We start from the raw sequence: 57,671 nt of genomic DNA, 5'->3' as shown, positions 1-57,671 counted from the left end.
AGCGTCGTTTTTATACCATGAGCGAGTCGCTTCTTCGGTGATTTTGCTCTCATCTACTTCAAATACCTTAGATATATCACCATTTAAGATATAACCACCATCAAATAGATACTCATTAGCACCAATTTGGAAATCTTGATATGTTAATAAATTTGGAGTTCCTACATCATTTACCACACTTGGTTCATTAGCATAAGCCTTAGCCGCCATCACCAAATCCGGCCAATAGGCACGATTAATAAAATCAGCCATCTCTTGGAATTTCACCATATATTCACCTAGTCTTGCTGGGTCTTGTAGATCCATTATACAAGTTACGCCACCGACAGTTAGGCTTTGAGGGTGGGGCTGCTTAGCACCAAATACCGCCATAGCTTGAGCTATTGTTCTTTGAAGTCTTAAACACTCTAAATAGTGGCTAAGGGCTATTAGATTTTGCTCTGGGCTAAATTTATAAGTAGAGTGACCCCAATAAGCATTAGCAAATGGCCCAAGGTTGCCTTTTTCTACGAATTTTTTTACTTTATCTTGAACTAATTTTAACTGATCTGCACCACAAGCATATGGAGTATCACAGTATTTAAATGCCTCTTCGCTAGCCTTTTTTGGATCAGCACTCAAAGCACTCACCACATCTACAAAATCAAGCGCATGAAGTTGATAGAAATGCACCGGATGATCATGTAAAAACAGAGCCGCATTCATAAGTGTTCTAGTGAGTTTGGCATTAAGTGGTGGGACGATACCAAGAGCATTTTCTACAGCTTCAATTCCTGCTCTATAGTGCGAAAATGTACATACACCACAAATTCTTTGTGTCATAAATCCAGCATCTCTAGGATCTCTACCTTTTACAATTACCTCAATACCACGCCAAAGAGTTGAGCCGCTATAAGCCTCTTTAACTACATTATTTTCATCTACGATTACTTCTACACGAAGATGGCCTTCAATTCTTGTAATAGGATCTACTACTATTCTTTGTTCGCTCATATTTTACTCCTTCTCTTTTGTTGCAGTAGCGATAAGTGCGTGAGCTGCGACAGCTACACCTGTGATTGCTAATACACCTATACCGATTTTATCGCTTATAGCATCCGCCCCAAGCCCATCAAATACAGTATGATATAATCTATCGCCTAGTGGCACCTCAAATGGCCCCATCTGATCCCAAAAATCAGGCTCAGAGCAACCGATACAGCCATGGCCTGCTTGGATAGGCCAACTAGTGTGTTGATTAAATCTCTCTCTAGAGCAGTTATTAAAGGTATATGGCCCTTTACAGCCGACTTTGTATAAGCAATAGCCATTTTTAGCACCTTCATCGCCAAATTCTTGGACAAACTCACCCGCATCAAAATGCCCTCTTCTCTCGCAAAGATCGTGAATTCTAAGCCCATAAGCCCATTTTGGTCTATTATAGACATCAAGCGCTGGAAGTGTGCCAAATAGTAAGAAATTTAAGACATTACCGACTATATTTTTCTCACTCGGCGGACAGCCTGGGACATTGATTACTGGTTTATTGGTGATTTTGTGAAGTGGTTTTGCGTTTGTAGGGTTTGGGGCTGCAGCTTGAATACCACCAAAGCTAGAGCAAGTCCCGATAGCAAAAATAGCAAGAGCATTATCACTAGCGTGGATAGCATGTTCTCTACCTGTTGTGCCTTTTGGGCCTACCGTTAGATAAAAAGCGCTATCACCATCTGGAATTCCACCCTCTACCATTAAGACATATTTGCCTTTATACTTTTGTATAGCTTGTTCTAAATTCTCTTCAGCTTGCCAACCAGAAGCCGCCATAACTGTTTCATGATACTCTAAACTGATATAATCAAATATTAAGCTATCAATTGTAGGTGCATCACTTCTTAAAAGACTCTCGCTACAGCCGGTACATTCAGCCATATGGAGCCAAATCACAGGCAATCTATCGCTAAGCTCAGCTGCTTGAGCTACCATAGGTGCAAAACTAGCCGGCAAGGCCATAAGAGCAGTCATCGCTCCAGCCCATTTCATAAAATCTCTACGAGTAAAGCCGTGTTCGTTTAAAACATCCATAATAGAGCTATTTGCTTTCATTTTTGGAAGTTTGGCTAACTCTGATAGCCTATTTTGTATGGTGGTTATATTATGATTATCTACCATAAATTTCCCCTTTAATTGAGATTAAATTTATCTTAAAATAAATTCTTTACCTGTTATTTTACTATCATTTAACTTAATAAATTTGATAAATCAAAATTAAATTTTAATTTTAAAGTTAAATTAATACAAATGGGCTAAAATCGGCTATTTTGCTACAAATTTAGAGCCAAATAGGCAGTTTTTATTGCAAATTTAAAAAACAAAAAGTTAATAATACAAACTTTATCCCAGTTAAATTGAAGTCTTAAATTCACTATTTAAATTTTATATATTAATAAAATTAACAATACATATGCATAAGATCATTAGCACTGTTATAATTATTAGGCTATTTTTCATCACATTTGTAAGACTGCATAAAACAAAAAACAAATCACTGTAAATATCTAAAGCCAAATATTATTAATTTCATACTTACTAAACATAGGTCATCAAAATTATTATTATAATTAGCACACATAAATCTAAAAAATAATATAAAAGAAAGTTATTTAAAAATTAAAGAGAGCATAACCCTCTTTAATTTGGATAAATTCAAGCATAAATATCTAGCTTGCCAAGCTTTAAAGCCTCATTTTGAATAAATTGTGTAGGATTAGTTATTCTTGTAGGTGCTTCTATGTTTGGAGTTTGCATATTGATATCTGCTGTTTGACCAAACAGTTTTGCCATCATATTTTGTTCGACATCGATTGACTTTTTTAGCACCATTGTGCTAGCTACTAAACTAGCCTCTGCACTTCCACTCATACCTGCTAACATTTTTAACTCCTTAAAATTTAGTCATAAGTATAATCGACTAAAATATAAATTTTATTATTTTTTGGTGATTTTATATAAAAAATTTCCGCTACTTTGGATTATTTGAACCATTACTATCAAGATAATTACCGTATATGCCATAATATCTGGGCGAAATCTTTGAAATCCATATCTCATAGCTACATCGCCAAGGCCACCACCGCCAACGGCGCCCGCCATAGCGGTAAATCCGATCACAACTATAAGCGTAAGTGTGATAGCATTTATAATGCTTGGCAACGCTTCTATAAATATAACCTTAAATATTATCTGCGTTTTGGTGGCTCCATAGCTTAATGCTGCTTCTATAATGCTACTATCTACTTCATTCATCGCATTTTCGATTAATCTAGCGATAAATGGCGCTGAGCCGATAGTGAGCGGGACTATGGCTGCTGTCGTGCCAATACTGGTACCAACTATAAATTTAGTTAATGGAAACAAGACAATTATAAGAATAATAAATGGAAAACTTCTAAGCGTATTTACTATAATATCCAATGCATTGTATATTGCTTTATTTGGTTTTAGGCCATTTTTATTAGTTATAACCAAAATAATAGCTAATCCAAGTCCAATTATAAAGGCTAAAAATGTAGATACAAATGTCATATATAAAGTATCAAGTGTTGCTTCAAGTAGTAATTTTGCTATCATTTTATCTCCTTTATAATCTCATATAGTGCGCCTTTGTTTTTGATAAATTCCTCTACTTTTAGCTCATCTTTTGGCTCTACATTGATAACTAAACTACCTAAAACCTTATCTCCAAGCTTTTCAAGCTTGCCCCAAACTATGTTAAAATCAATATTTAACTCTCTTGCCATATGTGTTATTATACTATGCATAGCTACATCAGGTGGAAAAAATATCTTAATATTTACTCCATCATTAGGCAAAATTTCCTCTTCACCAAGGAATTTTTTCATATTTTCATTTGGATTTAAAAATAGCTCAACAATACTTCCAGAGTTGGTTATAACTCCACCTTCAAGCAAGATAGCTCTATTTGCTATGCTTTTTACCACATCCATCTCGTGAGTAACAATAACTATAGTAATACCTAAAGTTTGATTGATTTTAGCAAGCAAAGATAGAATTTGCTTTGTAGTATTTGGGTCTAGTGCGCTAGTAGCCTCATCGCTTAGTAGGATTTTTGGTTTTAGTGCTAAGGCTCTGGCTATGGCTACTCTTTGTTTTTGACCACCACTTAACTGGCTTGGATAGCTATTTGCTTTTGATTCTAGGCCGACTAGTTTTAGCAACTCCTCAACCCTATCTTTAATATCATTTTTATTCCACTTCCACATAACTAATGGCATAGCAACATTTTCAAATACGGTCTTTCTGCTCATTAAGGCAAAGTGTTGAAAGATCATACCTATATCTTTTCTTAACTCTCTTAGACCTTGCTCATTTAGTTGCGAAATTTCTTTATCAAATACTTTTAGACTGCCATCTTGATAATCTTCCAGCCCATTAATGCAGCGTAAAAGCGTGCTTTTTCCGGCTCCGCTGTGACCAACAATAGCAAAAATTTCACCAGGCTTTATCTCGCAACTAACATCATTTATAGTAAGATGTTTATCATAATATTTTTTTAGGTTTTTTATGCGTATCAACTCTTATCCTTTTGGCCTACATTTTTGAAATTTATATCATCATACTTTATAGATTTTGCCAAATTTTATTTATGTTAAATTGCCTAATTCGTTTGTTACTTTTGCTAATTTAGCTTTTGCTGTGGCTAGGCCCTCTTGATTGGTTTTAAGCACACTTTCAGGGGCGTTGGCTACGAATTTTTCATTATTTAGCATATTTTCAAGCTTAGCTATCTCTTTTTCAAGCTTTGATTTTTGTGAGTTTAGTCGTGCTATAATAGCCGTTGTATCCACGCCAGCAAGCGGTATAAAGCTCTCTAAATTCTCGCTCACATCTCTAGCAGAATTAGGGATAATATCTTTTGTTATCTCTACATTTTCACATTTAGCAAGTAGTTTGATAAAGTTTAGGTAGCTAGCGATATCAAGATTGCTATTTAACTTTATAAAGGCTTTTGAGATTTTGGCGTTGCCTTGGTCTATCGTCGATTTAGCACGGCGAATGCTTATTATGGCTTCGATTATTAGCTCAAATTTGGATATGATAGCTTCATCTATTTTGCTAGCTTTTGGGTATTTAGAAATCATTATGGAGGTAGAATTTTCTAAATTTGTGCCACTTAATTCGTGATATAGATACTCGCTGATAAAAGGCATAAATGGGCTTAGTAATTTCATACTCTCTTTGAAAATAGAGCCAAGCTCGCTAATTGCGCTTTTATCGGCTTTTGATAGCTCAATCCCCCAATCACAAAACTCATCCCATAGGAATTTATACACCCTATCTGCTGCGTCATTGAATCTATAGCTATCAAGTGCTTTTCTTGTTTCGTTTATAGCGATTTTAAAGCGATTTAGTATATATTTGCCAAGTTCTGTATGCACGGTATTTTCATCAAGATCGCTGAATTTATCTACATTCATACGCAAGAATTTAGTAGCGTTATATAATTTATTGGTGAAATTTCGGCTTAAAACCATCTGCTCATCGCTCATTCTGACATCACGACCTTGAGCGCATAAGATAGTTAGCGTAAAGCGAAGTATATCGGCTGAATACTCATCGATCATATCTAGCGGGTCTATTATATTTCCACTTGACTTGCTCATTTTTTTACCATCTTTGTCTTTGACAAGAGCGTGTAGATATATATCTTTAAAAGGTAGCTCTCCTAAGGCATTGTTGCTTTGAAACATCATTCTAGCTACCCAAAAAAATAGTATATCAAATCCAGTAATTAGCATGGAATTTGGATAAAATTCGCTTAAATCACTCTCAAGCCACTTCTCATTTTTAAGCGCATTACCATTTCCCCAGCCAAGCGTGCTAAAAGGCCAAAGCCCACTAGAAAACCAAGTATCAAGCACATCGGGGTCTTGGGTGAATTTATCTCCACCACATTTTGGGCATTTGAGTGGTTTTTCATCTTCATCAGCCCACTCATGTCCGCATTCGCAGTAAAATACCGGAATTCGATGCCCCCACCATAATTGACGGCTTATACACCAATCTTTTAATTCTCTCATCCAAGCATTAAAGCTATTTATCCAATGTGATGGGTAGAATTTTGCTCCGCCTTCATTTACGCTTTTGATAGCTTCATCGGCGATAGCAGATTTTACAAACCATTGTTTAGAGATATATGGCTCAACTACATTTTTACAGCGATAGCAATACCCAACTTGATTTTCATAGTCTTCGATTTTTTCTACAAAGCCCTTGCTTTCTAGCTCGGCTACTACCATATCTCTAGCTTCAAGTCTTTCTAAGCCTTTGAATTTAGCACAATAATCATTTAAAATTCCCTTTTCATCAAAAATTGTTATAAACTCCAAATTATGCCTTTTGCCTACTTCATAGTCGTTTGTATCGTGCGCCGGAGTTACTTTGACTACGCCAGTACCAAAGCTCATATCTACATGATTATCGGCTATAATTTTGATTTTACGCTCAATTAGTGGTAAAATCAGCTCTTTGCCTATTAAATTTCTATATCTTTCATCATTTGGATTTACCATTACAGCAGTATCACCAAAGTATGTCTCAGGTCTAGTAGTAGCCACCACTATAAATTTAGATGGATCATCAGCTAAGAAATATTTAAGATAGTATAATTTGCCTTTATTTGCTTTATGCTCGACCTCTACATCGCTTAAAGCCCCATCGTGCGTACACCAATTTACCATATAATTTCCACGGATTATAAGCCCTTTATTATACAAGCTTACAAAGGCTTTTCTCACAGCATTTTTAAGCCCTTCATCCATAGTAAATCTCTCTCTACTCCAAGCAGGCGTTATCCCAAGGCGACGCATTTGATAGACGATTTGACCGCCGCTTTTTTCTTTCCATTCCCAGGTTTTTTTAAGGAATTCTTCTCTACCGATTTGCTCTTTTGTAATCCCACTAGCTAGAAGTTGCTTTTCAACTACATTTTGAGTAGCTATCCCGGCGTGGTCAAGTCCTGGCTGCCAAAGGGTTTTATAACCATCCATCCTTTTATATCTTGTAATTATATCTTGTAAAGTAAAGGTAAGCGCATGCCCTATATGTAAGACTCCTGTGACATTTGGCGGTGGCATCATGATACAAAAAGTTTTATTATCTTCTTGAATATTTTTATTCCCATCAATCTCGAAATATCCACGCTCTTCGCAGATTTTATAAAATTTCTCTTCTATTGTTTTTGGATCATAAAATTCAGCCATTTTTTGCCTTTAGTGAAAGATAAAAATGTGCGATTTTAGCTAAATTTATATAAATAAATAATAAAATTTATGAAGCTATAAGCCATTTTAATGGATAATAGCAACTTTAAAATTTTAAATTATGAAAGGATTAAGATGGATTTTCGCATTGAAAAAGACACAATGGGTGAGATCAAGGTGCCTAATGACAAGTATTGGGGAGCTCAAACTGAGAGAAGTTTAGAAAATTTCAAAATCGGCAAAGGCACAATGCCAAGTGAAGTTATAGAGGGTTTTGCCTATCTTAAAAAGGCTTGCGCTATCGTAAATAACAAACTTGGTCGCTTAGATGATGCTAAAACAAAGGCTATTTCTCAAGCTTGCGATGAGGTATTAGCCGGTAAATTAGATGGCAATTTCCCGCTTGTAGTATGGCAAACAGGTAGCGGAACTCAATCAAATATGAATTTAAACGAAGTTATCGCTAACCGCTCTACTGAGATTTTGGGTGAGGATTTTAGAAGTAAAAAACTAATTCATCCAAATGATGATGTAAATAAAGGTCAAAGCTCAAATGATACTTATCCGACAGCTATGAGAATTGCTTTTGTTTTAGAACTTCAAAAACAGCTTTTCCCAGCTATTGATAAGCTTTTGGCTACACTTGAAGCAAAGAGCAAAGAGTTTGCTAATATCGTTAAAATCGGTAGAACTCACCTACAAGATGCTACGCCTTTAACCTTAGGTCAAGAGTTTAGTGGATATGCTCACATGTTAAAAGCTAGTAAAGATCAAATTCTAGCTACTATGCCATTTTTAGAAGAGCTTGCTATTGGTGGAACAGCCGTAGGAACAGGGCTAAATAGCCATCCAGATTTCAGTCCTATGGTGAGTGAAGTTTTAAATGAGATAACTAAAACTGAGTTTAAATTTAAATCTCATCCAAATAAATTTCACGGCCTTACAAGCCACGATGCTGAAGTATTTTTAAGTGGTGCTTTAAATGGTCTTGGGGCAAATTTAATGAAAATCGCAAATGATATAAGATGGTTAGCAAGTGGCCCAAGATGCGGTATTGGCGAGATAAATATCCCTGAAAACGAGCCAGGAAGCTCTATTATGCCAGGTAAAGTCAATCCTACTCAATGTGAGGCCGTGACCATGGTAGCAGTTCAAGTAGCAGGCAATCATGTAAGCGTAGCAATGGGCGCATCTCAAGGTAATTTTGAGTTAAATGTATTTAAACCTGTAATTGCTCACAATATTTTAGAGAGCATTAGATTGTTAAGCGATTCTATGGTTAGCTTTAATGACCATTGCGCTATTGGAATCACCGCAAATGAAGCTAAAATCGATAAACTTCTTCACGAAAGCCTTATGCTTGTAACTGCGCTAAATCCACATATTGGATATGAAAATGCTGCTAAAATAGCTAAAACAGCTCACAAAAATGGCACAACCTTAAAAGAAGAAGCTATAAATTTAGGTCTTTTGACAGCTGCTCAGTTTGATGAGTGGGTAAAACCTGAAGATATGACCGCTCCTAAGAAATAGAGGTGGATTTAATTTTGCAATGACATAAAATTAGTTATGAATTTACTACCCTATATGTCATTGCAAGGAAGTTGCTTGCAACTTCCAAACAGATCTTTTAAATTTATTTTAATTCATAAAGCAGCAATCAATACAAAGTAATCCTAAGTAAAAATACCATCTATTAAAATTAACTCTAAAAGATTTAAAGAAGATATAAAATCTATATTTAAATTTACTACAAGCTCCAACAATGATTAATTGGCCCATTTCCATGACCAATAACCAGACCGCTTTTGAGTGCGTTTGTTACATACTCTTTAGCATTTTTTACTGATTGATTAATACTTAACCCACTAGCGATATTACACGCAATAGCTGAAGATAGAGTGCAACCTGTACCATGAGTATTATTAGTATCTACTTTAGGAACACAAAATTGGCTAAATTCGCCATTTTCATAGAGCAAATCAACTGCAGCATCTTCTCTTAAATGACCACCCTTTATTAATACACTTTTGCAGCCATAATTACTAATTTTAATAGCTGCAGCTTTCATATCATCCATATTGTTTATCTCCATACAGCTTAATGCACTTGCTTCAGGTAAATTTGGCGTTACTACACTTGCAAGATTAAAAAGCTCTTTAGTATAAACTTCTAGAGCACTCTCATCCATTAATCTTCCTCCAGTTGTTGCCACCATCACAGGGTCTAAAATTATATTTGTACAGTTATATTTTTTAAGCATTTTAGCAACTGAACGCATAATATCTGCATTTGAGAGCATTCCTAATTTTATTGCATCTGGAGTTATATCACTTAAAACTGAATCTATTTGTGCCTCTACAAACTCAGGCGAACAGTTTAAAACTCCACTAACTGCTGTAGTATTTTGTGCAGTTAGCGAGACTATTACTGCCATTGCGTAGTGCTTATGAGCTGTAATTGTTTTTATATCAGCTTGAATCCCTGCCCCGCCTGATGGATCTGAACCTGCTATAGATAGTACTTTTTTCATATTTTTCCTTTATATTAACTGAAATTTATAATCAGTTTTGTATAATAGCAAGTCAAATTTAACATTTAAGGATAAAACAATGAAAAAACTACTAGCTTTAAGCCTTGTTGCTGCAAGCCTTGTAAGCTCTGCACTTGCTACAACTCTAAAAGTTGGCGCCACTCCGGTTCCTCATGCTGAAATACTTGAATTTATAGCTCCAGAGTTAAAAAAATCAGGTATAAATTTGGAGATAAAAGTATTTAACGACTATGTAATCCCAAATATTGCAGTTGAAGATGGTGATTTAGATGCTAATTTTTTCCAGCATATACCATATTTAGACGAATTTAATAAAAATAAAGGCACTCACCTAGTAAAAACTATAGGCGTTCATTTAGAACCAATGGGTGTTTATAGCAAAAAGATAAAATCTCTAAACGAGCTAAAAAATGGCGCTATTGTAAGCATTCCAAATGACCCTACAAACGAAAGCCGTGCGCTTGATGTACTAGTATCTGCTAAATTAATAGAAGTTGATACAAATGTAAAGCTACGCACTCCTTTAGATATTACTAAAAACCCTAAAAATCTCAAATTTAAAGAGATAGAAGCAGCTACTTTGCCACGCACTTTAGATGATGTAGATATTGCAGTTATTAACACAAATTTTGCAATGAATGCAAACTTAAACCCTACAAAAGATGCTCTAGTAATCGAATCTAAAGATAGTCCATATGTAAATATTGTAGTTGTAAAAGATGGAAATCAAAATAAAGATGGTATAAAAGCTCTTAATAAAGCATTGCAAACTCAAGCTATTAAGGATTTCATAACTGAAAAATATAAAGGCTCTATAGTTCCAGCTTTCTAATTTAAATTCATTTTTAAGCTAATTTTGGGGTTATTTTAGATATAATTAACCCCAAATTTTTATAAATTAAGGATATAAAATGTCAAAAAGATGTGCAATTACAGGCAAAGGCCCTATGGTTGGAAACAATGTAAGCCACGCTAACAACAGAACAAAAAGAAGATTTATGCCAAACCTTCGCACAGTGCGTGTAACATTAGAAGATGGAACAACTAGAAAAATCAGAGTTGCAGCTTCTACATTAAGAACAATGAAAAAACAATCAAAATAACCATTTAAAAAGAGGAATTTATGTCTTTGATTAAAAAGATTAAAAAGTTCCTCCACTGGACCGATGAGTCCAAACCCGAATATGATCTAAATACTGAACTTTATCAACAGTTAAAAGCCTTCCGACTTCCATTAATATTTGTCGTACTAATGATGTTATTTGGTACATTAGGATATATGATTACTAGCGGTTTTACACTAATAGATGCGATATATCAAGCCGGAATGACATTTACAACTGTTGGATTTACCGAAGTCTCACAAATCACTACCACTGGACGTCTTTTTACCATCGTTTTTATACTTATAGGATTTTGTTTATTTACATTTTCTATGGGTCTTGTTATCGAGATTATTAAAAAAGGTGTCTTAACTAGGATTTTAAAGGAAAGAAGCATGATATATAAGATCGCAAGACTTAAAAATCACTTCGTAATCTGCTATCATAATCTCTATACTATCGAGCTTTCAAGGCAATTTAGAGAAAACCACATTCCATTTGTAGTTATTGATAGCAGAGAAGATTTAGCTCAAATAGCTGAAACATATAAATATCCATACTATATAATAGATGAACCTCATACCCAATCAGCTATCTTAAAATCACACCTCTCTAGCGCTAAAGGCCTAATCACTCTAAGCCCGCACATAGCCGATAATATCGCCCTTATTGCTACAGTTAGATTATACGAAAAAGAGCTTGGTAGGATTAAACCATATTTTATTATGACTAACTCAGATAATGATAATGACACCCAAAAGCTAATAAAACTAGGCGCAGACTCAGTAGTAAGCCCATCAAAGCTAGTCGCTCAAAGAATCTCAGCTATGAGCGTACGCCCTGATATGGAAAACATCCTAGAGCAATTTTTATACAAAAAAGATTCTCCTATAGATATGGAGGAGATTAGAGTCCCAGAGGCTTCATGGATGAGATTTAAAAGAATAAAAGAGACTCATTTAAGAAAACTTACAAATGCTGATATCGTCGGTATCACAGACCAAAATGGTAAGTTCAATCCAATGCCAAATGGCGATACTTTAATTGGCACTAGCTCAAAGCTATTAGTAATTGGAACTGCTGAGAGCATCAGAGCAACAAAACGGCTAATTTTTAGCAAATATAAACCAGAGGAGCTAAAATATGTTTAACCTAATCAGTCTTAAAAACGGCCTTGAAAATGTAGATGGATTTTTCTTTGGTGGCGTTAGCACTGGGCTTAAACCAAATGGTGATAACGACCTTGGATTTATCAGAGCCGATGAGCCATTTATGATTTCAGCTAAATTTACATCAAATAAATTTCAAGCTGCACCTATTGTCCATTTTAAACGTTATGAAAAAGGATTTAAATCAAATTTCTTACTACTAAATTCAAAAAATGCCAATGCAATGACAGGGCAAAGTGGCGTAGATGATATTGATGAACTTTTTAAGATTTTAAATCAAAAAACCCCACTAATAAATCCAATTATGAGCTCTACTGGAGTGATTGGATATAGATTAAATCAAGAAAAAATCAGATCTGGATTTTATAAATTTGATCTTAATCAAAAAAGCAGTGACTCTGTAGCAAGGGCAATTATGACTACTGATAGCTTTAAAAAAGAGATAGCTTTTAGAGTTGAGCTTGAAAATGGCAAAAGCTTTAATATTGCAGCCATTTGCAAAGGTGCAGGTATGATAAATCCAGCATTTGCCACTATGCTTTGCTTTATTCTTACTGATGCAGCTATACCGCAAAGCGATATGGATGAACTACTAAAAGAGACGACAAAATATAGCTTTGATGCTGTAAGCGTAGATGGAGATACTAGTACTAATGATACACTAATGCTACTTAGTTCAGGCAAAAGTGGCGTATATGATAAAGAAGCTTTTAAATTTGCCTTAGATAAAATCACATTAGAAATGGCTCTAAATTTAGTCAAAGATGGTGAAGGAAGCACCAAAGTTGTCGCCTTTGAAGTAAAAGGTGCTGCTAGCGATGATGAAGCTAGCAAAGCAGCTAAGGCACTCTCAAATTCGCTTTTAGTCAAAACAGCTATTTTTGGAGAGGATCCAAACTGGGGTAGGATAGCCTCCACAATCGGCGCTAGCGGCATAGAATGCGATAGCACTAAATTAGCTATATACTATGATGATGTACTAGTATATGATAAAGATCACCCTGAGCTAGATGAAGCAAGAGAGCAAAAAGCGCACACAGTAATGAAAAAGGATAGTTATCGTATCATTTGTGATTTAGGTATTGCAAATGGTAAATTTACTGCATATGGATGCGATCTAGGGCATACTTATGTTAAAATCAATGCCGATTATAGATCATAATTGGCTTGGTTTAAGTATCTTTTTTGTATAATGTCGAGATTTTAAATTTAAAAGGAGTATAAATGCTACACGAATATAGAGATTTAATTACAGAATTAAAAGGTAAAAATGCACATTTTGATGCTGTATTTAACAAACACAATGAACTAGACCAAAGAATTCTAGATGCAGAAGAAGGTCGTGAACATATGGATCAATTTGAGTTAGAAACTCTTAAAAAAGAGAAATTAAGACTAAAAGATGAAGCTTACCATATCTTAATGGAATATAAAAAATCTAAAGCAAATAGCTAAGTAAATTTGGGCTTTTTGCCCAAATTTACCTCGATTGACAATCATTAATAAAAAATATACTTTATCAGTTTATTATAATAATAATTCTTTTTTATATTTTATCGAAATTTAAATATTTTTATTATACAATATACCATAGTTCTAATAGCTCTATAATTAAATAGCTTATGGCTTTAACAAGTTTAAAGAGTTAAAAAATTAAAAGGAAAAATATGTTTGGTTCAAAAAAAATCGCTCAATATGAAGAACAAATCGTCGCTCTAAAAAAAGAGCTAGAAGCAAGAAATGCTGAAAATAGCAAGCTTCGAGCTGAGTTACAAGGGCTTATGGCTTCTCAAACCAATCTAAAACAGTGCGAAATAATAACCGAAATAGCTCAAAATATGATTGAAGGCGTAAAAGCAAATTCAAGAAATATCCAATCAGGTATAGAGAAAAATCTGGAGCTATCTCGTGCATCTATAGATAAAATTGATTTCAATCTAAATAACATTGCCGAATTAAGCCATTCTAGCAACAAATTGATAGATTCTCTAAATGAGATCACAAGCTCAAGCAACAAAACTCGCACAGCAGCTGAAAACCTACACAAAAGTGTTGATGAGATTACTAATGTAATAAATCTAATCAAAGATATCTCAGATCAAACAAACCTTCTAGCGCTTAATGCTGCTATTGAGGCGGCTCGTGCTGGTGAGCATGGTAGAGGATTTGCCGTTGTTGCTGATGAGGTTAGGAAACTAGCTGAAAGAACTCAAAAAGCAACTGCAGAAGTAGAGATGAATATCAATCTATTAAAACAAAATGCTAGCGATATGTTTGCTCAAAGTGAAGAAGTTGAGACTATCTCAATTGAATCAAATAAACATATTGAAGGCTTTATCGCTAAATTTGATCTATTAGTAAACAATACTAAAGATATAGAACATAACGCAAAACTTATCTCTTATGATATCTTTACAAGCCTTGTTAAGATCGATCATATGCTATTTAAAACAAATGGCTATAATCAAATTTACACTAAAAACTTCGAACAGATGCCAGACCATACAATGTGCCGTCTTGGTAAATGGTGTGAAGATAGTGGTAAAGCTATATTTGGTGATACTGCTGAGTTTAATCAAATTCTTGAACCGCATAGTATGGTGCATAAATATGTCAATTCTGCAATCGACCTTGCAAGTAAAGATTTCTTAAACAACTCTCCAGTAATCATTAAAGAATTTAAAACTTCTGAAGAATATTCTATTAGATTGTTTGAAATATTTGATTCGATGGTGCTTGCTAAAGCAAAATCGATGCAATAAACCTGAGAGCTTTGGCTCTCACTCTACTCTTTTAATCAAAATCAAATTTAAAACTTGGTAAAATTACAAAAATTAAGGATCAAATTTGAGGCTAATTATTTTAGTTTCTTTGCTTTGCTTGATGCTAAATGGTTTTGAGGCTGCACAGAAGAATACTCCAGTCAATCTAGCATCAAAGTTATCAAAAGGCTCATTTGATATTCAAACTTGTAAGCTACTAACATCACATTATAAAGAGCTTCATGGTAATACCCAGATTTTAAATAGTATTGATTTAATCAATATAGAAGCGATTAAATTTGACCACTGGACAACTAGGGATTTTAGTATAAATATATTTCAAGCTGTAAATACTCATACAAAAAATTATAACTTTTATGGTATTTATACTGCATCACATGATTTAAATTTAGATATTTTTAAACTAACAAACTCCCTAAATACCACCTATGATGACTCGCTTGATATTCCAACAGCCTATATGCACTCTACAAACCTTAGTGCTAAGCTGCTTAAAAACACAAAAATCGGAGCTATGCTTTATCAAGATGAGACCAAGCAATATAATACAAATTACTATATAAATACTAAAATTTATAAGAATTTATATCTAGATTTGTCATTTTATAATACTCAAAGTACAAATAGTTTTTATACTAAATTTACACTTAATTACTAAAGGCTTAAATATGAAAAATTTAATCATAATCCTGGGCGAGGATTTGCAGATAAATCGCCCATTTTTAGACTATTTTTTTACATCTTATAAAGAAAAATTTGGTACTCTTGCTTCAGTTTATTACATTCAAAACAATGATAAGGAACTACCATTTTATATAGAAAATTTTACCAAAGAGTATGATAATATTACTATTTGTGCTAATGAAAATGGATTTAATACGCTTAGTAAGATTTTAGCTACACTTACAACTGATACGATTGAGCTTAAATTTGAAACACTTATGCCGTCTCAAGTGATTAAATTTAGTAAAAATAGTTTTTTAATATCCCTAAATAACTCTCAAATAAATTTAATCAAAGCCGAACCAATCAAAGAGCTACCTGAGATTTTAACTCAAGATGATCAACAATCTAAAATCTTTCATATTATCGATATTGACAAAGAGAGCGCACAAATTTTACTTGAGCCACTCACTGCTAGCTATAATGTAAATATTACTCTAACTACAATAATTGATGGCCTAACCAAAGTCAAAGTTAGCACTAGTAGATATGGACATATCGATAGCTTCATTGATAGCGTTGCTAATTTATTTATTGGTAAAATAATTCCAGCTGATGATATTATCGAATTTACAGCTAAAAAGCTCATTCAAAATGATAAAAAGATAACCTTTGCAGAATCTTGTACCGCAGGAATGTGTGCTGCAGCACTTGGCAATATACCAGGCGTGAGCGTAGCCTTTAGTGGTTCGCTAGTAACATACTCTAATGAGATTAAAAATAGCTGGATAGGTGTTGATAAAGATATTTTAGATAATTTTGGTGCTGTTAGCGCACAGTGTGCTGAGGCTATGGCTAGCGGAGCGCTAGGATTAGGAGTGGCTGATTATGCTATAGCTATTAGCGGAATAGCTGGCCCAGATGGCGGAAGCACGCAAAAGCCAGTAGGTACAGTATTTATAGCAGTTGCATCTGCAAATAATGTAGCCTCACTAAGACTGCTTTTAAGTGGCGATCGCAACTATATAAGAACACAAAGTGTTCTACATGCTTTTACTTTACTACTTCGCCAATATCCTGAACTTTGTAAATAGAGCTAAATGACGCTTTTAGCGATGAATTGAGCAAATTCATCGCTATCATTTGGAGCCTTTACAACCTTATAAAACTCAAATTTACTCTCATCAGCAATATGCTTATATTCTACTACTAATTCAAAATCTGTCTCGGAATTATCAATACAAAAGCTAATTGGATATATTAATGCTTTTTTACTTGGTAAATTTGGAAGTACTTCGCTTAAATTTGGTCCTAGCCACTTTACTGGGCCAAGACGAGATTGATAGGCTAAACTTATGCTATTAAACTCTAATTTAGCAATATTTAATTTGGATTTTAAAATCTCTAAATGATCTTTTAGATGACGCTCATATAAATCGCCTTTATCAATTACTTTTTGCGGAAGAGAGTGAGCTGAAAATATCAAATCAATCTGCCTAGCATTAGTATCTCCAAGGCTTTTAATAATATCAGCAATAATAATATCATTAAATTTATCATTATTATAAAAATAATCTATAATACTTATTTTAGCGCCAATTTCGAGCTCATCTATAGCCTTTTTAGCAGAATCTAAGCTTGATGTAATTGTAGTAACTGAATGATGAGGATATAGTGGAAAAAGTATTATTTCATCAGCGTCTTTATATTTTGCAAGAGTATCAGACGCAAATGGCGGTGTATAGTTCATAGCATAATCAAAGATTAGATTATCAAAGCCAAATTTGGTATTTAGTTTAGCTACCAAAGAGCGTGTTATATCGCCTAAAGCGGACTTGCCTCCTAGTTGAATATAGTTTTGAGTGGCTGGCTTTAATCTCATCATTGTTATAATCCACGCTACAAAAGCTCTTAAATATCTATTTTTAATTCCTAAAATATATGGATCATTAAACATATTAGTTAAAAATACCCTAACTTGACTTAGATTATCTACTCCGCCCATATTTAGCAGTATAACTACTCTTTTCATTTTTTACCTTTTGGCTAAATTTGACTAATTGTATTTAAAAAAACTTAATATTTTCTACCACTCAATAGTATGATTATAGCGGATATTATGACCATTTTGTATCCCCATCACCTCGCCAAAATCCCCCACGCCTACCCAAGAGCTATCCTTAAACAACCTCACCCAAACAAAATCACTCCCATAAAAATGAGTATTTTTAATCTCAAATTCGCTCTTTTGCTCGCTATTAATCTCAATTTCCATCACGCCATCAATCACATCGCTAGAATTTAGAGTAGAATTAAATTTCACAATATCTTTTGAAGCATTAAAATTTTTAAAGACAAAATAATCCCTTAACTCAGATACCCCACTCATATTTTCATCCAAAACCGGACTATACTCACTACTATTTTTAGCTATATTTTGACACTCATTATCACAAAAAATAGCGAAATATATCTTAGCAATATATGGATAATTCACCGCTTGACTAAGCTTATCCCCATAAGCCTTAGCATAGTATAAATAGCTATAATCTTGCGATGAATTTAGCTTTTGAGTTAAATTCAAATCAATATCGCTTGATAGAATTTTATATGGATTTTGCGGTTTTTCTCGTGGCAAAGATACCTTCAACCAAGCTTTAGCAATACCATTTTTGAAGCTATTTTTGCTAACTGTATAGCTATTTTCACTACTTTTATATATATGCTCATCATTTGGCTCACTTAAAGCGTGTAAAGATAGCCTACTAGAATTACCAAAACTCACATCATCGCCATAACATCCGGCGCTAAAAAGCTTAGCTACGCTATTATCGCTTAGGCGAACCTGAAATTCCAAATTCGCACTAACACCCATAAAATCCTTATATTGACTAAGGCTTAAATTCTCATCCATAACCCCAAATAATCCAAATTTGGAGCCAAAAATAGTATTTGTATGAACGATTTTATCATAGTCAAAATATGCGATATCCTTAGAAATTCCAGCATCGCAACCTATCAAACCAAGCTCATTTGGATCATTTGTAAAGCTATTTATCAAGCAACCTTGATGAATTTTATCGCTATTTTGCCTATCTATAAACTCAATCCTAGCCACACCAATATCAGGATAAATAAATCCATCTTTATCTGTGCTAATCACCCCTACTCCATCTTTAAACTCGATAGTCTCAGATGAGAGATTTGCCACGCAATTTTCCAAGGTATGGCCTATAAAATCACCGCTAAAATGGCCATTATATCCAGTTACTACATTACCATTATAGTCCAAGGCTATAAGCTTAAAATCTCTATATTTCACTCCACCTTTTGGATTTTGTGGGGTATTTTCTAGCTTAAATTTAGCCACTCGGGCATTAAATTTAGATGATTGAATCTGCTTTGAGTTGGCTTTTTGGTCTTTGTATTTGGCTATGAGATATAAATTTTTATAATCTATCGTTGGTAAATTTGGAATCATAAGTGGGATTTTACCACCGCTAAAAGTGTTAGATTGATAAATTTTATATCTGTTATTAAGCCAAATTTCAAAATCACTCACAACGCTAGTAGTCTGAAATTCCACTTCAAACTCTCGCCCTATAATCTGTGTATAAATTTCACCGAAACTCTCATAACTATTTGAGTTTTGACTTGGGCTTAGCATATTTAGTGCTATTTCAGACTCAAACTCATAATCGCTTAGCCCTATATCAGCCACACCAAAGGTTATTAAGAGATTTTCTCCACTTTTTAATATAATATCTTGAGATTTATAGCCATCATTTTGATAAGTATTATTACAAATAAGATGGCTATTTTGGATGGAATTTGAGATTTTATAATCAAATTTCGCCATTGTAGCACTAGTGAAACTCACGCTAACTAAGGTATCAAATTGCGCCGTTATCGATATTACAACTTGCTTATTTGTTTCGATTTTGCTAGTTTTGATTTTATAGTGCTCTTGTATATTTTGATTTACAATGCTCTTATCTCTAAGGCTTATCCCATCACGCTCTAAACTCACAACACTAGATATATCGCAATCTGCCACCAAAGAAACTACCAAAAATATAAGTAAAAATAGAGCTCTCATAACCATCCTAATATCTAAAACTATATCCATAAAATACTAAATTTAGCTTATAATAATTAATTTTTAAGCTTTTCAATAATTATGAGAATTTAAGTAGCGTTATTTATAAATAATTTAAAAATTTTTAAGATTTATTTAAACTCAATAAAAATGGTGCGATCAGCGAGACTTGAACTCGCACACCGTAGCGGCACTACCCCCTCAAGATAGCGTGTCTACCATTCCACCATGATCGCAAAAGTGAATTCAAAAAGCCCCAAAACGGGGCTAAAGATTAACCTAAAAATGGGTTAGCATAAAGTGCGATAAGAGCGATAACAAGTGCGTAAATAACTTGTGCTTCGATCATCGCAAGAGCGATAAACATTGTAGTAAGTAGTTTGCCGCCAAGACCTGGGTTTCTAGCTGTACCTAAGATAGTAGCAGCAGCAGTATGACCCATACCGATAGCACCACCAAGAGCAGCCACACCAAGACCGATACCAGCGGCTACAACTGAAAATGCTTTGATCTGTTCGCCATCAGCACCAAATGCTAAGCCTGTTAAAGCTACAAGAAGAAAAAGAATCTTTTTCATAATAGTTCCTTAAAAAAATATTGTTTGAATTAGTTCGGATAAATTCCCTACTTAGAATTCAAAACGCAAAATTATACATAATTTTCTTTTAATTTTTCATTAATTTTGCCACTTTTGCCACTCACCACTCTCGTCAATTTCATTGCCGATCATCTCATATCTATTATAATAATATTTCACAAAATTAGCAACTTCAGCATCATTTGGCAAGTAAATTTCTCCATCAAAATATGCAAATTTAGCCAAAAATTCACTAGCATTTATCTTTTTGGTATAGTAACTCGCTAAATCGATATAATTTTCCAAAGTTAAGCTTTTAAATTTCTCATAACTTTGCTGATTAAAGCTTAATCTTAATCTCTCTCCATCAAACCCAAGCACCCTAGCCCTAAATAGCAGCGTCAAATGTATCAGACCCTCACAATAATATGCCCTAGTCTCAACTATCTTTTGCCACGCTATCAACCCTACACTTCGCTTAATAAGCTCAGCAAAAACAGGCAAAATTAGCTCATTTTTTTCATGTAAAAAGAAATTAACTAGCCCACCCGTTGTGGCCTTATACTCTTCTATAAATTTAAATTCCCCGCCAATATTCATCAAATTTTCGCTATCACTATCCATAAATAATATATGCCCAAACTCATGCCCGATTGTGGAAATTTCATAAACTTGCTTCCAAATTTTCTCATTATTAAACAAAATTTCACGACCATAATCTAAAAATTCTTTATCAAAAATCTCACTTGCTAATTTCATAAAAGGCTTAGCCTTAGAGCTTTGATAGACAAAATCCACAAAAGCAAAAATCTTCTTACCACACTCGCCACTTACTATCTCATCATTTGGAACCACTTGAGCCGAAAAAAGCCCATTAAATTCCGCTCCATAATAGAGCATAGGAGCGCATATATAAAGCTGAGTTTTATCGATATTAGAATGGACTAAACTAGCCATATTTGAGTTTTTAGGCTCTATTTGAGAGTAAATTTGATCAAAGCTATCCTTTATCTGATTTTTCAATTCACCCTCATCAATCCCGCTTTGATCGCTCAATCTCACATCCCACTCTAAGGCCACAGCATGAGTATAAGCATCTTCATAATACTCCAAAGGATGGCCGATCTGTATAGCCGAGCGGGTTTGCATCCAGGCTCTCTCAGCATCTTGCCATTTTGATATTACTCTATCATTTTCACACTCACTAAAAGCAAGTTTCAAAGCCTCAAAATACTCTATATATGCCATATCTTGATCGCTTTTGGCTAGAGATTTTAGCGAATTTATAGAGTTTTGCAATTCGCTCACCACCGCCCCACACTCACTAGGAAATGCTAGGATATAAGGGGTCATTTTGTATCCATCTATATCTTTTATTACAGCGCCATAAACTCTATCGCATTTTAGACCATCACTAAGCTGATACAATCCATTATCATTGATAAATTTCATAGCTTGAGAGATATTATCAAATTTAGTTTCAAACTCATCATTTATCCCTTCTATTATATGGCTTTGCCAGACTTTATGCATATTTGTAATCACAATCCCGACTCTATGCACACTCCATAAAAGCTCCATTTCAAATTCGCTCAAAAGCCCTTCTTGGCTCACAAGATTAAGCATTTTAGAAAATCTATCTATATAAAATTTGCTTACAAAATCATATAAATTCGCATTAACTTCTCTAATTTGGTCTTTATCTAAGCCCAATCTCTTTAACTCATTTTCTACACTTGTGGTTCTAAGCGAGACTATTCTATCTGTTATAGCTATTTTAGTTTGGCTATTATTTGGTAAATTTGCTATCTTTAATCCTTGTAAAATTATAGGATTATCCATATCTTTATACAGCTGATTTAACTCATTTTTAAAGGATTTTGATATCTCATTTAATCTTTTGTAGCTCATATTTAACCTTGTGTTGTATTTAAAAAGCAAATTATATCTATTTTAAAAAAACAAAATATCTACAAAGTAAAAATCCGCTAATAGTATATATCGCACCAGCTAGACATTGAGCCAGATAGACATCTATATCATATGCCCTATAACTTATAGTCAAAAATCCCAAATTTAAACAATAAGCAATCCCCATAGAAATGAGAAATTTCAATGCTTTTGTAGCTGTTATTTTGGATTTAAATGTAAATTTGCTATTTAAAAAATATGATAAACAAATCCCAATCACATAACCTAAAAAATTTGCTATCTCAGCAATAAGGCCAAAATATGTCAAAGCAAGCACACTTCCAAGCCCAACAAAAGTATTTGCTATACCAACTAAACCATAGATGATAATCTCTCTCATTTTATATAAATACTCTGTATATTATAATGTTTCGCTACTACTTGATTTATCCAGTGTTTTGGATCCTCTTGTAAATTCTCAAAATCTATAAATTTTTTTGAGTGATAAATCAAATTTTTTGGTATTACTATATCGCTTTTACCGGTTGCTTTTTGAGTTATAATCTCTTTAATAATCGCTTTTTGGCTTAAATTTGTCTTATAAGTATGATAGCTAAGCAATGCTACACTACAAATAAACAAAGGAAAACTTATAATAATAATTTTTTTACTATAAGTGTTGTATAGCTCTTTAACTATTAAAATGATAATAGCCATCAAAACTATATCTCTTGCTACGCTAGTCCGTTTAGGCACACCATCTATTAGCCCAAAAAGCACAAATCCCATAAAAATCCAAAGCGAAAATAGAGCGATATAAACATAATAAAATTTATCTTTGATAGCTAAATTTCTCATCATCCATAGCAATAAAGCAAAAACCAAAGCAGCGCAAATATGCTTTGTAAAAACAGTAGCAATACCAATAGATAAAATAGCTATAATCCAATGATAATATTTAAATTTACCATTTTTTAACACATAAAATATAGAAAAAAGTATAAGAAAAATAAGAAATATATCTGAATAATTATGATTTAAAGCTTGATTTAGCGTGAGGATTTTATCTAAAAATGATAAATCAAAAAACTCACCCAAACTCATAAAATTAGTAATTTCTACCCGTTTATTACTTCCAGGTGATAAATATAGCGTTACCCAGCCAGCCGCAAAACCAAAAAATCCCCAAATTTGCCAAAGAGGTAATGATATTTTACGATATATCGCATAAATAAAGCTAATTATAATAACAAAAATAATCATAACTCCTATAAATTCACTCGCCATACCAGCCAAAAATGCTAAAAATCCAAAACCAAAATAGGCTAAATTTACCCATAAATTATGGCTACTTTTTTGAGTGTGATTATAAATTTGACCCCAAAACAATCTATAAGGAATACAAAATATAAAAATCAAAGTAACTCCCCATAGATAATTAGCACTTCCAGCAGCCCATAAAAATATCGAACCAAAATATCCAAAAAATCCCAAAATAGCAAACCAAAAAGCAAGCAAAGCTACATCGATTTTATCCTTTATAACCCTTCCAAATAAAAGCACAAATCCAAAAAAGAAAAAAGCCACACCTATAAATGCGTTAATAATATCAAAAATAGGACTAAAGACGAATTTAGCCAAATATCCAGAAAACAAAATTTCACCAATTCTAGCGTTCCAATTAAAATAAGTTAATAAAAAATTGCCATTTAAAGCACTTTGATACAAAGCATAATCATCTGCTTGAGCCGGATAGAGTAAATTTAAAAATAGCAAAATGATAAATAAACCACCAAAAATAGATAAATTTAAATATTTAATGTTGCTTATCATTCATATCCTTTAAAATATAATTTGGGCGATTTTTTACCTGTTCATAAATCCTAGCTATATACTCTCCAATAATTCCTAAAACAATCAAAATAATACCGCTAAAAAATATAATCACACACATCAAAGATGGATATCCTCTAACATCATTACCATATATTAATGTATCAAAAATCAAGATAATCATATAGACAAAAGCGCCAAAACTAGCACCAAAACCTAAAATAAAAGCCAACCTAAGCGGCATTGTAGAAAAGCTAATTAACCCTTCAATTCCATATTTAAAAAGCTTCCAAAAACTCCATCCGCTACTTCCAGCATTTCTAGGAATATAGTTATACTCTAAATAAATTTTAGAAAATCCAACCCACTCAAAAATTGCCTTAGAAAATCTATGATATTCGCCAAGGCTCAAAATCGCTTCAACCGCCTCTTTACTCATCAAGCGAAAATCCCTAACACCACTTTGGATAGAAATTTCACTCATTAAACGGCTTGTTTTATAAAACATATCGCTAAAAAAGGCTCTAATCTTGCTCTCGCCTTTTCTATCTATCCGCCTAACGCATACCATATCTATATTTTGCGTTATATATTTTTGATACATTATAGGGATTAATTCTACTGGGTCTTGTAAATCAGCATCGATTAATATAGTAGCCTTAGCATTGCTATGCTGAAGTCCAGCTAAAATCGCAGCCTCTTTACCAAAATTTCTTGAAAAATTTAAAATTTTAACCCTATTATCTTTTAATGCTAATTTTTTTAAAATCTCTAAAGTATTATCCGTGCTACCATCATTTATAAATATAAATTCGCAATTAATTTGCTTAGAATTTTGTTCATTTATAATATTAATTTGATTTAAAATTTCTAAGTAAAAATTATCTAAATTTAAACTCTCATTGTAGCAAGGCACTACAAAAGATAGATCTACCCCCCCCCATTTTTCTTAATAATATTTTCCACAATTTTCTCCTAAATTTTAGATTTTATGCTTAATACAAACTCTAAAAATCAAAAAGTTCAGATAAAAAGCTCTCTCTTTTCTTTTTGCGATATCCATTGTGATAGCCATCATCATAATATCTCTTATCATCATATCTTCTATCATCTTTGCGTGGTTCATACTCTCTTTTGCTACCAAAATACTCATTTTGTCTTGAATTTGATGCCGATCTTTCTATAATCTTATCTAACTCTCCACGATCTAGCCAAACACCACGACAACTAGGACAGTAATCTATCTCAACTCCGCTTCTTTCACTCATCACCAAATCTACATCTTTACACACTGGACATCTCATATTTCACCTCTTTTTAATTAAATTTGACAAAATTCTAACCAAAAAAAATTAATACTAAATTTCAAAAAGTTACACAAACTAAAAAAAATCTAAGTTATTAAAAAAAATTATAAAATAAAAGTATAGAAAAAGAAAAAATTTGATAAACTTAGCGTATTTTGTATTTAGGTGGAATATGGTAGAAAAATTTTCAAAAATTGGATTTATTCTAGCAATGGCTGGATGTGCTGTAGGTCTAGGCAATGCATGGAAATTTCCTACAATGGTCGGCAATAACGGCGGTTCAGCCTTTATCTTATTATATATTATACTTACTCTTGGAGTAGCTGTAGTGGTCTTTTTAGCAGAGCTTGCAATTGGTAGGCTTGGCGGAACTGACATTGTAAATTCACTCAAAAATCTAGCACCAAAAAATAAACGCGCTTGGGGATTTGCTGGATTTTTTATGCTTACAGCAATTTTAATAGCCTCATTTTATATGATTGTTATTGGTTGGATTTTAAAATATATATTCCTATCATTTGGCACCCTGCCAAGCACGGCACAAGAAGCTGGAGCTATGTTTGGCGGTCTTGTTGAAGGGGATTTTTCAAGTGTATTTATCTGTTTTAGTATAGTCTTTTTAACTGTGTTTTATGTAGTTTCTAAAGGAATTAAAAGTGGAATTGAAAGACTAAATATATGGATGATGCCATCACTATTTATTCTTCTTATAGGGCTTTTATTATATGCAATATTTGCTAGTGGTAACTTTACTCAAGCTTTAAGCTTTATATTTATCCCTGATTTTAGCAAACTTTTAAATGCTGAGCTAATATTACAAGCCCTAGGCTTGGCATTTTTCTCTATGTCAATGGGTGTTGGGAATGTAGCTACTTATGCTGCTAGTTTATCAGATGATACAAATTTGGTTAAATCTACACTATCAATTGTCTTTATCAATGTATTAATAGGCATTATGATGGGGCTTGTAGTATTTTCATTTATACCAATTATAGATGGGCAGCCTGCTAGTGACGGGCCTGGGCTTATATTTGTATCGCTTACATCTTTATTTGCTCAAATGGGAATTATAGGAAATATCCTTGCAATTGCATTTTTTACTTCACTGCTTTTTGCGGGGATTACCTCAGCTGTTTCAATGATAGAACCTTTTACTTTATATTTGATAAATAAATTTAAATTAAGTAGAAATAAAGCTATATTTATAATTGGAATATTTGTATATATTTTAGGTATATTTTGTATTTTATCACACTATGAGGTTACAAGTAGCTATTTTAGCATTCCAGCATTAGCTATAAGCAATGAAAAGCCAATAGCGTTTTTTGATATATTAGACTTGCTAACTTCAAATATCTTAATGCCACTTGGTGCTTTGACATTTAGCATTTTTGCTGGATATATTATTAAAAAGGAAGGATTATTCACTATATTTTCAAGTTTTATGTCTAGGAGATGGTTTGAAATTTGGTATTTTACACTCCGTTATGTTGCCCCGCTCGCAATTTTGTCTACTGGGGCTTATAAAATTATAAGTAAAATTTAATAAAAGGAAAAATATGGCAAAAAAATTTATCGATGTGATGGATACCACTTTTAGAGATGGTTTCCAGTCTGTATTTGGTGCAAGAGTATTAATGAATGATTTTTTACCTGCTGTAAGTGCAGCTAAAGAAGCTGGAATTAATCACTTTGAATTTGGCGGTGGTGCTAGATTTCAAAGCCTATACTTCTACTTAAACGAAGATGCATTTACAATGATGGATAAATTCAGAGAAGCTGCTGGTAAAGATGCAAACTTACAAACTCTATCTCGTGGCGTAAATACTGTAACTTTAGATACTGGTAGTAGAGAATTAATAGATATGCACGCAAAGTTATTTGCAAAACATGGAACTACAACAATTCGCAACTTTGATGCTTTAAATGATGTTAAAAATTTAGAATATAGCGCCCAAAGAATCAAACATCACGGATTAAAACATGAAGTAGTAGTAACTATGATGGATTTACCGCCAAACTGCGTTGGCGCTCACGATGCTGAATTTTATGAAAAATGTTTAAGAGAAATTCTAGATAGTGGAATTGAATTTGATAGCGTTTGTTTTAAAGATGCAAGCGGTACAAGTAGCCCAGAAAAAGTCTATCAAACAATCAAAATGGCAAGACGCTTACTAGGTGATAATGTGCATCTAAGACTACATACTCACGAAACAGCTGGTGTTAGCATAGCTTGTTATTTAGCGGCTCTTGAGGCTGGTGCAGATGGTATAGATCTAGCTGCTAGTCCAGTAAGTGGTGGAACTAGTCAGCCAGATATTCTTACAATGCTTCACGCTGTAAAAGGTAAAGATTATGATCTAGGTGGATTAGAAGTTGATAAAATTTTAAAATATGAAGATGTATTGCACGATTGCTTAAAAGACTATTTTATGCCACCTGAAGCTACTCAAGTAAGCCCATTAATTCCATTTTCACCAATGCCAGGTGGTGCATTAACAGCTAATACACAAATGATGAGAGATAATAATATCTTAGATAAATTCCCAGCCGTTATCAAAGCTATGAGAGAGGTAGTAGAAAAAGGTGGATATGGAACAAGTGTAACTCCAGTTAGTCAATTCTACTTCCAACAAGCATTTAATAATGTAATGTTTGGACCATGGAAAAAGATAGCTGAAGGCTATGGTAAAATGGTTTTAGGCTACTTTGGCAAAACTCCTGTAACTCCAAGTGCTGATATTGTAGAACTTGCTGCTAAACAGCTAAATTTAGAGCCTACTACTGCACCAGCTATAGATATTGCGGACCAAGATGAGACAAAATCAATCGCCTATACTAAAGCTATATTAGAAAAAGAAGGTATTGAAGCAACAGAAGAAAATATCTTTATTGCAGCAGCTTGTAAAGAAAAAGGTATCGCATACCTAAAAGGCGAAGGCAAAGTAATGGTACGCAAAAATAGCGATATTATAAAACCAACTACAAAATCTGGTTCAAATCAATTTAGTGTTACAGTAAATGGTCATAATTATAATGTTGAAGTTGCAGATGGATTTGATAATTTTACTTTAAAATCTATTACTCCTGCTAAAGAATCTAGTCAACCAAAAGATGAGCCAAAAGCAGTAAGCTCTACTGGAGCATCAAATGAAATTACAGCTACAATGTCAGCTGGAGTATTTAAAATCCTAGTAAATATTGGCGATAGCGTAAAAGCAGGTCAAACAGTTGTAATTTTAGAAGCAATGAAAATGGAAATTCCAATTGAGGCTGGATGCGATGGAGAGGTTGAGGAAATTCTAATTTCACAAGGCCAAACAGTAGAAGATGGCCAGCTATTAGTCAAGCTAAAATAATCCAAAAGTCGCCAAATTTTGGCGACTTTTACTAAATTATAAAATTTATTATTAAAATTTACAAATCTTTTACAAAATCAAACCAAAGATTAAGCTAAAAAATACTAAAATTGAACATCAAATTTAATTCTATAAAAAGGTAAAAATATGATAAAGGATTTAGATAAGCTAGGCTTAAGTGATATCAAAGAGATTTATCATAATCTAAGCTATGATGAGCTTTTTGCTCATGAGAAAGCAAACAATGAAGGTTATGTCACAGATAATGGAACCTTTAGTGTGGATACTGGAATTTTCACAGGTCGCAGTCCTAAAGATAAATATTTTGTAAATCAAGATCCAAGTAATAAATATCTAGCATGGGGTAAAGTTAATCAACCTATGACAAAAGAGACATTTGATAAACTCCTTGCTAAAGCAAAATCCCAACTAAGTGGTAAAAATATCTATATCCAAGATGCATATTGTGGCTCTAGCCTAGCAAGTCGCAAAAGCGTAAGATTTGTAACTGAAGTAGCATGGCAGGCGCACTTTGTCAAAAATATGTTTATCCGCCCAAGCGAGTCTGAACTTGCTGATTTCACTCCTGATTTTGTGGTATATAACGCTTGCAAATGCGTAAATGATGAGTATAAAAAAGATGGATTAAACTCAGAAGTTTTCGTAATCTTTAATATAGAAGATAATATCGCAGTAATAGGTGGCACATGGTATGGTGGCGAGATGAAAAAAGGAATATTTTCTATGATGAACTACTGGCTACCACTAGAAAATAAACTATCTATGCACTGTAGTGCAAATGTAGGCAAAGATGGTGATACTGCTCTATTTTTTGGATTAAGCGGAACAGGTAAAACAACTCTATCAACTGACCCAAATAGAGCCTTAATAGGCGATGATGAGCATGGCTGGGATGATGAAGGGGTATTTAACTTTGAAGGTGGTTGCTACGCTAAATGTATCAACCTAGATCCTAAAAGCGAACCTGAAATTTATGCTGCTATCAAACGCAATGCACTATTAGAAAATGTCTGTATAGATGAAAATGGCATAGTAGATTATAGTGATGACTCAAAAACAGAAAATACTCGTGTAAGCTATCCAATAGAACACATTCCAAATCATGAACCAAGCCTAAAAGCTGGACACCCAAGAAATATTATATTCCTTACAGCTGATGCATTTGGCATACTTCCTCCAGTATCAAAACTTACAAAAGAACAAGCAATGTATTATTTCTTAAGTGGTTACACAGCAAAAGTTGCTGGCACCGAGCGTGGAATTACTGAACCTCAAGCAACATTTTCAGCATGCTTTGGAGAACCATTTATGCCGCTTCATCCAACCGTATATGCAAGACTATTGGGCGAAAAAATTGACAAACACGAAGTAAATGTATATCTAGTAAATACTGGCTGGAGTGGCGGTGCTTACGGTATTGGCAAAAGAATGAGTATAAAAGCCACTAGGGCTTGTATAAACGCTATTTTAGATGGTAGTATTCAAAAATGCGAATTTGAAAACTTTGAAAAATTTAATCTAGCTATACCAAAATCACTTGATGGTGTTGAAACTAATCTGCTAAATCCTATCAACACATGGGCTGATAAAAATGAATATATCGCTGCAAGGGATAATCTAGCTAATATGTTTATTAGTAACTTTAAACGTTATGAGGATGTAGCTGAAGGCGTACAATTTGCTAAGGCTGGCCCTATAAACTAACCTACTCCGCCCTATTTTGGGCGGATTCTTCTACTATTTTTATTATTTTATTAAGGATTCTTTTCATGCAAAAAATGTGGCAAGGTAGATTTAGCGAGGCTAGTAGTGAGCTATTAGAAGCTTTTAACGCATCGATTGAATTTGATAAAGAGCTGTATGCTCAAGATATTGCTGGTTCAAAAGCTCACGCAAAGATGCTAGGTAAATGCAAAATCATTGAAGATGAGGCTGTAAATAAAATCTTAGAAGGATTAGATCAAGTAAAATCTGAGATAGAAAACGGAGAATTTAAATTCAACATAGCTGATGAAGATATACATATGGCAGTTGAAAAAAGACTTAGCCAAATTATTGGAGCTGAATTTGGCGGTAAATTACATACTGCAAGAAGTAGAAACGATCAAGTAGCTCTTGATTTTAGACTCTTTGTTTTAGAAGCAAATTTAGATCTAGCTAAACTACTTTTAAATCTTATTAAAACTATAAATAGTATCGCTAAAGAACACAAATCTACCCTAATGCCGGGCTTTACACATCTCCAACACGCTCAACCCGTTAGTCTAGCATATCATTTACTAGCCTATGCATTTATGTTTAGTAGGGATTATGATAGGCTTATTAGTAGCCACAAACGCAACAATCTAAGCCCACTTGGATCATGTGCAATGGCTGGAACACCACACCCAATTGACCGTGAGATGGTTGCTGATGAATTAGGCTTTAATGGTATTACGCCAAATGCGATGGATAGTGTAAGTGATAGAGATTTTGCATTAGAGTTATTATTTAATCTTAGCGTAGTATTTACTCACACCTCTAGATTGTGCGAAGAATTAATCTTATGGAGTAGCAGTGAGTTTGGATATATTACAATTAGCGATAAATTTAGCACTGGATCAAGCATAATGCCACAGAAAAAAAACCCAGATGTGGCTGAGTTAATTAGAGGTAAGACTGGTAGAATTTATGGTAATTTAATATCTTTACTAACTACTATGAAATCTCTACCATTAGCTTATAATAAAGATATGCAAGAGGATAAAGAGTGTGTATTTGATAGCGTAAAAAATGCCAAGAACTCACTAATTATACTAAATGCGATGATAGAAGAAATTAAATTTAATAAAGAAAATATGTTAAAAGCAACTAAAATTGGACACCTAAGCGCTACTGATTTAGCTGATTATTTGGTCAAGGAAAAGTTTATTCCATTCCGTCAAGCACACTTTATAACTGGTAAATGTGTTGCCCTAGCTGAAAGTCTTGGCAAAGATTTAAGTGAGTTAAGTCTAAATGAGTTACAAAGTATAGAGCCTAATATTAGTACCGATGTTTTAGAACTTTTAACGCTAGAAAGTTCTAAAGAGGCTAGAAAAAGCCTTGGGGGAACAAGTGATTATAGTGTAGATATCCAGCTTGAGCTAATTGATAAATTTATAAAATCACAAGAAATATAACAACTTTGCTACGCCATATTTTGCTACAAAATATCTTTTTATCAAATTTTATTATCATGGGCGTAGCATAATAATCTTTTAATTTGCAATATTATGACGTTAAATTATAATTTCAACTGAAGCTTTTTATTAAAAAATTTAATAATTTAAAATATAAACTTAAACCAAAAAAATAAATATGGTAAAAAAATTAGTTAAATTTTATCTAATTTTAATTAATTTTTTCACAAAAATACTAAAAATTTGATATAATAAAGTTATTTTACTTTAAGGAGAGTTAATGAAAGCGTTAGCTATAGTTGCAATTAGTGCAAGTATGATGTGGGCAGCCATAAATATTAATACAGCTAGTAAAAATGAGCTAATGGAGCTTCCAGGTATTGGCGAAAGCAAGGCCGAAGCGATTATATCATACAGACAAAAAAGCAAATTTAATAGTATTGATGAGATTAAAAATGTCTCTGGAATAGGTGATAAAATTTACGAAAATATCAAAATAGATCTAATTACAAGTGGTGCAACTGATACAACAAATCTAAAAAGTCTAAACAAAGAAAATAAAAAACCAACTAAAAAAGACAACAACAAAGTCAACAAAGATAATAATTTAACAAAAAAATAGTTAAATTTGGCATAGTTGTAGTGATTTTGACTACTTTTGTATCCAAATTTTAGCTAAAATAAAAAAATTAACAAATTTTAGCTAAAATTTGCTTTTATGCCTTGACAAATAGAAATATTTTTTGTATAATTCAACTTCATTTTTTAAGTGTCTTGTTAGCTCAGCCGGTAGAGCATCTCCCTTTTAAGGAGGTGGCCGTTGGTTCGAATCCAACACAGGACACCACTTTGGTCGCTTAGCTCAGTTGGTAGAGCGCCACCCTTACAAGGTGGATGTCATAAGTTCGAGTCTTATAGCGACCACCATTTATTCTTAAATTTAGGTGCGGCGGTAGTTCAGCTGGTTAGAATATCGGCCTGTCACGCCGGAGGTCGCGGGTTCGAGCCCCGTCCGCCGCGCCATTCGTGTCTTGTTAGCTCAGCCGGTAGAGCATCTCCCTTTTAAGGAGGTGGCCGTTGGTTCGAATCCAACACAGGACACCACTTTTTATTAGACCCTTTCGTCTAGTCGGCCCAGGACATTGCATTCTCTGTGCAAAAACGCCAGTTCAAATCTTGCAAGGGTCGCCATTGCAAGGTCGCTTAGCTCAGTTGGTAGAGCGCCACCCTTACAAGGTGGATGTCATAAGTTCGAGTCTTATAGCGACCACCATTTATTCTTAAATTTAGGTGCGGCGGTAGTTCAGCTGGTTAGAATATCGGCCTGTCACGCCGGAGGTCGCGGGTTCGAGCCCCGTCCGCCGCGCCATCTTTTTCATTCAAAATTTAAAATGTCTTGGTTGTTTTAGTAAGTTATTTGTTATATAAATTTTAAATGATAATCTTTTTTACTCTAATCTATCAAATTAATCATTACTACAAAAATATTATTGATTTAACAATTATAGTGATCTTTAATAAATATTAATTTACAAAATTTAAGCTCTATTCATTTAATCAGTATTTTAGTATTAAATTTGCAATTACTGTTAATTTAAAAAGTAAATTAATATAAATTGCCATACTTATTACAGTTACTAATAATACTTATATAAAGCCTATTTTATAACAACTAAATTTGTTATAATATGCAATATTTTAAAATCTATTATATGAAATTTATAAAAAATCATTTTGATTTTCTGCATAAATGTCTAAAAATTGCATTCTCAAATTCCAATTTTATAAATGCTTAATACGCTTTTAGATATAATCTATCCCAATAATTTTCAAGGAAACTTATGAAGGAAGTGATACTAGTAGGCCGTCCAAATGTCGGCAAAAGCTCGCTTTTTAATCGTCTAGCAAAGCAAAGAATTGCCATAACTAGCGATGTTAGCGGCACTACCAGAGATACAAATAAAACTCAAATTCAAATCGATGATAAAAGCTGTATACTCATAGATAGCGGTGGAATAGATGATAGTAATGAGCTTTTTATCAATGTCAAAAACAATACTCTAAATGCTGCAAAATGTGCTGATATAATAATATTTATGGTAGATGGAAAGATGCTACCAGATGATGCAGATAAAAAATTATTTTATAGTTTATTAAAGCTAAATAAGCCAATAGCGCTAGTAATAAATAAAGTAGATAGCAAAAAAGATGAAGAGCGTAGTTGGGAATTTAATGAATTTGGTGCTAGCGTAGTCTTTAATCTCTCTGTAAGCCACGCTAGTGGAGTTGATGAGCTGTGCGAGTGGATTTACAAGCAGCTACCACAAGCAAATTTAAAATCCGATACTGATGATTTTGATGAGTTTTTAGAAGATTTTAATGAACAAGGTGAACTAGACCTTGATAATAAAGCCATAGATTATGAAAATAAAAACATCAAAGTCGGTATCGTAGGTCGTGTAAATGTAGGCAAATCAAGCCTATTAAACGCACTTGTCAAAGATGATCGCTCAGTAGTTAGTAGTATTGCTGGCACAACAATTGATCCAGTAAATGAGAGCTTTGTGTATAATGATAGAGTTTTTGAGTTTGTCGATACTGCTGGCATTAGAAAGCGCGGAAAAATAGAAGGTATAGAAAAATACGCTCTAAATCGCACTCAAAAGATTTTAGAAGTAGCAGATATAGCGCTATTAGTTTTAGATGCTAGTGAGCCATTTACTGAGCTTGATGAGAGAATAGCTGGATTAGTTGGCAAATTTGAGCTTGGCGTAATCATTGTACTAAATAAATGGGATAAGGATCATGATGAGTTTGATAAGGTAGCCTTTGAGATTAGAGATAGATTTAAATTCCTAGCTTACGCTCCAATTATAAGCGTTTCAGCCCTTGGTGGCAAAAGAATCCACAAGCTCTACCCTTTAATCCAAGAGATATATCAAAACTACACACAAAGGATTAAAACCTCTGAACTAAACGCATTAATAGAAGAGGCTGTGCGAACTCACCCAATTCCTAGAGATCATGGTAAGATTGTCAAGATTTTTTACGCGGCTCAATTTGGGTTTGCGCCTCCTAAAATTGCATTGGTAATGAATAAACCAAGATCTTTACACTTTAGTTATAAGCGATACTTATTAAATAAGCTTAGAGAGAGATTTAATCTAAATGGGACTCCAGTAGTTCTAATACCAAAAAACAAGGGTAAAAGTGAGACAGACATATAAAAATATAATCTTAATAGGATTTATGGGTGTTGGCAAAGGTAGCGTAGCTAGAGTTTTAGCACGCAAAATGGGAGTTTTTGCTATTGATGGAGATGATTTAATAGAGAGCTTTGCTAATAAAAAAATTAAAAAAATTTTTGAAGAAGATGGTGAGGCTGAGTTTAGAAAGATAGAGAAAAATTTAGCTAAATTTCTAGAAAAATCGGTAAATGGAGTAGTAATTTCTACTGGTGGTGGATTTTATAAGGTTAAAAATTTAAATAAAATAGGCACGGTAATCTACCTAAAATCAAGTTTTGATAAGATAATGGAGCGTATTTTAAATGCTCCAAATGCAGATAAAAAACTAGCCAAAAGACCACTTCTAAGCGACTTAAATAGAGCCAAAGCCTTGCATAAAGAGCGAGATGAAGCATATGCTAAAAAAGCTGATCTTATCATAAATGTAGAGGATAAAACTCCACAGCAAGTAGCTGCTAAAATCGTTAAACTACTAAATCGCAAACATCTAAAAGGATAAAATTTGAGAATTCTAACAGGACTTCAGCCCTCTGGCAAACTTCATCTAGGCAACTACTTTGCTAGCATTAAACCTATGATTGAAAAACAAAATAATAGCGATGATGAGATGTTTATATTTGTAGCTAATTACCACGCAATGACATCTCTAAGCGATGCAAAAAGCCTAAAAGCCAATACATTAGAAGCTGCAGCTGCCTTTTTATCTTTAGGGATAGATCCGCAGCGTTCTACATTTTGGGTGCAAAGTGATATCAAAGATGTATTAGAGCTTTACTGGATACTATCTCAGCTTACTCCAATGGGATTATTAGAGAGAGCACACGCATATAAAGATAAGGTTGCCAAAGGATTAGAGGCTCATCACGGGCTATTTAGTTATCCAGTGTTAATGGCTGCTGATATATTATTATTTAATGCTCAAAAAGTTCCAGTAGGCAAAGATCAAATTCAGCATGTAGAGATAGCTAGAGATTTAGCACTTAAATTCAATAACGCTTATGGGGAAATTTTTACTCTACCTGAAGCGCAAGTTGCTCAAAATGTAGCTACCGTACCAGGCACAGATGGAGCTAAAATGAGTAAAAGCTATAAAAATACAATTGATATATTTAGCGATGCTAAAACACTAAAAAAACAGTGTAGCTCAATTGTAACTGATAGTACTCCTTTAGAAGAACCAAAAGATTGGAAAAACTGCAATATTTACGCAATTGCCAAACTATTTTTAAATGAACAAGAACAAGCAAATTTACAAGATAGATATAGTAAAGGCGGCGAAGGTTATGGCCATTTTAAAATGTATTTAAATGAGCTTACATGGAACTATTTTGCCCCTGCTAGAGAGAAATTTCAATACTATATGAATAATCAAAATGAGATTATAGATATACTACATCACGGTGCTAAAAAGGCCAAAAAAACCTCTGATGAGATTATGGCAAAAGTAAGAGATGCTGTGGGAATTTACTAAGGAAAAAATATGATAAATTTAAGATTAATCGAGACAAATTATGATGAATTAAATGCTAAATTAAAAGCCAAAAAAGTAGATGATGGGGTGCTAGCTAAACTTTTAGAAGCTTACAATAACCTTAAATCCAAAAGGCTTGAGCTAGAAAATATCCAAGCCATACAAAATGCAAAAAGCAAGGAATTAGGCATAAAAGCTAAAAATAAAGAGGATATAAGCGAGTTAAAATCAGAGCTAGATGCTAATAAAAAAGAGCTTCAATCACTCTTAGGCATAGTAAGTGAGCTAGAATTAAATTTAGAAAAAATAGCCAAAAGTGTGCCAAATATCATCGATGATGATGTCCCATTAGGCAAGGATGAAGATGATAATGTCTGTATATTGAGCGTTTTGAGTCCTAGAGAATTTGACTTTAAGCCAAAAGAGCATCATGAATTGGGCGAAGCGCTTGGTTGGCTAGATTTTGCTACTGGGGCTAAGATATCAGGGAGTAGATTTACAATTCTTAGGGGAGATGGGGCTAGGCTATCAAGGGCTCTTGTGAATTTCATGATTGATTTTAATATGAGCCGTGGATTTGAGCTTGTTAATGTGCCGTTTTTGGTTAATTCTAACACACTATATGGTACTGGACAGTTACCTAAATTTGCTGATGATTTATATAAAGTAGATGGTGAAGATCTCTACTTAATCCCTACTAGTGAGGTACCAGTAACTAATATCTATAATGATGAGATTATCCCTGCTGAAAAACTGCCTATTAAGATGACTTGCTACTCATCTTGCTTTAGGCAAGAGGCCGGAAGTGCAGGTCGTGATACTAGGGGGATGATAAGACAGCATCAATTTGAAAAAGTAGAGCTAGTAGCAATCACCAAAGCTGATCAAAGCGAAGCTATGCTAGATGAGATGGTAAGTTGTGCTAGCGATATGCTAAGCGCTCTTGGTTTGCCACACCGCCATATGATGTTGTGTAGTGGGGATTTAGGATTTAGTGCGGCTAAGACAATTGATTTAGAGGTTTGGCTACCAGGTCAGGGCAAATATAGAGAGATTAGCTCTATATCAAATACTCGTGATTTTCAAGCTAGACGAGCCAAAATCAGATATAAAGATGATAAGAAAAATATCTTAGCACATACGCTAAATGGCTCTAGCTTAGCAGTTGGTAGGACGCTAATTGCTATAATGGAGAATTATCAAAATAGCGATGGTAGCATAACAATTCCAGAAGTGCTCAAAAAATATTTCTAATAGGAATTTAAATGGCAGATGAGTTAAAAGAACAACAAGAAGTAGTAATCCAAGAAAAAGACCCAAATGAAGATATAATTCCAATAGAGTCTTCTGATGAAAGAGCCAAGGAGCAAAAGCAAGAGACAAAGGAGGAGACACCTCAAGAGTCTAAGGGGGCTAAATCTAAATTTAAACTAACCAAAAAGCTTTTAATGCTAATTGGCGCTAGCATTTTAATTTTTATTCTACTCATTACTGCTTTAATTGCGGCATTTTCTGGCTCAGATGAACCAGAATCACAAGTTATAAAGTTAGAAGAGCCAAAACTTATCACACCGCCAACCATAACTCAAAAATTCCAAAGCTCAAAAATAGATAGTATGTTAATTAAAGCTAACAAACTCTACGAGAGCGGGAACAAAGCCGAAGCTCTAAAAATATATGAAAATATTGCTGTTTATAACGAATCTCTATCAAACTACAACTTAGGCGTATCAAAGATGAATCAAGGGCTATTTAAAGATGCGATTAATTCATTTAAAGATGCTATTGCTAATAATGAAAATATAGCCGTAAGTGCTATAAATTTAGCCGTTTGCGCACTAGAAATTAATGATGAAAGGCTTTTTGAATACTATATTGATTTAGCTAATGCCTTTATAAATAGAGATAGTGATGTCAATTTATATGAGTTTTATAATGCCCTTGTAAACTACTATAGAGGCTACTATATAGAAGCTTTACATGCTTTAGATTTATCAAATTCAAAATACTATACCAGTCAAAAAGAGTATCTTAGATCAAAAATCCTAAGCTACCTTCACGAAGATCAAGAGGCTATTCAAGCTATTAAAGCAGTTGAAGATTATGATATTAGCCTGCCTCTTGGACTTCTTCATGCACGACTTGGAGAGTATAAAGAGGCTAAAAAGTATCTAAATAAAGCGCTAGTTGATGAAAAAAATGCTCCATCAACATATCTAGCTATATCGCTAATTGATTTAAAAACAGGAGAATTTGGCTCAGCAGCTAAAACTTTAAAAATGTTAAATGATTTTAACTCCACTTTTGTACGTGATACATATCCTATTAAGACAGTTTTAAATCCAGAGCTTTTTGATATAAATTTAGCCCAAAATAACTATGATTTAACTAAATTTTTTGACCAAAATAGCCTTTATCAAATTCTATTTTATTTCACTCCATACAAGGCCTTTAATCCTAAGCAAACAATCGAATATATAAGAAAAGGTGGCTTGAGCCTATTTGTTGATGAAAGTAGTATAGCTGATGAGTATCTGGAAACTAGTGGTATAGTATCTAAAGCTAATGTAATGCTATCTCAAGCAATTTTTAAAGCGCTAAATAATAAACTAAGAGAAGCTAATAGCGACTTTTTAGAGATTACAAAACTATATCCAAATCACTCAATTGTTCAGTTTAATCTAGCTCTTACATTTGCTCAGTTAGGTGATTTTGCCCAAGCATATAAGCACTTTGTAACTAGCTATCACCTAGACCCATCTAACTACATAGCTGGCGCATACGCTATAATGGCTGCTAAAATGATAGGCAGAGATGCTAAGCGCCTTACAAAAGAAGTAATGGATACAATGGATACAGATACAAATCTAGACCAAGATAATATCTATAAAGCAATGATTCAGCTAACCCAAGGAAATCAAGGCGCACTAAATGATTGGCTAGATAAAAACTATAATGAAAGCGTGTTAAATATCGTATTTAACATTATATGTGCTTATATTACAGATAGAAATGATATCGTAATCTTAGCTACTGATAAGCTAAACCAAAAGCTACCAAACGATGTACTAACTAACATAATCTACTCAGTTACTCGTTTTGATGTAAAAAATATCAAAAACTACGCTAAAGATATCCAAGTTAAATTCCTAACAACCAAACTAGATAAAGGTACTCTCTATGGCGGTGCAACCATTATCAAAACTGAATATATTAAACTTTTACAAATCGCAGGATTGCTAAATATAGAGCGTGAAAGTATTATTAAAGACTTAAAAATCTCATCTGATAATACTAAGGATATTTTACACACATTAGCATATTTAAGCCTATTTACAGGACACTATGAAGAGGCCTATACTATCTATAATGAGCTAGTAAATACTGAAAAAGAAGAGGATGCAAACACGCTATTTTTAGCTAGTGTTGCAAGTATTGGGGCAAATCATCCTGATAGTGCCATAGCTTATCTTGAACTTGCTAAACTTACTAACCCAACCTATAGCGAGGCTAGGCTAGCACTTGGATTTTTATATCAAGAAGTTGGAAATATTGATGCAGCCATCACACAGTATAGTGGATTGGGTGATAGCAAATATCACAGCCAATTTTTCACCTTTAGGCTAGAGTAGTTATCTAATCTGGCCTTGACCTCTAATAATATATTTGTAAGTCGTTAGTTCATCTACGCCTACAGGACCACGAGCATGCATTTTGCAAGTGCTAATACCAACCTCTGCGCCAAAGCCAAACTCTCCCCCATCGCTAAATCTAGTTGAAGCATTTGCATAAACGCACGCACTATCAACACGACTTAAAAATTCCTCACAAGCAGCATAATCATCGCTTATAATCGCTTCACTATGCCCACTACTATATTCATCAATATGATCTAGCGCCTCATACAAACTACCTACAATTTTTAAATTCAGCTCAAAATCTAAATACTCATTATAATAGCTCTTGTCTGTAGCTTCAAAGCAATTTATTATATTAACACTCTTTTGACAGCCATGAATTTTTACACTAAATTTATCAAGTCTAGCTTTTAATAGTGGCAAGAAATCAGCAGCAATACTCTCATCAACTAGCACACACTCAGCAGCATTGCAAACACCTGGACGAGAGCATTTGGCATTTACGCAGATATCTAATGCTTTTTGAATATTTGCAGCCTTATGAACATAGATATGACAGACTCCCTTATCATGCTTTAATACAGGTATAGAGGAGTTAGCACTTACAAATTTTACCAGCCCCTCCCCTCCTCTAGGAACTACTAAATCTATATATCTATCCATTCTAATAAACTCTAGCACCTCATCTCTGCTAATATCAAAATACTCTATACAGCCACCATACTCACCTAGGCTATTTTTGATTATACTTGCAAGGGCTAAATTTGAGTTTATAGCCTCTTTGCCACCCTTTAATGCACAGCCATTAGCACTTTTAATAGCAAGAGCAGCTACTTCGGCTGTGACATTTGGTCTAGATTCGTATATCATAGCAATCACGCCAAGTGGAACGCTAATCTTTTCTATCTTTAATCCGCTTTTAGCACTCCAGCCATCGTGAATTTTACCAATTGGATCTTTTAACATTGCTATATCTCTAATCCCATCTGCAAGAGACTTTATACGCACTTCATCTAGTTTTAATCTATCTTGCAAAGCTGGACTTAAATCCTTAGCATTTTGTAAATCTATTGCGTTAGCCTCTATAATTTTAGCTATATTATTCTCTATTGCATCAGCTATTTTTTGTATTAAATTTGCTCTTTGGTTTTGATTTAAAATTTGTAATTTTTTAGTAGCTTTTTTTAACTCTTTTAGTCTATTTTCCATATTTTACTCGCTTAATTTTTAGCTATTATATTAGCAAGTTTTTATTAAATTTACCCTTTTATGCGTTCTAAAAATTTTTGTAAATTACCGCTTTGACCTATGCGATATAAAGCAAAATCATATTTAATTGGATCATTTGGATCAAATAGAGTTAAATTATCAGTAATCTGCTTAGCTGCTTTATAATCATAGCTTTTGCGGCTACATAGACCAATTGCTTGAGCTACTTTGTGAGTGTGTGTATCAAGCGGTAAGATTAAATTTGATTTACTAATATTTTTAAATAATCCAAGATCAATATCACTATCTCTTACCATCCATCTAAGCCACATATTATAGCGTTTATATGGGCTTTTAGGTTCAGTTTTAAACTCTTTACCAAAGAAAAACTCATACCCACTTGAGCGGTACTCATTAAGCCTATAAATTTCATTAATAAGCATATTTATACCATAAATAATAGCACTATCTTGAGAACCTTTTTGTATTATATTTTCTAAATCTAACTCCCTTTTAGCTTTTGCCATCGTTACAAAAATTTGCGCCACATCTAAGCTATTTTGAAATCTATAGATATATTTTTTCTCCAAAGTAATATCTAAAATATCCTTATCGCTTAAGCTTAAAATATTAAAATCCAATCCACTTAAAAACTTCACAATTGCTCTAGCATTACCATAAGCAAAAAGCGCACAAATAAGCGTTATTACTGGATCGGTTTTAAATTTAGTAGCGATTTGAAGTGGATCAGCAGCACTATAAAGGCCATTTGTAGTATTTGCCCTAGAGAGTTCATCATCTAGGGCGAGTTTTAGTCTATTCATTATTGTTTTGTAGATAGAAGTGTATTTAACATCTGATCGACTGTAGTTATAATCTTTGCTGCTGCGCCATAGCTACTTTGAAAACGAATTAAATTTGATAACTCTTCATCAATATTTACCCCGCTAATGCTTTGATGCTCAGCATATACACTAGCATATAGAGATTGATTAGTTGAGTTTAGTGCTATTACTGATTCAGTTCTACCAGCGATATCTGATGTTAAGTAGCGATAATATCCGCTGATTGTTTCATTTTTTATACTGCCATCTTTATTGATAAAATCTACTTGTTTAGTTTGTAGCAATACCATCTCATTTGCCATAGTATTATCGCCATCTATTGGAGCTTTGCTACCTTGTATTTTAGAACTATCGGCTCTTAGACTTTGTTCAACTTGCATATTTGATGCTTTAGTTCCTTCAAAGAACTGACTCATACCAAAAACACCAGCAAAATTTGTCCCATTATCTTCAATTGAGATTGTATATTCGCCCTCAGCACCTTTTGGAATAAAGCCTAGTTTTCCCATTCCTATTTTTGGGTCAAATGTATAAATCGCCTCAAAATAATCATCTAAATCATCATTTGTATTATTATTGCCATTACCATCGACATTTGAATTAAACTGCGAAACGATTGATGTTCCTTGTGTTGTATCATTCATAGTAGTTGATGCATCGATATTTATAGATTTTCTAGCGACCTCTTTCCCTGAAGCATTATAGACAACTACATCAAAGCTCCCACTTTGTACATATGAGCTATAGTTTTGTAGCGTCATATCCTTATCCATATCTTTTAAATCTATACTATGCATCTTATCTTGAGCTGATAACGCATAGATATTGTTAGTATGAACAATCATAGTTTGAGCAAATGTATCAAGGTTATTTCTAAAATCAGTAATAGTTCCATCCATAAATTCACCATGCTCATCTACATTTCTACCACGCAAATCAAGCATAGCACCTAGTTTGCCATTAGTGATTTTATTACTCATTTCTACTCTAGTTTCATCATTTAACTCATAGTATATAGTGGCAAATCCATCTTTAGAGGCCTGCGTATCTAGCTTTAATGGGTGAAAATTTACCCCTTCAACAAGCGTTATACCATCAATTGCTAGAGTATAATCTTTGCCTTGGTCAGTCATTGCACCACCATATCTACTATCAGACATAATATCATTTTTAAATGTTGAAATATTAACTAAATTTGCCATTGTAGATTCTAGCTGGTCTCTTTTATCTCTTAGATCATTAGCATTAACTGAGCCACTTTTACCCTCAACTGATTGAATTTGCCTATTTATATCTGCTATTTGCTGACCTAAGCGATTTATCTCCTCTACTGCTATTACGATATCATCATTTATACTTTTATGTATAGTCTGTAGCTGAAGCGCAGTATCATTTACTCTATGAGTTAGCGTATTTGTAATATTTAACAAATTTTCTTTTTGACTAGATTCATATGAGTGAGAAGCAAAATTATTCCACGCTTGATAGTAGTTTTGGATATCATTTAGCAACCCTGTATCTTGCAAATCTGGAAATCTTTGAGTAATCTCTTTTAAAATATCCTCTTTATAAGATGTACACTCTTTATTTGATGATGCAGTTTTTAGTTTAGTAAAGGTAAATTCATCATGAATCCTTACAATCGTATCAACTCTAGTTCCAAGCCCAATATCGCCAGGAGTTGCATGAAGCGGATTAGCAGCTGATTGGACCACCCTTTGGCGAGTATAGTAATCACTATTTACATTGGTGATATTTTGCCCTGTTACTTGAATTTGAATTTGAGCTGCATTTAGACCGCTCACGCCTGTGTATAAAGAATCAAAAATTCCCATATCAAATCCTTAATTTTAGTAGTTTTTCAGCATCTGCTAGGCTAGATTTTGTCCCATCTCCATATGAGCTTGGATTTTGTGCGCCTAGCATTGTCTTTAGTAGTGAGTCATAGAATTCTTTGACCACAACTACTGATTTAGCATACTCTTTATTAAATTTTTGGAGAGTTTCTAATGAGTCTCTTAATTGAGCTAATCTATCTTTTATCTCATCAGATAATATACTAGCTAAATCTGCGCCAGCATTAGCTTGAGCTAGTTTGACTAATTCATTATCAAGCTGAGATTTAGTTTTTTCAAATTTTCGGACTAATTCGGTTTTTTTCTTGCTGTGGTCATCTACATGTGAGTGGTCAGCTTTTTGAATATTTTCTATATCTTGCTTAGTGATTGCTATTAATTCACCAAGCTCCGATATAGCCTCGTCTAGATAGTGTTTTACCATATTTTGCTCCTTTGATTACTCAAAGAAGCAGTTAAATTTAGATCAAAGAATCTGCGATTTTTTTAGAAAGGGCGTCTATATCTACTTTATACTCGCCTTTTTGTATCATCGCAGTTAGCTCTTTTATCTTAGAGTTACCACTACTTTGAGTTTGTGTTAATTGTTCGTTTTTTTTCTCTTCGTTTTTTGGTGTTACAATGCTATTATAGATAGCACCTGCTTTTATAGAACCTATCATTGTAAATCCTTTTTAGCTAATTATTTTATTTAAGCTAAATCGGAAAAATTCAACTTTTATTTAGGCTCTCTCTTTTAAAAAATTATATAACAACTCAGAAAATCCAAATCCACCACTTAGCGCCTTACTCATTGCATCATTATACATAGAGTTATAAATCTTATCGCCTGGATCTTCTGGAAATAGCGGATTTTCATTTTTTAATGCAATATCTAAAACCTCCTTAACCAAAAATGCCTCAAAAGCATCAGTTTGCTCTCTAAGCGCTACATCATCAACAGGTTTTGTATTGCCTATATTTTGCGTACTTGCAGCATTATACGCACTAAGTGCTGCGCTAGTATCTACTCTCATCATATCACCTCCACGCCAGCTTGGATCGCTCCAGCTCGTTTTAAATTCTCAATAATTGCTATAATCTCTTTTGGTGTTGCGCCTAGCTTATTTAAAGCCCTTGTGATATTAGCTACTGTGACATTTCCTTGATTCATTTTAATTGTGTTTGTATTAGTATTAATCGCTACATTACCGATATCTACATCACCAGCAGCAGGTGCAGCCGGATCAAATCCGCTTCCATCAATCTGAATTGTAATAGCGCCATGAGAGATTATAACAGGCTCAACCTTGATATTTATGCCGCTTATTACCGTACCTGTACGCTCATCGATTATAATCTTATCTTCAGCCTTATAGTTCATATCAGTCTCTAGCACACTAGCTAAAAACTCCACCATACTAATACCAGATGGCTTAGTTAAAGTAATGGTTCTAGGATCAAGCGCCATTGCCGAACCAGCACCAAATTTAGATATGATAGTATTTTGCATATCTATTGCAGTTTGAAAGCTTGAATTTTTTAGACTTAAATTTGCATTTGGTTTATTATAGATATCATATACTACCTCTTTTTCAACCAAAGCACCATCCATTATAGTTGCAACCGTTGGATGATTTCCGCCTTTTGCAGTTGAACCACCAAGCGTTAAAGCGCCTTGAGCTAGAGCGTAAATATCACCATCAACACCCTTAAGTGCTGTAAGCAAAAGCGTTCCGCCAATTAAATTTTTAGCATCACCAATGGAACTAACTGTAACATCTAGATTATCACCTTGACGAGCAAAAGGAGGAAGCTTTGCTGTAACCATAACAGCAGCTGTATTTTTAGATTTGATATCATTTGGATCGACTTTGACATTGACCGTTTGAAGCATATTTGATAGCGATTGAATGGTAAATTCGCTACTACTACCATCGCCTGTGCCATTTAAACCAACAACCAATCCATAACCGATTAGTTGGTTATCACGAACACCTACAACACTAGCTAACTCTTTAATCATAGCAGCCTGTGCGCTAAGTGCCATAAATAATGCTAGAAGCAATATTTTAATCGCTTTCATACAAGTCCTTTATTTGTAAATTCAAATAATTTCTTGTATGTAAAGCAATTTTTATTCCAAATTTAATAAGGTTGATTATCTTATATAAAATTTATTTTAATGTTCTTTTAGCGTGGCAACAAAGTCGCCACTAAAGAACCAAACACTAAAGCCCCACTGGCGTGGGGTACCCCTGTTATGTAAAAGTTCAAAGTATTACTTAGGATTTACAGTATCTTTATACATCGCTTTGCCGCCAGCAATCTCTTTGATTACTATTGAGCGTTCTGCGTTGCCTTTTTTATCTATATTGATTATACCTGATACGCCTTCAAAGTTTTTGCTATTTTTGATCTCTTTATTTACGCACTCTCTATCAGCCCCATCAGCACATCTATTCATCGCATCTATCATTAAATAGTATGAGTCAGCACCAAGTGCTGTAAATCCAGGGACATTATTATCTCCATTTTCTTTTGCATATGCTTCTACAAAGGCTTTTGATTTAGCTGTTGGTGGGTTTGAGCTATCAAATGCATCTGTATATAGATATCCATTTGATGCATCGCTAGCAAGCTCGATAAATGTGTCATTTGATACACCATCACCACTAGCAAATTGCGATTTTACCCCTATTTGTCTAGCTTGGCGTACTAGCAATGCAGCTTCTGGATGATAAAATGGCATATACACTAGATCAGGATTTAAGCTATTTATTTGTGATACTATCGCTTTAAAATCCTTATCGCCACTACTAATTTTTAACTCTTTTAGTAGCTTGCCACCTTGTTTTTCAAACTCTTTTTTAAAGGCTCTTGCTAGACCGATTGAATATGATGTAGATTGATCTACTACTAACACAGCTGTTTTCATATTTTGACTTACTGCCCATGAAGCAAAACTAGTCCCTTGGAATGAATCCATAAATGTAACTCTAGCACCGTATTTAGCACGATCTAGTAGCTTATCAGCTGTGGCGGCTGGAGCTATCATAGGCACCTTTTTTTCATCTGCGATTTGTAATACTTGTTGAGTGTTACCAGTAACCATTGCACCGATTAGACCGCTTACTTTATCTTCGCTTACTAATCTTGTAGTAGCTGTAGCTGTCTCTACTTTATCGCCTTTATTATCTACTAATACTAGAGTGATAGTATCTCCATTTTTTAGTGTTGGTTCTAGCTTGTTAGCTAATTTAATACCAGCCCATGCTGTTTGACCATATGCTGCTACAGCACCAGTAATAGGTAAAACTACACCGATTTTAATCTCTTTAGCAGCAGCTGAGCTAATAGCCACCGCAGCAGCCAAAGCAATTAATGAAAGCTTTTTCATTTGTATCCTTTATATATTTTACTACAAAATTTCGATTTATAAAGCAAGATTTTATCTAAATTTGACTTTAATAAATTTGAATTTATGATTAGGTTTATCCGTATCTTCAAAAGATGCTAGTTTTGCATTTTGACTATCAAATCTATATCTTGCATAACACGATACATCTATATTTTTAATAGCTTCTTCAAGTAATGTAGCGTTTGCTACACTTGTTAAAGCACCTGCAGCTACAATAGCAGCTAAGCTTAGTTTAACTAATTTTATTTTATTACCTTTGTGTTATTTACTCTAAATAACTACCTTGAGTAGTTGGGGTAGTTTTGATATCATCATTTTCATCCTCATCTACGGCAAAGGCATTATCACCTTTTAAATATGCTATTATATGGCCTAAATCTTTTAGACTCATCCTAATTGCAATAGGTCTCATTATATACTTTAATCTACCGCCATACTGAGCATCACCTCTATATCCAGCCATTGAGTCAGCTATATCATCTCCGCTCATATCGCTTAATCTTTCTGAGACTGACATAGCCCTTTTAGTGCCTTTTTCGCCGTGGCAGGATTTGCAGTTTTTCTCATATAGCTCTTTACCTTTATCGCTTTTATAATTAGCATTTTTATTTATACCGATATTTATAAATCTATCATCTTCATCATCATCAAATTTAGATGATTGCTTATTGCTATTTTCATATACTTTTACGCTTAGATTATTATCTTTGGCGTGTTTTTCTACTAGGGCTTTTAACTCCTTGCCAAACTCTCCATCAGCTTCTATTATATAGCTATCATTTGCAGCTATTAGGTTTGAGGCTATTAGTAATGGTATCGCCCATTTTGTTATTTTCATTTTTTTCCTTTTGCTTTAATATGCTATTATCAATTTACTATTACTACAATTATAAGACATTGCAAAATTTTAATTAGCAACTATAAGGTATGATTTTATCTAAATTTGACTTTAAGAAATTTGAATTTGTGATTGAACTTAATGGATAAAAAGTATAAAAAAGGGGAGCCTAGCTATATAGGCTCCCCAAGAGATTTAAACCCTAATTATATTAGAAGTTGTATCTAGCTTCAAATCTTAGGTGTTTAGCATCATCTCCATTGTTGTCTCTATCAATGTATGAGTACCAAGTTTTGAAGTTAAGTTTTTTGCTATATTTATAATCTACTCTAGCTACTGCTTCGTATGCATCTACATAATTACCTCTTTCCTCAGCTCTAGAACCTACATAGTCAGCACCTACTCTTACTTTATCAGCAAATGTATAGCCAGCAGTTACGAAGTAGATACTTTGATCAGCACCGATCAATGTATAGTCTAGTAGATCCTCACCAGCTGTGATGAAGGCACCTTGGTCTTCAAGTGAGATTAGAGAAGCACCACTGCCTTGAGTATTGATATTTACATATCCTACGCTACCATCAAAGCCAAATGCTTTAGCACCAGCTTTAACAGCTAAGAATTGAGCATCATCTAGTTCTACTACAGCGCCTGGTGTCAATGATGGTGTCAAACCTGGTACAGCTTGTGAAGTTCTAACATTATTACTCCATACGCTTGAGCCAGCATATTGAGCTTGTAGGCTTAGGTCAGCGCCACCTAGGTTAGCTCCTAGTGTTACATCAAGAGCGTATAGTTGAGCTACGCTATCTAGAGCTGCATACCATGCTTGGAAGCTTACTGGATCATATGAGCCGATAGCAGCTACACCATATAGGTTTCTATCATATACATGCTCATTAGAGCCATTTGAACCGATAAATAAATTTCTTGTACCCATATCACCATCATTGCCTTGTAGGTTATCAAATGCTATAGCAGCTAGAGTCAGACCGCTGATATCGCTATTAAGAACTTTGATACCAGTACCTACCATATCATCAGTGAAGAATGTACCTAGGACTTGGCGACCAGCTTGGACAGTTGTGTTACCCGCTGTATATCCTAGGTAGAATTGGCGAACATTGAATGTTTGACCATATTCACCAAAGCCATTATCATTAACGCCTACATTGGTTTGAGCGCCAGCTCTCTCACCTGAAACATCAACGCTATCATATCTAAATCCGATAACACCAAAGAAGTTATCATCTAGTGCAGCTTTGAAATCTATATCAGATGTAAATCTGTGAGCGTTTGCAGTATTTTGTCCTGCAACAGTTGTAGTGTTTCTGCTATCAAATCTATATCTTGCATAGCCTGATACATCTACATTTTTAATAGCTTCTTCAAGTGATGCAGCACTCGCTACGCTTGTTAAAGCACCTGCAGCTACAATAGCAGCTAAGCTTAGTTTAAATAATTTCATTTTATCTCCTTATTAAAATATTGGATTGAGAATTGTAATGATTTTTTACTTAATGTTTACTGAATTTTTGCCAAATTATTACCGACTATTTACCAAATTTTACTCTTTTATAGCGATTTAAGCAGTAAGTAGGCTGATTATAAAATATGGGTGTTAGCATATCCCCATAACGCAATTATACTATATATAATCTACTAATTTTTTAAACTCTTCTACTAATTGCCTTTTTAAAAATCGCTCCATAAGGGCTAAATTTATCTATCTTATCGCAGGTTTGTTCTAAACTCTCATCATCTTTTAAAGAATTTAAAATCAACTCCATAATCATAACTGCATCTTTTGGATCGATATGAGTGGGGCATTTTTTAGCGTGAGTGTAGTGAGTGTGTATTTTAGTAACAAGATCGCTATTTTTAATCTCAACAATTGCAGTCTCAAGAGGGAGCTTTAAAAACATTCGTTTTTCTTTAGGATTTACCGATAGATAAAACATATCAAGGCCATAAATTTTCTTATCATATGAATCAAAAAAATATATAGATTTATTAAGATTGTCACGAAAAGTAACAATCATCAACTCTAAAATTTGAATTTTTTGCTCTTTTGTATAGAAATTTCCAATATTTGCAAAGCAAAACTCCAACAAAGACTTAATACTATACCACTCAGCCGCCCCAAAACTATATGCACGCATCTTTAGGCCTCGCTTTTTGCGATATTGTGCAGCTTCATCGCTATCAAAATCTTTATAAACACTACTAGTTACAAAATCTCTATATGCTGGATTTGGAAATGTAGGGTGTAAAATCAGCGAGCCTTCATTTTCATTTTCATAAATATACTTTAGTAAATTCTCATAACCATCATCAATAAGGCGTAAATCTCCATCATCAAGCCCATCAATATAGCGATAAAATTCGCTCTCATCGCACTCCCAAATATCTTTACTATAACGAAAATGGCTACAAATAAGCGACTTTACCTCATCGCTTGGGGATTTTTTATCGCTATTTTCTATCCATGAGAGTAAAGTTCGGCGATCTTTCCCTAAAATTGTTGCAAATTTACTCATTGATAGCTTAGATTTTTCAAATATTATTATAAATCTCTCCATCGCATTTAGCATTTTAATCTCCACATTTATTAAATGTTACTAATCGTAACATACTAAAAAATTTAATCAAATTTTACGCAAATTTTATCTCAAAATTCTTGCTAAATTATGCAACATTTTAACTAAATTTTGTATAAATTTTGTGCAATTTTCAAATTTTATGAGCATAAATTTACAAATTGTAACAAAATTTAACATTTTAATTTATTTGTTAAACCCTTATAATTGCACTAACAAAACAAGAAAGGATTACTATGAGTTCTAGCCCTTATCAAGAGTCTTATGATCTCTCCATTAATGAGCCAGAAAATTTCTGGGCATTAGCTGCTCAAAAAGTTCATTGGTATAATGAATGGGATAAAGTTTTAGATGATAGTGGGGATCACTATAAATGGTTTGTTGGCGGGTGTATGAATACATGCTATAACGCCCTAGATTTGCATATACACAATAACAGAGGGGATCAACTCGCTTTGATATATGACTCCCCTGTTACGGATACTAAGAAAAAATATACATATAGACAACTTCGAGATAGAGTCGCCAAAGTCGCTGGAATCTTGACAAATAAAGGCGTTGTCAAAGGCGATAGAGTTGTGATATATATGCCGATGATGGCTGAAGCTGTAATTGCGATGCTAGCGTGTGCGAGAATTGGCGCTATCCATAGCGTGGTATTTGGTGGGTTTGCTGCTCATGAGCTTGCTACTAGAATCGAAGATGCTAAGCCTAGAGTTGTGATAAGCGCTAGCTGCGGTATCGAAGTAAGCAACATAATACCATATAAACCAATCTTAGATGAAGCCATCAAGCAGTCATCGCATAAGCCTACAACTTGTCTAATTTGGCAAAGACCACAATATAAAGCCAATATGCTCCCATGGCGTGATATCGATTGGGAGAGCGAAGAAGAGAAAACCAAAGGCGTGGATTGTGTGCCGGTGCTAGCTACTGATCCGCTATATATTTTATACACTTCAGGCACCACAGGCTCACCAAAAGGAGTTATAAGATCAAATGGCGGTCATAGCGTAGCTATGAAGTGGTCAATGGATAATATATATAATGCCAAACCTGGCGATGTATTCTTCGCTGCTAGTGATGTGGGTTGGGTTGTTGGCCACTCATATATAGTTTATGGGCCACTTATGAATGGTTGTACCACTATAGTATATGAGGGCAAACCAGTTCGCACGCCAAATCCAGCTGCGTTTTGGAGAATTGTAGATGAGTATAAGGTAAATGTATTGTTCTCAGCACCTACTGCATTTCGTGCTATTAGGCGAGAAGACCATAAGGGCGAGTTAATAAAAAATTATAATTTAGATAGCCTTAGAGCGATCTTTGTAGCCGGTGAGAGATGTGATAGTGATACACTAAAGTGGATAATGAAAGTTACCAAAAAGATAGTAGTAGATAACTGGTGGCAAACCGAAACCGGCTGGGCTATTGTCGCTAATCCATTAGGATTAGAAGAGATGCCTATAAAGCCAGGTAGCCCTACAAAACCAATGCCCGGATTTAATCTAAAAGTCCTTGATGAAAATGGCAAAGAGTTAGGAGCTGGTAAAAAGGGAGCCTTATGCCTTAAATTACCACTTCCGCCGGCTTGTTTAATGGGAATTTGGGAAAATGATGAGAGATATAGAAAAGGATATTTAGATCACTTCAAAGGCTACTATCTAACAGGCGATACAGGCTATATAGATAAAGATGGTTATGTATATGTCTTAGGTAGGATGGATGGGATCATCAATGTAGCAGGTCATAGGCTATCTACTGGCGAGATGGAGGAGATCATATCTAAGCATCCTGATATCGCAGAGTGCGCAGTAATCGGTGTAAATGATGATTTAAAGGGTGAAGTTCCTATGGGATTTATAGTCTTAAAACAAGGAATTGAAAGAGATCATAGAGGAATAGTAGATGGAGCCATAGCTCTAATCCGCCAAGAGATCGGTGCGGTTGCTAGTTTTAAATTAGCTTGCGTGGTTAATGCCTTGCCAAAAACTAGAAGCGGTAAGATTTTACGCAAAAGCTTAAAAGAGTTAGCAGATGGCGTTGAATGTAAAATTCCAGCAACAATAGAAGATCCTAGCGTCTTAGATCATTGTAAAGAGGTGATTGCGACATTAGGTTACCCAATAATAAAGGAGAAAAAATGAGTATAAAAAGTCCAGGAAAAAGCTTTAGAGAAGCTGTAAATTCAAATAACCCACTTGCGGTATTAGGTGTTATAAACGCTTATAGCGCCCTTCAAGCTACAAAGCTTGGAGCAAAAGCTATATATCTATCAGGTAGTGGCGTAGCTAGTGCTAGCTATGGTCTGCCTGATCTTGGGATTGTAGGCCTTGAAGATGTCTTAATCGATGTAAGACGCATAACTTCAAGAGTAGATACTCCACTTTTGGTGGATGTTGATACTGGATTTGGTGGTGCTTTTAATATAGCTAGGACAATAAAAGAGCTTATAAAAGCCGAAGCGGCCGCTTGTCATATAGAAGATCAAGTAGCTCAAAAGCGTTGTGGCCACAGACCAAATAAAGAGCTTGTAAGTATATCTGAAATGACAGATAGATTAAAAGCTGCCCTAGATGCTAGAACTGATGAGAATTTCGTAATCATGGCTAGAACAGACGCACACGCTATGGAGGGTCAGCAAAAAGCTCTAGAGAGAGCCTTAGCATATGAAGCTGCTGGGGCTGATATGATATTTGCTGAGGCTGTCCATACCTTAGAAGAGTATAAAGAATATACAAAAGCTCTTAAAGTGCCTGTTTTAGCTAATATAACTGAATTTGGCAAAACTCCATATTTTACCCAAAGTGAGCTAGCAAGTGTAGGTATAAAACTGGTGCTATATCCACTTTCAGCTAATAGAGCGATGAATAAAGCCGCCGTTGAAGTCTTTAATAGCATTATCAAAAACGGCCATCAAAAAGATGTCTTAGATATCATGCAAACTCGTGAAGAGCTATATCAAATGTTAGATTATTATGAATTTGAAAATAAATTAGACCAACTATTTGCAAAGGATAAAAAATGAGTATCAGCGAAGCATCAAAAAAACAAGGCGGATTAGCCGGAGTTATAGCCGGTGAGAGTGCGATATGTACTTGCGGGACTGGCAATGGGTTGAATTATTATGGTTATGCTATTGAGGATTTAGCAGAGCATTGTGAATTTGAAGAGGTTGCATATTTATTACAATATGCTAAACTTCCAAACGCAAATGAGCTAAAAGACTATAAAAGCAAAATTATAGCATCTCGCCCTCTTAGCGTTGAGCTTAAAGCTATGCTAAAGCTCATACCAAAAGGCGTTCATCCGATGAATGTATGCCAAAGTGCGGTTGCTTTGCTTGGGACTTTAGAGGCTGAAAAAGATGATTTTAGCGATCAAGATGATAAGATTATCCGCCTTCTTGGAGTTATTCCTAGCGTTATTTGCTTTTGGCATAACTATATAAATAGCGGTAAAGAGATAGATTTTGAGAGTAAAGAAGATACAATAGCTGGATATTTCTTAGAAAAATTACACCAAAAAACGCCACCGGCTGAATTTGTAAAAGCTATGCATTGCTCACTAATTTTATATGCTGAGCATGAATTCAACGCATCTACATTTACGGCTAGGATTTGTGCTTCTACAAAAAGCGATATTTTTTCGGCCGTTGCTGGTGCTATAGGCGCTCTTCGTGGGCCACTTCATGGTGGGGCTAATGAGGCTGCGTTTGGGCTAATTTCTAGCTTTGATAATGTAGAAGATGCTATAAATGGAGTAAATCAAAAACTAGCTAATAAAGAGCTATTAATGGGATTTGGGCATAGGGTTTATGGAGTTGGCGGTGATCCTAGAAACGCCGTTATCAAAAAATGGTCAAAAGCCCTAAGCAATAATCACAAGCTATTTGCTATTAGTGAAGCCATTGAGGGTGTAATGAAAGAAAAACGCCCTAGTTTGCCGCCAAATGCGGATTTTTATAGTGCGTCAGCATATCACTTTATGGGGATACCAACTGAGTATTTCACCCCTATATTTATAATGAGTAGAGTAAGTGGCTGGTGCGCTCACATAAAAGAACAAAGAGCCAACAACAAGCTCATTCGCCCAAGTAGCAACTACATAGGGCCTGAGCCAATGAAATTTATACAAATACACCAAAGATAAGGAGACAAAATGAGTAATATGGGAATATTAGAGGCTAAACGCCCTGAATTTGATGAGTTGCTAAGTAAAATCGCAAAATATGCTGATAGCTTTGAGATTACTAGTGAATTAGCGTATGAAACGGCTAAATATACTATGATTGATGCCTTAGGATGTGGGATTTTGGCCCTTAAATATCCAGCTTGCGCTAAACTGCTTGGCCCAAGTGTTGAAGGGGCAGAATTTCGCCCATTAGGTAGCAAAATTCCAGGCACTTCATATCAACTTGAGCCGATTCGTGCGGCCTTTAATGTAGGAGCCATGGTAAGATGGCTAGACTATAATGATACTTGGCTAGCGGCTGAATGGGGACATCCAAGCGATAATCTAGGCGCTATTTGGGCGGTGGCTGATTATGTAAGTCGCAAAAATTTATCTCAAGGCAAAGCCCCATTAAAGGTCAAAAGCGTCTTAGAAGCTATGATAAAAGCACACGAAATTCAAGGTATCTTAGCACTTGAAAACTGCTTTAATAAAGTTGGACTAGATCATGTTTTATTAGTTCGTATCGCCTCTACTGCGGTTGCGGCTAAGCTTTTAGGATGTAACTATGATGAAATTCGCAATGCAGTATCAAATGCCTTCATAGATGGGGGAGCCTTAAGAACCTATCGCCACGCACCAAATACAGGTAGTCGCAAGAGCTGGGCTGCTGGCGATGCATCTAGTCGTGGGGTGGATCTAGCACTAAAAGCCAAAACAGGTGAAATGGGCTATCCATCAGCTTTAAGTGCGAAATTCTGGGGCTTTGAAGATGTCAAAATGAGAGGTCAAAAGCTAGTAATTCCACAAGAATTTGGCTCGTATGTAATGGAAAATGTGCTATTTAAAATTAGCTTCCCAGCTGAATTCCACGCTCAAACAGCAGTTGAGTGTGCTATGGCACTTCATAATGAGGTCAAAGATCGCCTAGATGAGATAGAAAAAATCGTTATCACCACTCAAGAATCAGGCCATAGAATCATCAATAAAACCGGCGAATTAGCCAATCCTGCCGATCGTGACCATTGTATCCAATATATGGTGGCTGTGCCTTTGATATTTGGTAGATTAGTGGCTGATGATTATGAAGATAGCGTAGCCAAAGATCCACGCATCGATGCCCTAAGAGATAAAATGGTAGTAGAAGTAGATCCAAGATACACAAAAGAGTATCTAGATAGCGATAAAAGAAGTATCGCAAACGCTGTAGAAATCTACTACAAAGATGGCACAAAATCCAAAAAAGTAGAAGTAGAATACCCTATCGGCCACAAAAGAAGAAGAGATGAGGGAATTCCACTATTAAAAGCTAAATTTAAAGCCAATCTAGCTACAAGATTTAGCCCAAAAACTTGCCAAATAATAGAGGATTTAGTAAATAATCAAAAACTTTTAGAGAGCTATAATTTCAATGAATTTAGCGATCTATTTTGGCTAGGATAATCTAAAGGCCTAGGAGAGATCCTAGGCTAAATTTAAGCCAAATTCGCAAAATCCACTCTATAATCTTATTTATATTTTATTTTATTAATTTCAAATTTATTTAATCAATTTTTGGGTATAATCCTTAATTTTATTTTGCCTATACAAAGGATATTTTGATGAGTGCAGCCAAAGAGATGTTTGCGCAAATTGAAGAGCTATTTCGTGAAAATGCAAAAAGCTATGTAACATTTGAGCAGTTAGTAAGACTATTTGACAAAGCCCCAACCGCAGGACTGATCAAAAAGATAGAATCCCTAGCTGAATTACACAAAATTCAGCTTATAAGCGCTGTAGAAGCTGCTAAGCAAAAGACCATTCAAGAAGCAAAAAAATCCGCTATAACCGACCCGCAAAAAGCTAGCGAAGCTAATTTAGAGGATGAATTTGACCTAAGTAGCGAGAGCGATCTACTTGAGTGGAGTCGCTCAGATAGCCCTGTTCGTATGTATCTGCGTGAGATGGGACAGATCCCACTTCTTAGCAAAGAAGAGGAAATTGAAATTAGTAAAAAAATCGAACTAGGCGAAGATATTATCATTGATGCATTTTGCTCTGTGCCATATCTAATTGATTTTATCTTAGACTATAAAGAGCCATTAATCAATAGAGAGCGCCGAGTTAAAGAGCTATTTAGAAGCTTTGATGAGGAAGAATCTGATGAAGAAAATGACGATGATATCGAAGAGGATTACATAGAAGATGATGAGTCAAATGAGACACAAAAACAGCCTAAAAAGCTTGATAAAAGAGCTGAAAAGGTAATAGAGAGCTTTAAAGCACTTGAAAAAGCTAAAAAAGATTGGCTAAAAATCGCTTCAAAACAAAATATCTCTATAGAAAACGAAGTTGATCTAAGTGCAAAACTAAATTTAACATTCAAAAAAAAGGTCTTAAAAGATAAATTAATGGATTTAGGTCCAACTAGCAAATTAATCAATGAGATTGTAAAATCTATTGAAACTGCTTTAAAAAGTGATACTGACTTTGATAAAGAGCTTAAAAGGCTTGAGTATAGACTTCCGATGTTTAGCGCTGAATTAAGAAAAAATCACCAACAAATCTTAAAAGATATCACCAAACTAAGCAAAGAAGATATAATAACTAGAGTC

The 57,671-nt window shown here is 34.3% G+C and carries 50 protein-coding genes, 8 tRNA genes and 1 pseudogene (2 of these 59 running past the window's edge); 31 read left to right on the top strand and 28 right to left on the bottom strand.

Annotation, left to right across the window (positions count from 1 at the left end; all coding sequences use genetic code 11):
* The 6 genes from CIGNP85_RS01505 to CIGNP85_RS01480 all read right to left on the bottom strand — a co-directional run.
* On the bottom strand, positions 1–993 hold the 5' portion of the coding sequence (locus CIGNP85_RS01505; protein WP_086286704.1) for a nickel-dependent hydrogenase large subunit. It extends 729 nt beyond the left edge of the window; the window shows 993 of its 1,722 coding nt (coding positions 1–993); its start codon is at positions 991–993; its stop codon lies beyond the left edge, outside the window.
* 3 nt (positions 994–996) lie between these two features.
* On the bottom strand, positions 997–2,148 hold the full coding sequence (locus tag CIGNP85_RS01500) for a hydrogenase small subunit (protein WP_086253088.1): 1,152 nt from the start codon (positions 2,146–2,148) through the stop codon (positions 997–999).
* Between the two features lie 534 nt (positions 2,149–2,682).
* Positions 2,683–2,910 (bottom strand): hypothetical protein, encoded by a 228-nt coding sequence (locus tag CIGNP85_RS01495; RefSeq protein ID WP_086224115.1) that lies wholly within the window; start codon positions 2,908–2,910, stop codon positions 2,683–2,685.
* A 54-nt stretch (positions 2,911–2,964) separates the two neighbouring features.
* Positions 2,965–3,606, bottom strand: coding sequence for a methionine ABC transporter permease (locus tag CIGNP85_RS01490; protein WP_086243029.1), 642 nt, complete (start codon positions 3,604–3,606; stop codon positions 2,965–2,967).
* Positions 3,603–4,571, bottom strand: a complete 969-nt coding sequence (locus tag CIGNP85_RS01485; protein WP_086243028.1) for a methionine ABC transporter ATP-binding protein — start codon at positions 4,569–4,571, stop codon at positions 3,603–3,605. The genes CIGNP85_RS01490 and CIGNP85_RS01485 overlap by 4 nt, the downstream gene beginning before the upstream one ends.
* 69 nt (positions 4,572–4,640) lie before the next feature.
* On the bottom strand, positions 4,641–7,259 hold the full coding sequence (locus CIGNP85_RS01480; RefSeq protein ID WP_086286703.1) for a valine--tRNA ligase: 2,619 nt from the start codon (positions 7,257–7,259) through the stop codon (positions 4,641–4,643).
* A 135-nt stretch (positions 7,260–7,394) separates the two neighbouring features.
* On the opposite strand from CIGNP85_RS01480, the gene fumC reads away from it, so the two are divergent.
* Positions 7,395–8,792 carry a class II fumarate hydratase gene (gene fumC, locus CIGNP85_RS01475; protein ID WP_086286702.1) on the top strand — a complete coding sequence of 466 codons (1,398 nt, stop codon included), beginning with the start codon at positions 7,395–7,397 and terminating at the stop codon, positions 8,790–8,792.
* Positions 8,793–9,009: 217 nt separating this feature from the next.
* Here the strand turns inward: fumC and thiD are convergent, their stop codons facing one another.
* A complete protein-coding gene (thiD, locus tag CIGNP85_RS01470) occupies positions 9,010–9,792 on the bottom strand; it encodes a bifunctional hydroxymethylpyrimidine kinase/phosphomethylpyrimidine kinase (protein WP_086286701.1) in 783 nt (260 codons plus the stop codon).
* 79 nt (positions 9,793–9,871) lie between these two features.
* Here thiD and CIGNP85_RS01465 point away from each other — a divergent pair, with 79 nt between their 5' ends.
* From CIGNP85_RS01465 to CIGNP85_RS01430, 8 genes are all read left to right on the top strand, one after another.
* Positions 9,872–10,645: a MetQ/NlpA family ABC transporter substrate-binding protein gene (locus tag CIGNP85_RS01465; RefSeq protein ID WP_086286700.1), complete on the top strand. Its 774-nt coding sequence runs from the start codon at positions 9,872–9,874 to the stop codon at positions 10,643–10,645.
* A 79-nt stretch (positions 10,646–10,724) separates the two neighbouring features.
* Positions 10,725–10,916, top strand: coding sequence for a 50S ribosomal protein L28 (gene rpmB, locus CIGNP85_RS01460; RefSeq protein WP_086224106.1), 192 nt, complete (start codon positions 10,725–10,727; stop codon positions 10,914–10,916).
* A 20-nt stretch (positions 10,917–10,936) separates the two neighbouring features.
* The gene (locus CIGNP85_RS01455; protein WP_086226492.1) at positions 10,937–12,067 is read left to right on the top strand and encodes a potassium channel family protein; all 1,131 of its coding nucleotides are present in this window, start codon (positions 10,937–10,939) and stop codon (positions 12,065–12,067) included.
* The gene (gene argJ / locus CIGNP85_RS01450) at positions 12,060–13,247 is read left to right on the top strand and encodes a bifunctional glutamate N-acetyltransferase/amino-acid acetyltransferase ArgJ (RefSeq protein ID WP_086238575.1); all 1,188 of its coding nucleotides are present in this window, start codon (positions 12,060–12,062) and stop codon (positions 13,245–13,247) included. Before CIGNP85_RS01455 ends, argJ begins: the two co-directional genes overlap by 8 nt.
* A gap of 62 nt (positions 13,248–13,309) precedes the next feature.
* Complete coding sequence (locus CIGNP85_RS01445; RefSeq protein WP_086224103.1) at positions 13,310–13,540, top strand: YdcH family protein; 231 nt, start codon at positions 13,310–13,312, stop codon at positions 13,538–13,540.
* A gap of 212 nt (positions 13,541–13,752) precedes the next feature.
* On the top strand, positions 13,753–14,847 hold the full coding sequence (locus tag CIGNP85_RS08595) for a methyl-accepting chemotaxis protein (RefSeq protein WP_086224102.1): 1,095 nt from the start codon (positions 13,753–13,755) through the stop codon (positions 14,845–14,847).
* A gap of 85 nt (positions 14,848–14,932) precedes the next feature.
* Positions 14,933–15,526, top strand: a complete 594-nt coding sequence (locus CIGNP85_RS01435; protein WP_086227787.1) for a hypothetical protein — start codon at positions 14,933–14,935, stop codon at positions 15,524–15,526.
* A gap of 10 nt (positions 15,527–15,536) precedes the next feature.
* Positions 15,537–16,625 carry a CinA family protein gene (locus CIGNP85_RS01430; RefSeq protein ID WP_086286699.1) on the top strand — a complete coding sequence of 363 codons (1,089 nt, stop codon included), beginning with the start codon at positions 15,537–15,539 and terminating at the stop codon, positions 16,623–16,625.
* A gap of 2 nt (positions 16,626–16,627) precedes the next feature.
* Here the strand turns inward: CIGNP85_RS01430 and hemH are convergent, their stop codons facing one another.
* The 9 genes from hemH to CIGNP85_RS01385 all read right to left on the bottom strand — a co-directional run bounded on the left by hemH (position 16,628) and on the right by CIGNP85_RS01385 (position 25,255).
* A complete protein-coding gene (gene hemH, locus CIGNP85_RS01425; protein ID WP_086286698.1) occupies positions 16,628–17,563 on the bottom strand; it encodes a ferrochelatase in 936 nt (311 codons plus the stop codon).
* Between the two features lie 54 nt (positions 17,564–17,617).
* The gene (locus CIGNP85_RS01420; RefSeq protein ID WP_086286697.1) at positions 17,618–19,630 is read right to left on the bottom strand and encodes a hypothetical protein; all 2,013 of its coding nucleotides are present in this window, start codon (positions 19,628–19,630) and stop codon (positions 17,618–17,620) included.
* A gap of 151 nt (positions 19,631–19,781) precedes the next feature.
* Positions 19,782–19,866 (bottom strand) — tRNA-Leu (locus CIGNP85_RS01415).
* A gap of 38 nt (positions 19,867–19,904) precedes the next feature.
* Positions 19,905–20,207 (bottom strand): F0F1 ATP synthase subunit C, encoded by a 303-nt coding sequence (locus CIGNP85_RS01410; RefSeq protein WP_086224097.1) that lies wholly within the window; start codon positions 20,205–20,207, stop codon positions 19,905–19,907.
* 99 nt (positions 20,208–20,306) lie between these two features.
* A complete protein-coding gene (gene ciaB, locus CIGNP85_RS01405) occupies positions 20,307–22,118 on the bottom strand; it encodes an invasion protein CiaB (RefSeq protein WP_086286696.1) in 1,812 nt (603 codons plus the stop codon).
* A 37-nt stretch (positions 22,119–22,155) separates the two neighbouring features.
* Entirely contained in the window at positions 22,156–22,518 is a 363-nt protein-coding gene (locus tag CIGNP85_RS01400) for a GtrA family protein (RefSeq protein WP_086286695.1), read from the bottom strand.
* Positions 22,515–23,951, bottom strand: coding sequence for a DUF6056 family protein (locus CIGNP85_RS01395; RefSeq protein ID WP_086286694.1), 1,437 nt, complete (start codon positions 23,949–23,951; stop codon positions 22,515–22,517). Before CIGNP85_RS01395 ends, CIGNP85_RS01400 begins: the two co-directional genes overlap by 4 nt.
* Complete coding sequence (locus tag CIGNP85_RS01390) at positions 23,935–24,867, bottom strand: glycosyltransferase family 2 protein (RefSeq protein WP_086286693.1); 933 nt, start codon at positions 24,865–24,867, stop codon at positions 23,935–23,937. Before CIGNP85_RS01390 ends, CIGNP85_RS01395 begins: the two co-directional genes overlap by 17 nt.
* 91 nt (positions 24,868–24,958) lie before the next feature.
* Entirely contained in the window at positions 24,959–25,255 is a 297-nt protein-coding gene (locus CIGNP85_RS01385) for a TFIIB-type zinc ribbon-containing protein (protein WP_086227778.1), read from the bottom strand.
* A gap of 175 nt (positions 25,256–25,430) precedes the next feature.
* Here CIGNP85_RS01385 and CIGNP85_RS01380 point away from each other — a divergent pair, with 175 nt between their 5' ends.
* The 17 genes from CIGNP85_RS01380 (at position 25,431) to CIGNP85_RS01300 (ending at position 40,150) form a co-directional block, all read left to right on the top strand.
* A complete protein-coding gene (locus tag CIGNP85_RS01380) occupies positions 25,431–26,804 on the top strand; it encodes a sodium-dependent transporter (RefSeq protein WP_086235817.1) in 1,374 nt (457 codons plus the stop codon).
* A 13-nt stretch (positions 26,805–26,817) separates the two neighbouring features.
* Positions 26,818–28,617: a biotin/lipoyl-containing protein gene (locus CIGNP85_RS01375; RefSeq protein WP_086286692.1), complete on the top strand. Its 1,800-nt coding sequence runs from the start codon at positions 26,818–26,820 to the stop codon at positions 28,615–28,617.
* Positions 28,618–28,767: 150 nt separating this feature from the next.
* Entirely contained in the window at positions 28,768–30,342 is a 1,575-nt protein-coding gene (pckA, locus tag CIGNP85_RS01370) for a phosphoenolpyruvate carboxykinase (ATP) (RefSeq protein WP_086238619.1), read from the top strand.
* 65 nt (positions 30,343–30,407) lie between these two features.
* Complete coding sequence (argH, locus tag CIGNP85_RS01365) at positions 30,408–31,799, top strand: argininosuccinate lyase (RefSeq protein WP_086286691.1); 1,392 nt, start codon at positions 30,408–30,410, stop codon at positions 31,797–31,799.
* 280 nt (positions 31,800–32,079) lie between these two features.
* Positions 32,080–32,421 (top strand): ComEA family DNA-binding protein, encoded by a 342-nt coding sequence (locus tag CIGNP85_RS01360; protein ID WP_179187348.1) that lies wholly within the window; start codon positions 32,080–32,082, stop codon positions 32,419–32,421.
* Between the two features lie 149 nt (positions 32,422–32,570).
* Positions 32,571–32,646: transfer RNA gene (locus tag CIGNP85_RS01355), tRNA-Lys, on the top strand.
* Between the two features lie 4 nt (positions 32,647–32,650).
* Positions 32,651–32,726, top strand: a tRNA-Val gene (locus CIGNP85_RS01350).
* A gap of 19 nt (positions 32,727–32,745) precedes the next feature.
* Positions 32,746–32,822: transfer RNA gene (locus CIGNP85_RS01345), tRNA-Asp, on the top strand.
* Between the two features lie 5 nt (positions 32,823–32,827).
* Positions 32,828–32,903, top strand: a tRNA-Lys gene (locus CIGNP85_RS01340).
* Between the two features lie 10 nt (positions 32,904–32,913).
* Positions 32,914–32,990 (top strand) — tRNA-Glu (locus tag CIGNP85_RS01335).
* A 6-nt stretch (positions 32,991–32,996) separates the two neighbouring features.
* Positions 32,997–33,072 (top strand) — tRNA-Val (locus CIGNP85_RS01330).
* Positions 33,073–33,091: 19 nt separating this feature from the next.
* Positions 33,092–33,168, top strand: a tRNA-Asp gene (locus CIGNP85_RS01325).
* 472 nt (positions 33,169–33,640) lie between these two features.
* A complete protein-coding gene (gene der / locus CIGNP85_RS01320; protein WP_086286690.1) occupies positions 33,641–35,026 on the top strand; it encodes a ribosome biogenesis GTPase Der in 1,386 nt (461 codons plus the stop codon).
* Positions 35,010–35,546 carry a shikimate kinase gene (locus tag CIGNP85_RS01315; protein ID WP_086251366.1) on the top strand — a complete coding sequence of 179 codons (537 nt, stop codon included), beginning with the start codon at positions 35,010–35,012 and terminating at the stop codon, positions 35,544–35,546. The genes der and CIGNP85_RS01315 overlap by 17 nt, the downstream gene beginning before the upstream one ends.
* A gap of 3 nt (positions 35,547–35,549) precedes the next feature.
* Positions 35,550–36,518, top strand: a complete 969-nt coding sequence (trpS, locus tag CIGNP85_RS01310; RefSeq protein WP_086286689.1) for a tryptophan--tRNA ligase — start codon at positions 35,550–35,552, stop codon at positions 36,516–36,518.
* A 9-nt stretch (positions 36,519–36,527) separates the two neighbouring features.
* Positions 36,528–37,772 carry a serine--tRNA ligase gene (gene serS / locus CIGNP85_RS01305; RefSeq protein ID WP_086233932.1) on the top strand — a complete coding sequence of 415 codons (1,245 nt, stop codon included), beginning with the start codon at positions 36,528–36,530 and terminating at the stop codon, positions 37,770–37,772.
* 11 nt (positions 37,773–37,783) lie between these two features.
* Positions 37,784–40,150, top strand: coding sequence for a tetratricopeptide repeat protein (locus tag CIGNP85_RS01300; protein WP_086286688.1), 2,367 nt, complete (start codon positions 37,784–37,786; stop codon positions 40,148–40,150).
* Here the strand turns inward: CIGNP85_RS01300 and CIGNP85_RS01295 are convergent, their stop codons facing one another.
* From CIGNP85_RS01295 to CIGNP85_RS01240, 12 genes are all read right to left on the bottom strand, one after another.
* The gene (locus tag CIGNP85_RS01295) at positions 40,151–41,365 is read right to left on the bottom strand and encodes a glutamate-5-semialdehyde dehydrogenase (RefSeq protein WP_086226512.1); all 1,215 of its coding nucleotides are present in this window, start codon (positions 41,363–41,365) and stop codon (positions 40,151–40,153) included.
* Between the two features lie 50 nt (positions 41,366–41,415).
* A complete protein-coding gene (locus CIGNP85_RS01290; RefSeq protein WP_086252559.1) occupies positions 41,416–42,189 on the bottom strand; it encodes a TIGR02757 family protein in 774 nt (257 codons plus the stop codon).
* On the bottom strand, positions 42,189–44,045 hold the full coding sequence (gene flgK / locus CIGNP85_RS01285) for a flagellar hook-associated protein FlgK (RefSeq protein ID WP_086232389.1): 1,857 nt from the start codon (positions 44,043–44,045) through the stop codon (positions 42,189–42,191). The genes CIGNP85_RS01290 and flgK overlap by 1 nt, the downstream gene beginning before the upstream one ends.
* 1 nt (position 44,046) lies before the next feature.
* The gene (flgN, locus tag CIGNP85_RS01280; RefSeq protein WP_086286687.1) at positions 44,047–44,490 is read right to left on the bottom strand and encodes a flagellar export chaperone FlgN; all 444 of its coding nucleotides are present in this window, start codon (positions 44,488–44,490) and stop codon (positions 44,047–44,049) included.
* A 37-nt stretch (positions 44,491–44,527) separates the two neighbouring features.
* Positions 44,528–44,728 carry a flagellar biosynthesis anti-sigma factor FlgM gene (locus tag CIGNP85_RS01275; RefSeq protein WP_086226514.1) on the bottom strand — a complete coding sequence of 67 codons (201 nt, stop codon included), beginning with the start codon at positions 44,726–44,728 and terminating at the stop codon, positions 44,528–44,530.
* A 60-nt stretch (positions 44,729–44,788) separates the two neighbouring features.
* Complete coding sequence (locus CIGNP85_RS01270; protein WP_179186957.1) at positions 44,789–45,082, bottom strand: rod-binding protein; 294 nt, start codon at positions 45,080–45,082, stop codon at positions 44,789–44,791.
* Entirely contained in the window at positions 45,082–46,131 is a 1,050-nt protein-coding gene (locus CIGNP85_RS01265; RefSeq protein WP_086224074.1) for a flagellar basal body P-ring protein FlgI, read from the bottom strand. The genes CIGNP85_RS01270 and CIGNP85_RS01265 overlap by 1 nt, the downstream gene beginning before the upstream one ends.
* Before the next feature lie 195 nt (positions 46,132–46,326).
* The gene (locus CIGNP85_RS01260; protein ID WP_086224073.1) at positions 46,327–47,445 is read right to left on the bottom strand and encodes an ABC transporter substrate-binding protein; all 1,119 of its coding nucleotides are present in this window, start codon (positions 47,443–47,445) and stop codon (positions 46,327–46,329) included.
* Positions 47,446–47,496: 51 nt separating this feature from the next.
* Entirely contained in the window at positions 47,497–47,682 is a 186-nt protein-coding gene (locus CIGNP85_RS08275; protein WP_442861929.1) for a major outer membrane protein, read from the bottom strand.
* Between the two features lie 49 nt (positions 47,683–47,731).
* The gene (locus CIGNP85_RS01250) at positions 47,732–48,304 is read right to left on the bottom strand and encodes a c-type cytochrome (RefSeq protein ID WP_086286686.1); all 573 of its coding nucleotides are present in this window, start codon (positions 48,302–48,304) and stop codon (positions 47,732–47,734) included.
* Positions 48,305–48,515: 211 nt separating this feature from the next.
* Positions 48,516–49,772, bottom strand: a complete 1,257-nt coding sequence (locus CIGNP85_RS01245) for a major outer membrane protein (RefSeq protein WP_086286685.1) — start codon at positions 49,770–49,772, stop codon at positions 48,516–48,518.
* A 202-nt stretch (positions 49,773–49,974) separates the two neighbouring features.
* Positions 49,975–50,898 (bottom strand): hypothetical protein, encoded by a 924-nt coding sequence (locus CIGNP85_RS01240; protein ID WP_086267637.1) that lies wholly within the window; start codon positions 50,896–50,898, stop codon positions 49,975–49,977.
* 242 nt (positions 50,899–51,140) lie between these two features.
* Here CIGNP85_RS01240 and CIGNP85_RS01235 point away from each other — a divergent pair.
* From CIGNP85_RS01235 to rpoD, 5 genes and pseudogenes are all read left to right on the top strand, one after another.
* A pseudogene (locus tag CIGNP85_RS01235) lies at positions 51,141–53,047 on the top strand (propionyl-CoA synthetase); the annotation flags it as partial.
* Positions 53,048–53,932, top strand: a complete 885-nt coding sequence (prpB, locus tag CIGNP85_RS01230; protein ID WP_086224068.1) for a methylisocitrate lyase — start codon at positions 53,048–53,050, stop codon at positions 53,930–53,932. It begins immediately after the preceding pseudogene.
* Positions 53,929–55,056, top strand: a complete 1,128-nt coding sequence (locus tag CIGNP85_RS01225) for a citrate/2-methylcitrate synthase (protein WP_086280212.1) — start codon at positions 53,929–53,931, stop codon at positions 55,054–55,056. The genes prpB and CIGNP85_RS01225 overlap by 4 nt, the downstream gene beginning before the upstream one ends.
* 9 nt (positions 55,057–55,065) lie before the next feature.
* A complete protein-coding gene (prpD, locus tag CIGNP85_RS01220; RefSeq protein WP_086226520.1) occupies positions 55,066–56,520 on the top strand; it encodes a 2-methylcitrate dehydratase in 1,455 nt (484 codons plus the stop codon).
* A 158-nt stretch (positions 56,521–56,678) separates the two neighbouring features.
* Positions 56,679–57,671, top strand: partial view of an RNA polymerase sigma factor RpoD gene (rpoD, locus tag CIGNP85_RS01215; protein ID WP_086234288.1) — the 5' portion only. The gene runs 870 nt beyond the window's last position; only the first 993 of its 1,863 coding nucleotides appear in the window; the start codon lies at positions 56,679–56,681; its stop codon lies beyond the right edge, outside the window.

Source organism: Campylobacter sp. P0085 (assembly GCF_002139495.1).
Lineage (GTDB): Bacteria > Campylobacterota > Campylobacteria > Campylobacterales > Campylobacteraceae > Campylobacter > Campylobacter devanensis.
This window is presented reverse-complemented; position numbering and strand designations above follow the sequence as displayed.

Excerpts from the sequence above, each read along its gene's own strand:
- prpB (WP_086224068.1), top strand. The coding sequence starts at position 53,048 with ATGAGTATAAAAAGTCCAGGAAAAAGCTTTAGAGAAGCTGTAAATTCA.
- serS (WP_086233932.1), top strand. The coding sequence starts at position 36,528 with ATGATAAATTTAAGATTAATCGAGACAAATTATGATGAATTAAATGCT.
- flgN (WP_086286687.1), bottom strand. The coding sequence starts at position 44,490 with ATGGTAAAACACTATCTAGACGAGGCTATATCGGAGCTTGGTGAATTA.
- prpD (WP_086226520.1), top strand. The coding sequence starts at position 55,066 with ATGAGTAATATGGGAATATTAGAGGCTAAACGCCCTGAATTTGATGAG.
- CIGNP85_RS01240 (WP_086267637.1), bottom strand. The coding sequence starts at position 50,898 with ATGCTAAATGCGATGGAGAGATTTATAATAATATTTGAAAAATCTAAG.
- CIGNP85_RS01500 (WP_086253088.1), bottom strand. The coding sequence starts at position 2,148 with ATGGTAGATAATCATAATATAACCACCATACAAAATAGGCTATCAGAG.
- der (WP_086286690.1), top strand. The coding sequence starts at position 33,641 with ATGAAGGAAGTGATACTAGTAGGCCGTCCAAATGTCGGCAAAAGCTCG.
- CIGNP85_RS08595 (WP_086224102.1), top strand. The coding sequence starts at position 13,753 with ATGTTTGGTTCAAAAAAAATCGCTCAATATGAAGAACAAATCGTCGCT.
- CIGNP85_RS01375 (WP_086286692.1), top strand. The coding sequence starts at position 26,818 with ATGGCAAAAAAATTTATCGATGTGATGGATACCACTTTTAGAGATGGT.
- CIGNP85_RS01300 (WP_086286688.1), top strand. The coding sequence starts at position 37,784 with ATGGCAGATGAGTTAAAAGAACAACAAGAAGTAGTAATCCAAGAAAAA.
- CIGNP85_RS01360 (WP_179187348.1), top strand. The coding sequence starts at position 32,080 with ATGAAAGCGTTAGCTATAGTTGCAATTAGTGCAAGTATGATGTGGGCA.
- hemH (WP_086286698.1), bottom strand. The coding sequence starts at position 17,563 with ATGAAAAGAGTAGTTATACTGCTAAATATGGGCGGAGTAGATAATCTA.
- flgK (WP_086232389.1), bottom strand. The coding sequence starts at position 44,045 with ATGGGAATTTTTGATTCTTTATACACAGGCGTGAGCGGTCTAAATGCA.
- CIGNP85_RS01290 (WP_086252559.1), bottom strand. The coding sequence starts at position 42,189 with ATGAATAGACTAAAACTCGCCCTAGATGATGAACTCTCTAGGGCAAAT.
- CIGNP85_RS01385 (WP_086227778.1), bottom strand. The coding sequence starts at position 25,255 with ATGAGATGTCCAGTGTGTAAAGATGTAGATTTGGTGATGAGTGAAAGA.
- CIGNP85_RS01270 (WP_179186957.1), bottom strand. The coding sequence starts at position 45,082 with ATGAGAGTAGATACTAGCGCAGCACTTAGTGCGTATAATGCTGCAAGT.
- fumC (WP_086286702.1), top strand. The coding sequence starts at position 7,395 with ATGGATTTTCGCATTGAAAAAGACACAATGGGTGAGATCAAGGTGCCT.
- ciaB (WP_086286696.1), bottom strand. The coding sequence starts at position 22,118 with ATGAGCTACAAAAGATTAAATGAGATATCAAAATCCTTTAAAAATGAG.
- CIGNP85_RS01265 (WP_086224074.1), bottom strand. The coding sequence starts at position 46,131 with ATGAAAGCGATTAAAATATTGCTTCTAGCATTATTTATGGCACTTAGC.
- CIGNP85_RS01420 (WP_086286697.1), bottom strand. The coding sequence starts at position 19,630 with ATGAGAGCTCTATTTTTACTTATATTTTTGGTAGTTTCTTTGGTGGCA.
- CIGNP85_RS01380 (WP_086235817.1), top strand. The coding sequence starts at position 25,431 with ATGGTAGAAAAATTTTCAAAAATTGGATTTATTCTAGCAATGGCTGGA.
- CIGNP85_RS01410 (WP_086224097.1), bottom strand. The coding sequence starts at position 20,207 with ATGAAAAAGATTCTTTTTCTTCTTGTAGCTTTAACAGGCTTAGCATTT.
- CIGNP85_RS01260 (WP_086224073.1), bottom strand. The coding sequence starts at position 47,445 with ATGAAAAAGCTTTCATTAATTGCTTTGGCTGCTGCGGTGGCTATTAGC.
- CIGNP85_RS01430 (WP_086286699.1), top strand. The coding sequence starts at position 15,537 with ATGAAAAATTTAATCATAATCCTGGGCGAGGATTTGCAGATAAATCGC.
- CIGNP85_RS01445 (WP_086224103.1), top strand. The coding sequence starts at position 13,310 with ATGCTACACGAATATAGAGATTTAATTACAGAATTAAAAGGTAAAAAT.
- CIGNP85_RS01465 (WP_086286700.1), top strand. The coding sequence starts at position 9,872 with ATGAAAAAACTACTAGCTTTAAGCCTTGTTGCTGCAAGCCTTGTAAGC.
- argJ (WP_086238575.1), top strand. The coding sequence starts at position 12,060 with ATGTTTAACCTAATCAGTCTTAAAAACGGCCTTGAAAATGTAGATGGA.
- CIGNP85_RS01495 (WP_086224115.1), bottom strand. The coding sequence starts at position 2,910 with ATGTTAGCAGGTATGAGTGGAAGTGCAGAGGCTAGTTTAGTAGCTAGC.
- CIGNP85_RS01295 (WP_086226512.1), bottom strand. The coding sequence starts at position 41,365 with ATGGAAAATAGACTAAAAGAGTTAAAAAAAGCTACTAAAAAATTACAA.
- CIGNP85_RS01455 (WP_086226492.1), top strand. The coding sequence starts at position 10,937 with ATGTCTTTGATTAAAAAGATTAAAAAGTTCCTCCACTGGACCGATGAG.
- CIGNP85_RS01225 (WP_086280212.1), top strand. The coding sequence starts at position 53,929 with ATGAGTATCAGCGAAGCATCAAAAAAACAAGGCGGATTAGCCGGAGTT.
- CIGNP85_RS01250 (WP_086286686.1), bottom strand. The coding sequence starts at position 48,304 with ATGAAAATAACAAAATGGGCGATACCATTACTAATAGCCTCAAACCTA.
- CIGNP85_RS01400 (WP_086286695.1), bottom strand. The coding sequence starts at position 22,518 with ATGAGAGAGATTATCATCTATGGTTTAGTTGGTATAGCAAATACTTTT.
- CIGNP85_RS01395 (WP_086286694.1), bottom strand. The coding sequence starts at position 23,951 with ATGATAAGCAACATTAAATATTTAAATTTATCTATTTTTGGTGGTTTA.
- rpmB (WP_086224106.1), top strand. The coding sequence starts at position 10,725 with ATGTCAAAAAGATGTGCAATTACAGGCAAAGGCCCTATGGTTGGAAAC.
- CIGNP85_RS01490 (WP_086243029.1), bottom strand. The coding sequence starts at position 3,606 with ATGATAGCAAAATTACTACTTGAAGCAACACTTGATACTTTATATATG.
- CIGNP85_RS01275 (WP_086226514.1), bottom strand. The coding sequence starts at position 44,728 with ATGATAGGTTCTATAAAAGCAGGTGCTATCTATAATAGCATTGTAACA.
- CIGNP85_RS01245 (WP_086286685.1), bottom strand. The coding sequence starts at position 49,772 with ATGAAATTATTTAAACTAAGCTTAGCTGCTATTGTAGCTGCAGGTGCT.
- thiD (WP_086286701.1), bottom strand. The coding sequence starts at position 9,792 with ATGAAAAAAGTACTATCTATAGCAGGTTCAGATCCATCAGGCGGGGCA.
- CIGNP85_RS01480 (WP_086286703.1), bottom strand. The coding sequence starts at position 7,259 with ATGGCTGAATTTTATGATCCAAAAACAATAGAAGAGAAATTTTATAAA.
- argH (WP_086286691.1), top strand. The coding sequence starts at position 30,408 with ATGCAAAAAATGTGGCAAGGTAGATTTAGCGAGGCTAGTAGTGAGCTA.